Here is a 55,694-nt window from a genome sequence, read left to right as displayed (position 1 = left end):
TATCGCCCGGCGGCGACGGTGGTGTGCCTAGCGTCCCGGCGGCACGATCAGCACCGGACGGTGGCTGTGGCGCAGCACGTGGTCGGCGACGGAGGACTGCAGCAGGGACCGCAGGCCGGTGGTGCCGCGGGTTCCGGTGACGATGATGTCGACGTCGAGTTCGTCGGCGGCTTCGATGATCGACGTCCACACCGCGTTGACGATCTCGAGGGTGCGGCCTTCGGCGTGCAGTCCCACCGAGCGGGCCAGCTCGAGGCCTTCGGAGTTGGTGATCCTGGCGTCGGTGAGCGCAACGTCCTCGGTGTCCTCGTCGGGCACCCATTCCGGTTGCATCACCCCGGAGAGTCCGGACATCCGTGCGGCCTGGCGGACCATGGGTTCCCACGCGGTGACGACGACGGCGCGGCAGGACTCGAGAAAGCGTCCCGCGTATTCGACGGCGCGTTTCGAGTTCTCGGAGCCGTCGTAGGCAATGAGAATCAGATCTGCGGGCATCGCACACCCCTTGGTTCGAAACCGGCTGCTCGAGGTGCACATTACCGGTCCCGGCGGGCTGTGGGAGCCGACTGTGCGTGGGTCGGCTACCGTCGACGTTCATGCGTATCCGTCACAGCCTGATCGTCGTGCTCGCGGCCGCGACAGCGGCGGTCGGCTGTGGCGGGAACGGCTCGCCCGGCGTCTCCGCGACCTCCGGCGGCGAGTCCGTGTCCGCGACATCCGCGGCGTCCGTGACCACCCCGGAGTCCCTCCCGGAGTCCCCTGCGGCGCCGGCGTCCGCGCCGGTGTGCGGCGACGATCTGCTCGCGTCGCTGACGTTGCGGCAGAAACTCGCACAGTTGCTCAACGTCGGGGTGACCGGCTCCGAGGATGCGCTCGCGGTCGTGCGGTCGGAGCAGATCGGCGGCATTTTCATCGGCAGCTGGACCGACATGTCGATGCTGGCGAACCGGGAGATCCCCGCGGTCGCGGCGCAGAGCCCGCTGCCGCTGATGGTGACGATCGACGAGGAGGGCGGCCGCGTCTCCCGGGTCGGTGAGCTCCTCGGGGAGGATCCGTCGGCGCGGGTCACGGCCCGGACGATGACGGTCGACGAGACGTACGCGATGGCGCTCGAGCGCGGTCGCGAATTGCGCGAACTGGGTATCACCGTGGATTTCGCGCCGGATGTCGACGTGACCGACCGGCCGGACGGCGATGTGATCGGCGACCGTTCCTTCTCCGACGATCCGCAGGTCGTCGTGCAGTACGCCGATGCGTACGCGCGCGGCCTGCGCGATGCGGGAATCCTGCCGGTGCTCAAGCACTTTCCGGGCCACGGCTCGGCGTCGGGTGATTCGCACACCGGTGCGGTGGTCGCGCCGCCGTTCGAGCAGCTGCAGCAGATCGATCTGGTGCCGTACCGCGAACTCGTCACCTCGGGGGTGGCCGTGATGATCGGCCATCTGGACGTGCCGGGTCTGACCGACGGGCGGCCGGCGAGCATCAGCCCCGCGGCGGTGCGGCTGCTGCGGGACGGCACCGGCTACGGGGCGCCGCCGTTCGACGGGGTGATCTTCACCGACGATCTGTCCGGGATGCGCGCGATCACGGACAACTACGGTATCGCCGAGGCCGTGGAGGCCGCGTTGACCGCCGGAGTCGACCAGGCGTTGTGGCTGACCACCGATCAGGTGCCCGCGGTCCTCGATCATCTCGAGCAGTCCGTGCAGTCGGGTGCGTTGCCGGCAGCGCGGGTGGACGAGGCGGTGCGCACGGTCGTGCGGGCCAAGGGCGCGCTCGGCTGCTGATTTCCGGCGAATCGGAATCCGGGGAACCCGGCAGCGCTCCTTACTCTAGGGTAAGGAGCGTTACCCGAGCAGTATGGAGGAGACATGGCCGGCGGTACCAAGCGACTGCCTCGCGCGGTGCGGGAACAGCAGATGCTCGATGCCGCCGTGGAGGTGTTCTCCGAGAACGGGTTCCACGAAACCTCGATGGATGCGATCGCCGCGCGCGCGTCGATCTCCAAGCCGATGCTGTACCTGTACTACGGCTCGAAGGACGAACTGTTCGCCGCGTGCATCGGCCGCGAGGGCCAGCGGTTCGTCGAGGCCCTGGCTCCGGCGGGCGACCCCACCCTGCCGCCGCGTGCGCAACTGCGGGTCGCGCTCGAGTCGTTTCTCGGGTTCGTCGACGAGCATCGCCACTCGTGGATGGTGCTCTACCGTCAGGCGCTCGCCCAGCAGGCCTTCGCGAGCCAGGTGCGCGGCAGCCGCGACCGGCTGATCGAACTGACCGCGCACCTGCTCGAATCGAGCACGCGCGAGCCCGAACCGGACATGGATTTCAACATCATGGCGGTCGCGCTGGTCGGTGCGGGTGAGGCGGTCGCCGACCGCATCGCCGGCGGGGAGATCGACGTTGTCAAGGCTGCCGATCTGCTGGAAAACCTCGCGTGGCGCGGCCTGGCCGGTCGCAAGCGCAGCGATCCGTCCTGCTGACCCCGGCAACGGATCGGGCGAACCGGGACGCCCCCATCGCGCCCCGGTCCGCCCGAAGTCGGTGTGCCGTACCCGGCCTCAGCGCAAGGTGGCGCTCAGGTGCGGGTACTGCTCGGTCGGATGCCGCAGGGACAGGTCCCAGCCGTCCGCGACGTGCTGCGCGTACAGGTTCACCGTGGCCGGCAACAGCACCGGCTTCCCGAACCGCACCGCGTACGTGACCTTCTCCGGGATGCGGCCCTCGACGGCACGCAGCGCCGCTGCGGCGCTCCACATGCCGTGCGCGATGGTGCGCGGGAAACCGAAGGCCTTGGCGCCCAGCCTCGAAACGTGGATCGGATTGCGGTCGCCGGAGACCGCCGCGTACCGGTCGATCGTCTTCTGATCCACCCGCAGGGTCGACGTCGGCACGGCCGGGATGTGCTCCGGCTCCGGTTCCGGCTTCGGGGTACCGGACAACGACGTGCGCTGCTGGTGCAGGAACGTCGATCTCTGGTGCCAGACCGGTTCACGGCCCACGGAGATCTCGGTGACGACGTCCACGAGCAGGCCCTTGCGGTGCTCTCGCAGATCGGCCGCGTGCACGCGGATGTCCAGGGGCTCGCCGGCGGAGATCGGGCGGCGGTGTTCGATCACGTTCTCCGCGTGCACCGACCCCATGGCCGCGAACGGAAATCCTTTGGACACCATCAGTTTCATCACGACGGGGAACGTGAGCGTGAACGGGTAGGTGATCGGCAGGGTGTCGCCGAAACGCAGCCCGCAGACCTTCGCGTACTCGGCGAGGTTGTCCTGATCGACCCGCACGCCCCGCAGCAGCAGCGTGTCGTCGGGCAGGGACGTGCCGGACGCGCCGACGACCGGCAACGCGGAGAGCACGGCGCGCGAGTAGACGTCGAGGATCGACGGCACCGAGTCGAGTTCGATGACGGCCATCTACGCCCCCAGCATGGACTGGCCGCACACGCGCACGACCTGGCCGGTGACGGCGCCCGACGCCGGGTTCGCGAACCACGCGACGGTCTCGGCGACGTCGACGGTCTCGCCGCCCTGCTGCAGCGAGCTCATCAGACGGCCGCCTTCGCGGGTGGCGAGCGGGATCGCGGCGGTCATCGCGGTCTCGATGAAGCCGGGCGCGACGGCGTTGACGGTGATGTTCTTCTCGGCCAGCACCGGCGCGGTCGATTGCACGAGACCGATGACACCGGCCTTGGATGCGCCGTAGTTGGTCTGGCCGCGGTTGCCGGCGATTCCGGCGATCGACGACACGTCGATCACGCGGCCGCCCTCCTTGAGGGCGCCCTTCTCGACGAGCACGTCGGTGATCTTCTGCGGAGCGATGAGGTTGACGGCCATCACCGAGTTCCAGCGGGCCGCGTCCATGTTGGCCAGCAGCTTGTCGCGGGTGATGCCGGCGTTGTGCACGATGATGTCGGCGCCGCCGTGACGCTCGAGCAGGTGCGCGGCAAGCTTGTCGCCGGCGTCGGCGGCGGTGACGTCGAGCGCGAGGGACGTGCCGCCGACCTGATTGGCGGTCTGCGACAGCGCCTCGCCCGCCGCCGGGACGTCCGCGGCGACCACGGTCGCGCCGTCACGGGCGAGGACCTCGGCGATGGTCGCGCCGATGCCGCGGGCCGCGCCGGTCACGACGGCGACCTTCCCGGCGAGCGGCTTGTCCCAGGACTCGGGCGCGGTGGCCTCGCCGTCGCCGATCCGCACGACCTGGCCGTCGACGAACGCGGACTTGGCCGAGAGCAGGAAACGCAGGGTCGATTCGGCACCGGAGAGTCCGGCGGGCGCCTTCGGCGAGACGTATACGAGCTGCACGGTCGCGCCGCGGCGCAGTTCCTTGCCGAGGCTGCGGGTGAAGCCTTCGAGGGCGCGCTGGGCGATGCGCTCGTCGACCGACGACGTTTCCTCCGGCGTGGTGCCGAGGACGACGACGCGGCCGCTCGGGCCGAGACCCTTCACGGCCGGCTGGAAGAACGTGAACAGCTGCTCGAGTCCGGAAGGCTCGGTGATGCCGGTCGCATCGAACACGAGGGCGCCGAAGTTCTTCTCGTCGGGCTCGGCGAAGACGTAGTCGGTGAGCAGGGCGCGGATCGGCTCGACGAGCCGGCCGTTGCCCCCGAGCAGCACCGGGCCGGCGAGGGCCGGCTCGCCCGGCTGGTAGCGGCGGAGCTTCTCCGGCTGGGGCAACCCGAACTGCTTGGCGAGGAAAGCTCCGGGTGCGGACGTGATGAATTGGGCATAGAGCTTGGGTGCACCCTTGGTTTCGGCCACGATTCCACCTTCTCTGGTTCGGACGTCATGCGGTGTCGACAACAACTTACCCGTGAGTAAGAATAGTAGCCAGAGTTCGCATCCACCAGCACATCGGGAGACGACACGTGACCACCAAAGCCCGTTCCAGCTCTGCGCGCTCGTCGCGCCGCGTCGCGATCCTCGGCGGCAACCGCATCCCGTTCGCCCGGTCCGACCGCAAGTACGCTCGCGCCTCGAACCAGGACATGTTCACCGCTACCCTCGACGGCCTGATCAGCCGGTTCAACCTGCAGGGCGAACAGCTCGGCGCCGTCGTCGGCGGCGCGGTCCTCAAGCACAGCCGCGACTTCAACCTGATCCGCGAATCCGTGCTCGGCAGCCCCCTGAACCCTCACACGCCCGCATGGGACCTGCAGCAGGCCTGCGGCACAGGCCTGCAGTCGATCATCTCCGTCGGCGACGCCATTGCCGCCGGCCGGATCGAGTCGGGCATCGGCGGCGGCGTCGACACCACGTCCGACGCGCCCATCGGCGTCAACAACGACCTGCGCGAATTCCTGCTGTCACTGAACCGGGCGCGTTCCACCGGTGACCGCATCAAGCTGCTCGGCAACGTGCGCCCGTCGATGCTGGGCATCGAGATCCCCCGCAACGGCGAACCCCGCACCGGACTGTCGATGGGTGATCACGCCGCGATCACCGCCAAGGAATTCGGGATCGCCCGCGCCGACCAGGACGAACTGGCCGCCGCGAGCCACCGCAACATGGCCGCCGCCTACGACCGCGGGTTCTTCGACGACCTCGTCACCCCGTTCCTCGGCCTCACCCGCGACGACAACCTGCGCCCCGACTCGTCGGTCGAGAAGCTCTCGACGCTGAAGCCGGTGTTCGGCACGAAGCTCGGCGACGCCACCATGACGGCCGGCAACTCCACACCGCTGACCGACGGCGCGTCCGCGGCGTTGCTGTCCACCGAGGAATGGGCCGCTGCCCGTAACCTGCCCGTCCTCGCGTACCTCGTGGATTCCGAGACCGCCGCGGTCGACTACGTGCACGGCGGCGACGGCCTGCTGATGGCCCCGACCTACGCGATTCCGCGTCTGCTGAAGCGCAACGGCCTGACCCTGCAAGACTTCGATTTCTACGAGATCCACGAGGCGTTCGCGTCCGTCGTGCTCGCGACGCTGCAGGCCTTCGAGTCGGACGAGTACTGCAAGGGCCGGCTCGGACTCGACGCGCCGCTCGGCTCGATCGACCGCAGCAAGCTCAACGTCAACGGATCGTCCTTGGCGGCGGGGCATCCGTTCGCCGCGACCGGGGGCCGGATCGTCGCCTCGCTCGCCAAGATGCTGCACGAGAAGAAGGCGGAGACCGGCAAGCCCGCACGCGGTCTGATCTCCATCTGCGCGGCCGGTGGGCAGGGCGTCACCGCGATCCTCGAGGCGTGAGACGGAACCGCACCAAAAAAATTCCGGAAGGTCTGTAACACCCGTGGGAGCGGGTCGATAGACCTAGCGACCCCGCATTGCTGCCTGACCCCCGACCTGGTGGCAACGCGGGGTCATTCTCGTTTCCGGGTCGTTGAGGACCGGCTCGAATCGGAGTCGGCGCGGGCCGGCATTTAGGCTGGATGACGAGGCGCACCCGCTCGGGGGTGCCCAGTCGGAGGGACACGGGTGAGTGGTAACAACGGGGCGGACGAGCGCGAGAACATGAGCGGCGCCGTTCCCCCCAACGAGCCGGAGACGCAGCAGAAGCCGGAGACGGCCGGGGACACCGCAGTGGACGACACTGCGGGAACAGTCGCCGACGCGAAACCGGACGTCGTTGCCGAGCCGGCCGGCCCGGCTGCCACCGAACGGTTCGTCTCGATGGCGCCGCTCCCGACCACACCGACAGCCGCACCCGCGGACGAACCGCCCGCAGCGGGGAACGCCGATGCGCACGACGCCCTGACGGCCGCCGATGCGACGCCCGAACCGGAACCGGAACCGGAACCGGAACCGGAACCGGAACCGGAACCGGAACCGGAACCGGAACCGGAACCGGAACCGCAGAGCCTGGCACCGGAGGCTCCCGCAGTCCCGGAGGCTCCCGCAGTCCCGGAGGCACCCGCAGTCCCGGAGGCACCCGCCGACCGGGAAGCGGCCCCCGGGCAGGATGCCGCGCCGACTCCCGAACCTGCTGCCGAGCCGACGACTGCGCAGCTCCGTCCGTGGGAGGTCCCGACCACCGGTATCCCGGCTGCGCCGCAGAAACCAGCGCCGTTCGCGTTCACCAAGCCCGCCTTCACCGAGCCGGTCGTCACCGCACCTGTCGTCACCGAGCCGGTCGTCACCGAACCGCATGTCGAACCCGCCGCCGAGCCCTCGGCTCCTGCCCCGGTGGACGCGGCGGACCTCGCCGGGGACGATCCGTGGGCCGAAGACCCGACGCCGGCCGAATCCCCTGCCGAATCAGCGGCCGCGCAGCCGGAACCCGCCGCGGCGGCGCCCACCGCTGTCGACGACTCGGCCCCGACCGTCGCGATCGACATGTCCGCGGTCAGGAGTGCACCGTCCACCCCGCCCCGGGCCGAGTCCGCGGCCGAGCCCCCGTCGGTTCCGCCGACAGAGCGATCGGCGGGCGATCTCGCTGCGGCCGGATCCGCTGACGACGCGGTGACCGAGGTCGTTCCGGCCGTCGCCGCCGGCTCGGTCCCGCCTCCGCCCTCCGAACCGCCCACGACACCGCCGGGGGATGCCGCGGGGTCGCCCTCACCCGCGGGTCCGCCGTGGCGGAAGATCGCGCTCGCGGCCGGCGGTGTCGCCGCGGCACTCGCGGTCCTCTACGGCGTCGATCTTGCGGTCACGTCGGGCAACGTTCCGCGCGGCGTGACCGTCGCGGGAATCGAGATCGGCGGTAAGTCGGTCACCGAAGCCGAAACGCTGCTGCGCGACGAACTCGGCGACCGCCTCGGACGTCCCGTCGAGGTGACCGCCGGCGACACCACCGGCGAGGTCGTTCCGTCGCAGGCCGGTCTCGCGGTCGATTGGGAACACACCCTCGACCGCATCGGATCGCAGCCGCTCAACCCCTTCACCCGGCTGGCGTCCCTGTTCGGCAGCGACGAGATCGGTGTCGCCTCGCTCCGCGACGACGCGGCACTGACCAGCGCGCTCGAAGGCGTGCGGTCGAGCGCCGAACGCGCCCCGCGTGAAGGCACCGTCGTCTTCGAGGGTGCGACCCCGGTCGCGGTGTCCCCCCAACCCGGTCAGGACCTCGACCCGCAGGTCGCCGCGGACGTGTTCGCCGAGCGGTGGGCATTCGGCGACGTCACGCTCCCGGTGGAGACGATCGAGGTGACCGTCACCCCCGAAGCGGTCGATCGCGCACTCACCGACATCGCGTTCCCCGCGGTCGAGTCGGACGTGAAGGTCCAGGGGCGCGACAACACCGTCGCAACCCTGCCCCGCGACCGGATCGGCACGATCTTGTCCTTCGTGCCGGACGGCGACGGCGGCCTGAATCCCGAATACCACTCGGAAGCCGTCATCGACTTCCTGCGTCCGCAGCTCGCGGAGACCGAGGTGGAACCGAAGGACGCGCGCATCGTCATCGAGGGGAGCGGCCCGACGGTCGTGCCCGCGGTGAAGGGCGAGCTGGTCGACTGGGCGAAGACCCTCGAGCCGCTGCCCCGGCTGCTGGCTGCGCCGGGCGACCGGACGACGCCCGCGGTGTACGCACCGGTGGAACCCGCGCTCACGACCGAGGCCGCCGAGAAACTGGGCATCCGCGAGGTCATCGGTGAGTACACCACCGGCGGGTTCACCTACGCGTCGGGTGTGAACATCCGGCTCGCCGCCTCCGAGATCGACGGTGCCCTCGTCAAGCCCGGAGACACGTTCTCGCTCAACGGATATACCGGTCCGCGCGGTGCCGCCCAGGGCTACGTCGAATCCGGCATCATCGAGGCCGGGCGGCCCGGCACGGCCGTCGGTGGCGGCATCAGCCAGCTCGCGACAACCCTCTACAACGCAACGTATTTCGCCGGCATGGAGGACGTCGCCCACACCGAGCACAGCTACTACATCTCGCGGTACCCGGCGGCACGCGAGGCCACCGTGTACGAGGGCGCGATCGACCTGCAGTTCCGCAACCCCTTCGACACGGGTGTGCTGATCCAGACCATCGGCACGAGCTCGGACATCACGGTCCGGATCTGGGGGACGAAGACGGTGGACGTGCAGTCGTTCACCGGGGACCGAACGGCATTCACTTCGCCGAACAAGATCACCCTTCCGGCGGGAGATTCGTGCATTCCGTCCAGCGGCGCACAGGGTTTCACGGTCAGCGACACCCGGGTGATCACGGACGCCAAAACCGGGGCGCAGCTTTCGCGCACGACCCGCACCGTCAAGTACGACCCGGTTCCGATCGTCGAGTGCATCGAGCCCGAGTCCGAACGTGAGCCCGCGCCGGGTCCGGAACGGAACCCCGCCGGTTCGCCGGGAAGCACACCGGAATCCGGTTCGTCGCCGACGCCGAGCGCCCGGCCGCAACCCGGTGCGCAGCCGACGACGAGCCGCGCCCCGGAACCCGAATCCGCCACGGACGAGCCGGCCGTGCCCGACGCATCGGCCGTCGGCGAGTAACGCGGTCGCGGACATGGCGGAGGCCACCGAGGATCGCGCGTTCGTACCAACGGACAGGGCGCCGACGCTGCGATCGTGACCGTGAGCGCCACGACCGGCGAGCACATCGCGGAGGCGTTCTCGGCGATCCGCAAGGCCGGAACCTGCGTGGTCACCGGGCTCGGCAAGATGACCGACGTCGGAATACCGATCAGCCCGATGGAACTGGTGCTCTACCAGAAACGGCTTCAGGGTTCGCTTTTCGGCGCGTCCACGCCGACGGCCGACATCCCGTGGATGATCGACCTGTACACGTCGGGGAAGCTGAAGCTCGACGAGTTGATCACCACCTACAAGCTCGAGGACATCGCGCAAGGCTTCGCCGACATGCACGAGGGCCGAAACCTGCGTGGGGTCGTCGTCTCCGACACCGAGCATTCTGTCCCTGAACGGCCGTGTCCCTGAACGGCAGTGCGTCCGAACGGCAGTGCGTCCGAACGGCAGTGCGTCCGAACGGCAGTGACCCCCACCGGAATCCGATGGGGGTCACTGCCTGTCAACCCTGCCGGGGCCTGTCGGCCCCGGGCGGCTCGATCAGAACGCCGCTTCGTCGAGCTCCATGATGTCGGTGTCGACATTGGCGATGATGCCGCGCGAAGCGGTCAGCTCGGGCAGCACGTTCTTGGCGAAGAACGACGCGATCCCGACCTTGCCCGCGTAGAACGGAACATCCTTGGCGTCCGCGCCGGCATCCAGTGCGGCGAGGGCGATCTCGGCGTGCTGCAGCAGCAGCCAGCCGATGAGCAGGTCGCCGAACGCGAGCAGGTAACGCACCGAGCCGAGGCCGACCTTGTAGAGCTCCTTCGGCTGCTCCTGAGCGCCCATGAGGAAACCGGTGAGGGTCGCGGTCATGGCCTGCACGTCCTCGAGCGCGGTGGCCAGCAGGGCGCGCTCGGACTTGAGGCGCTCGTCGGCCGAATCCGAGTCGAGGAACTGCTTGATCTGGCCGGCGACGTGCGCCAGGGCGACGCCGCGGTCACGGGCGATCTTGCGGAAGAAGAAGTCCTGCGCCTGGATGGCGGTGGTGCCCTCGTACAGCGAGTCGATCTTCGAGTCCCGGATGTACTGCTCGATCGGGTAGTCCTGCAGGAAGCCCGAGCCACCGAGCGTCTGCAACGAATCCGTCAGGTACTGGTAGGCGCGCTCCGAGCCGCAGCCCTTGACGATCGGCAGCAGCAGATCGTTGATGCGGTGCGCGAGGTCCGCGTCGGCACCGGAAACCTGCTCGGCGACAACGATGTCCTGGTGAGCGGCGGTGTACAGGTACACGGCGCGCAGGCCCTCGGCGTATGCCTTCTGCATCGCCAGCGAGCGGCGGACGTCCGGGTGGTGGGTGATCGTCACGCGCGGTGCGGTCTTGTCCGCCATCTGCGTGATGTCGGAGCCCTGCACGCGTTCCTTGGCGTAGTCGAGGGCGTTGAGGTAGCCGGTGGACAGCGTGGAGATGGCCTTGGTGCCGACCATCATGCGGGCGTGCTCGATGACGTCGAACATCTGCGCGATGCCGTCGTGGATCTCGCCGACGAGCCAGCCCTTGGCGGGGACACCGTGGCCGCCGAAGGTGACCTCACAGGTCGCGGAGGCCTTGAGGCCCATCTTGTGCTCGACATTGGTGACGAACACGCCGTTGCGCTCGCCGAGCTCGTTCTTCTCGAAGTCGAAGTGGAACTTCGGGACGAAGAACAGCGACAGGCCCTTGGTGCCCGGCTTGCCGCCCTCGGGACGGGCCAGGACCAGGTGGAAGATGTTCTCGAACAGGTCGTCGGAGTCGGCGGAGGTGATGAACCGCTTGACGCCCTCGATGTGCCAGGAGCCGTCGTCCTGCCGGACCGCCTTGGTGCGGCCGGCGCCGACGTCGGAGCCCGCGTCGGGCTCGGTCAGGACCATGGTGGAGCCCCAGCCGCGCTCGACGCAGGTGGCCGCCCACTGCTTCTGCTCCTCGGTGCCGTTCTCGTAGAGGACACCGGCGAAGGCGGGGCCCGCGGCGTACATGAAGGCCGCCGGCTGCGCGCCCAGCATCAATTCGTTGGTGGCCCACAGCAGCGAGCGCGGGGCTTCGGTGCCGCCGATCGCCTCCGGGATGCCCATCGACCAGTAGCCGGCATCCCACCAGGCGCGGAACGCCTTCTTGAAGCCTTCCGGAAGGGAGACCGAGTGGGTCTCGGGGTCGAACACAGGGGGATTGCGGTCGGTGTCGGCGAAGGCTTCGGCGGCCGGACCCTCGGCGAGGGCCTTGACCTCTGCCAGGATGCCCCGAGCGGTGTCCTCGTCGAGATCGCCGAACTTGCCGGCCTCGAGGAGCGTTTGGATCTTCAGGACCTCGAAGAGATTGAACTCGAGGTCACGGAGGTTGCTCTTGTAGTGGCCCATTCTGTGTCTCCCAGTGCGGTGCGGTCGAGCTGTGATGTCAAGTACCGCCCAAGCTTATTACTCGTCGGTAACATCTCTATGTTACTCGCCGGGCAACTAACTGCCAAGGGCGGATTTCCGGGCGACGACAAGGGCGTCGACGGCGGTTCCCGAATCGGTTTCCCGGGCTCGCCTTTCGGCGGTGACAATTTCCAGTCTCCCGCCGATTTCGTTCACGATATCTGCTGGGGTGTAAAGAATTTCGGGGTCCTGTGGGCCTCCGGTGCCCAGCGTGGGATTGGTCGAATCGTGTCCCAGAAATATGAGGATTCCATCAGGTTTCAGGGAATTGATCGCATTGTCGATCACGGTTGCGCGCTGTGGTGCAACGAGGTGGAGGAATACGGCGAGAATCAGATCATATTCACCGTCGAAAGCGTCCCGGGTCACATCCGCGCGAATGTAACGCAGCCGATCACGGCTGCGCTTGGGTGCCTGCGCGGCGATCCGCCGGGCCTTCTCGATCGCGACGCCGGAGAAGTCGACGCCGTCGACCTCCCAACCGCGGGTGGCGAGCCACAGCGAGTGCCTGCCCTCACCGCACGCCAGATCCAGTGCTCGCCCCTGAGGCAGTGCCGCGGTGAACTCGACGACGACGGGGTTCGGCGGCGCACCCCACACCATGTCCGCCGCCGCGTACCGTTCGTCCCAATCCCGTGCCTCCATGCGGGCACGGTAGCGCGTCAGCGGTGCAGGGTCGTGTGCATCAACAACACGTTGTAGTTCTGATGCACGGTGGTCAGGAAGTACAGATCCGGGCCGGACGACCACGGATGGATGTACGCGCCGTACGCGCTCGGGAGTTCACGGGTGTCGACGATGACCTCCGGCGCGCTCCACGGTCCCGTCACCGACGGCGAGCGGCGCATGACGACCGAGTTGTGCGTGTCGGTGGTGAGCATCAGGAACTGGCCGAGGTAGTCGTTCCACTGCACCGACAGTTCGGCGACGCCGTCACCCATGAGCGGGCGCGCCGCGTTCACGTCGCGCACCCAGGCGCCGCCGTCCCAGTATTCGTAGGCACCGAGATCGCGGATCTGTGACTCGGGGACGCGCGCCAGATGCACGAGGCCCCCACGGCCGGGGGGCGTGCCGTACTGGTAGACGAAGCCGCCGCGCTTCAGGAACGCGCTCATCTGGAAGTTGCGGTTGCCGCCCTCGCTCGGGCGTGCCGTCTCCGGGGCTGCCGCCCAGTTCTCGCCGTTGTCGTTCGAGAAGATCAACCCGGAGTAGTTGGTCTCCCAGGTTCCGGCCGGACCCCAGTTCTTCACCGACATGGCACTCAGATACTGGGTGTCGCCGACGGCGACTCCCGCCGTGGGAATCCGGCTGATCTCGATGAACGGGATCTTCGGGCTCGGGACCAGCTCCTTGGCCTGGCCGAAGACGTCGGTCGCGGCGCTGCTGAAGTTCATGCCGTCGGCGAGGTCGCGGTCGTTGCTGCGGAACAGCACGTTGCTCCGCCACGCCCACAGGCTGCCCGAGAGCAGGTTGGGCAGGCCGAGACCTGCGGTGTCGCCGAACGCCGTGAGGATCTCGCCGCGGCCGTTGTCCCACATGATTCCGAGGTCGGTGCCGAGCACATTCAGGTCCTGTGTCCGGTTCTCACTGAGAATGCCGGTCTGCTGCGCCACCGCCCGGGCCCGTCCGCCGAGCTGAGGCACGCCGTTCACGCCGTTCAGCCCCGGGATCGGGTTGATTGCGTTGGGATTGGCGGACGCGACCGCCGGAATCAACGGCAGCGCCAACGCGGTGGCCGTGGCAGCCGCGACGCCGAATCGGATCGACCTTCGAATACTTCCCCCGAACAGATGCACAGCGCCGGACGCTAGCAGGTGCCGTGCCCGGATTGCGAGGCAATCCTGGGAACTTCTCGATCTTGTGATCGGGACGTGTGGGCCTACCACAGGGAAGGTGACCCCGGGCACAATTCTGACACGCGTTACCGTATTGAAGTTGTCGTGCACTGACACGCAGTGCCCGAAGAAGAGGAGTTCGCCTGATGGGTGCACAGATTGCCGGTCCCGCCCCGTTGCGGAACACCGCGTTGCTCGGGCTGGGCGTGCACCGCCCCGAGCGTGTCGTCACCAACGCGGAGATCTGCGAGCTGATCGACTCGAGCGACGAGTGGATCCAGTCGCGGTCCGGCATCAAGTCGCGGCGCTTCGCCAAGGCCCACCCGGAGGAATCCGTGGCCGACATGGCGGTCTCGGCGGGTGCCAAGGCGCTCGAGGCGGCTCGCCTTTCGGGGGCGCAGATCGACACCGTCATCGTGGCGACCTCGACCTACCCGATGCAGACGCCCCAGTGCGCGGCGACCGTCGCCGATCGACTCGGCACCGGCGGTGCCGGCGCTCTCGACATCTCCGCCGGCTGCGCGGGCTTCTGCTACGCGCTCGGTGTCGCCTCGGACCTCGTCCGGGCAGGTACCGCCGAGCACGTCCTGGTCGTCGGTGTCGAGCGGATGAGCGACACCACCGAACCCACCGATCGCTCCGTGCGCTTCATCTTCGGTGACGGCGCCGGCGCCGTCGTCGTCGGACCGTCCGATGAGGTCGGCATCGGACCGACCGTGTGGGGTTCGGACGGCGCGCAGGGCAACGCGATCCGCCAGGAGCCGGATTGGGTCGACTTCGCCCAGAACCCGGACCAGAAGCGTCCGTGGATCATCATGGAGGGCACCGCGGTGTTCCGGTGGGCGGCGTTCGAGATGAGCAAGTTCGCGCGCCAGATCGCCGACAAGGCCGGGGTCGCGGTCACCGACCTCGACGCATTCGTTCCGCACCAGGCGAACCTGCGCATCAACGACGTCATCGTCAAGCAGCTCGAGCTTCCCGACACCGTCGCGGTCGCGGACGACATCATCGAGACCGGCAACACCTCCGCCGCATCGATCCCGCTCGCGATGGAGAAGATGCTGCGCACCGGCCAGGTGAAGGAAGGCGACACCGCGCTGCTGCTCGCCTTCGGGGCCGGCCTGTCCTACGCGGGCCAGGTCGTGAAGATGCCGCGTCTGGCCCAGTAGGTGTCCCCGGCCGACCGGCCGTCGCCGCGGCGATGGCTGTGGATCGTCGGCCTCGCGGTCCTGATCGTCGTCGCATTCGTCGCGCTCGCTCCCGGTGGGCGCGACGAATCCGATGCGCTCACGGCCGAGGGGCTCACCTCGGCGCCACGATCGTGGACGCCCACACCTACGGGGCCGGTGACACCCACCTGGCGGTCCGGTGAAAGTTCGGCGGCGCCGACGTGGCGTCCGTCCGCGACGCCGACTACGGCCGCCCCGGGGTCCGCCGTCTCACCGGCTCTGGCGACGCTCGCGACATTGCCGGTCAAGGGGCGTGCCCCGAAGACCGGCTACGACCGCGCCCTGTTCGGCAGCGCCTGGACCGACGACGTGACCGTTGCCCTGGGCCGCAACGGCTGCGACACCCGCAACGACATCCTCAAGCGCGATCTGATCGACATCTCGCTGGTTCCCGCGACCCGCGACTGCACGGTCCGCACGGGCACGCTCAACGACGTGTACACGGGCCGGACGATCTTCTTCCGGCGCGGCACCGACACGTCGGCGGCGGTGCAGATCGATCACGTCGTCGCGCTGTCGGATGCGTGGCAGAAGGGTGCTCGGCAACTCGACGAGCAGACCCGCCGCAACCTCGCGAACGACCCCCGCAACCTGCAGGCCGTCGACGGCCCGACCAACCAGGGCAAGGGGGACGCGGACGCCGCGACGTGGCTGCCGCCGAACCGCGCGTACCAGTGCACCTACGTGTCCCGGCAGATCGAGGTGAAGGCCGCGTACGGACTGTGGGTCACCCCGGAGGAACACGACGCGATGACCCGGGTCCTGTCCGACTGCTGACGCGCCCGCACGGCTACAACGCACCGGCGATGTCGTCCTCGGACAGCAGCACCGTCGAGGCCGCCGGCCCCAGCGGTACGAAGCTGTCACGGCTGGTGATGCGCTGGATTCGGCCGGTGTACCCGGCGTCGGTCAACGCGGTCACCACGCCCTCGGAAACCCCGCCGCTGCGGCGGGTCTCGTCGACCACCAGCACCCGCGGGAACCGTTCGGCGTGCGCCACCAGCGACGCGGCGGGCAGTGGGGCGATCCATTGCAGATCCAGAACGGTGACGTCGAGCCCGCGCGCGGCGACCCGGTGCGCGGCGCGCAGGCTCATGCGGACCCCGTTGCCGAACGTCACCAGCAGCGCGTCGGTGCCGTCGCCGTACGTCCGTACCTCCCCGGGCTGCACCGCCTCCGGAGCCGGTACCTGCGCCCACAGGCCGTCGCCGTCCTCGTAGAGATCCCGCTCGTGGTACAGCGCGATCGGTTCGACGAACACGCACACCCGTCCGGTGCTGCGGGCCAGCTCGAAGCACGAGCGCAGCAGGGCCCCGGCGTGGGCGGGCCGGCTCGGCACCGCGACCGTCAGTCCCGGGATGTCGCGCAGCACCGCGAGGGAATTGTCATTGTGGAAGTGCCCGCCGAAACCGCGCTGATAGGCCAGGCCGGCGATGCGCACCACCATGGGATTGCGGTAGCTGCCGTCGGAGAAGAATTTCAGCGTCGCGGCTTCCCCGCGCAGCTGGTCCTCCGCGTTGTGCAGATAGGCGAGATATTGGATCTCCGGAATCGGCAGCAGCCCGGCGACCGCGAATCCGAGGGCGGTTCCGAGAATCGTCTGCTCGTCGAGCAGGGTGTCGAACACGCGCAGCGGACCGAATCGTCGTGCCAGCGCGCGGGTCACGCCGTAGACACCGCCCTTGACTGCGACGTCCTCCCCGAACACGCACGCCTGCGGGACCTGCGCGAGGATGTTGTCCAGCGCGCGGCCGACCGCCTGCGCCAGGGTGAGCGGGTCCCGCGGTATCGGGTCCGGATCGCCCGGGATCTGCGGGTGGCCGTGCGTATGGAGCGGCCGCACGACCTCCGCGACCGACGTCATTCTGGGAGGGGAACCTAGGCCGACCACGACATCCGCCACAGCGCGCCGCGACCGTTCGTATCGTTCGAGGAGTTCGGCGGGGGAGAGGATCCGGCGGTCCACGAGTTCGCGTGCGGTGCCGAGCAGCGGGTCGCGTGCGTAGTCCCCGGCGATGTCCGCGGGGGTGCGGTAGGCCGGCTCGGCATCCGATCCGGCGTGCCCGAGATACCGGACCGTCTTCAGGTGCAGGATCGCCGGTGCACGCGAGGTGCGAACGGACACAAGCATTTCGGATGCCGCGGTGAGCGCGTCGACGGGATCGGACCCGTCCGCCTCCCGGTAGCCGACCCCCGGATACGACCCGAGGGTCCGCTCGACCCACCCGGCCGGGCTGCGCACGCTGATGCCGAATCCGTTGTCTTCGCAGACGAACAGGATCGGCAGCGGCAATCTGCGATGGGTGAGATACGCCGCCGCGTTGAGCGCACCGACCGCGGTGGAGTGATTCGCCGACGCATCCCCGAAACTGCACAACACCACCGAATCCGCCGGCCACGGACAGTCGACGCCCAGACGTGCCGTCCACGTCAGGGCGAGGGCGAGTCCCACCGCCCGCGGCAGATGCGAGGCGATCGTCGACGTCTGCGGCAGGATGTTCAGGGCCGCGTTCCCGAACACCTTGTGGCGGCCGCCGGAGATCGGATCCAGTGTCGACGCGGCGCATCCGGCCAGCACATCCCGGATCGGGGTGCTGCCGGGCACCAGCGACGCGCGGGCCGCGTAGAACCCGCCCGATCGGTAGTGCAACAGCGCCGGATCGGTGACGCGCGCGGCCAGGCCCGGGGCCGCGTTCGACTCGTGCCCGGCCGAACCGATCGTGTAGAAACCCTCGCCGCGCCGCTGCAGGTCGCGGGCCGCGAAATCGAGGTGCCGTGATTGCAGCTGGGCGTCGAAGTACCGCAGCAGCACGTCGTCGCTCACCCGGCGGTCGGGGCGGTGCCGGACGTCGGGTACCCGCGCCTGCACGATCGCGGTGAAATGATCGTCGAGCGGTTCTGCCGGCATCCCTCCGTCGTACGCCCTCGGGACGTCCCGCGGACCGTTTTCCGGTTACCCGGTGCTCCCCGCAGTGGCGCCCGAGGTCGGTGCGGCGCTCAACGTCGGTGCAGATCGATCGGCTGCCCGTCCGACGGGAACGGCAGGGACGTGAAGTTCATCGGCGCGACATAGTCGGCGGGCACGTGCCAGTGGTAGCCGAGCAGCAGGTGGTGCAGGACCGTCTTGATCTCCGCGCTCGAGAAGTACATGCCGAGGCAGCGGTGCGCGCCGCCGCCGAACGGCGACCACGCGTACTTGTGGACGCGGTCCTCGCGTCGTTCGGGGGAGAACCGTTCCGGATCGAATCGTTCGGGATCGGGCCACAATTCGGCCATGTGGTGGGTGTAGTGCAGGCCGACGTTGATCAGTGTTCCGCGGGGAATGTAGTGACCGAGGATCTCGGTGTCCGCCACCGCGCGCCGCACGATCCCCGGCACCGGAGTGACCAGCCGTTGGCATTCCTTGATGACCAGATCCAGGCTCGTGAGCTGCTCGAGCTGGTCCAGCGTGGGTGTGGTGGTGCCGAGTGCCTCCGATTCGTCGCGGCACGCCTGCTGCCACTGCGGGAACTGCCCGAGATACTGCACGGCCGTCGACAGGGTGATGGTGGAGGTGTCGTGCGCGGCCATCATCAGGAAGATCATGTGGTTGACCACGTCGTCGTCGGTGAAGCGTTGCCCGTCGTCGGATTCGACGTGACACAGGGCGGTGAACAGGTCGTCGCCGTCGCCGGCGCGGCGGGCGGGCAGATAGCGGCGGAAGAACTCCTCGAGGCGTCGACGCCCGACGACGCCGCGCCGCCAGCGGGTGCCGGGCAGCGGGTAGCGCACGAGCGCGGTCGCGGCCTGGACGCATCCGATGAACGATTTGTTGACCTCGGCCATCTCGGCGGCCGACGACCCCTCCGCGCCCCCCATGAAGAGCGACGTCGCGATCCCGAGGGTGAGCTCCTTCAGCGCCGGATAGGCGCGGAAACCCGATTGCGGAGACCAGGATTCGAGCCCCTGCTCGACGGCCGGATGCAACGCTTCGGTGTATCGGGCCAGCCGGTCGCGGGTGAACGCCTGCTGCAGGATTCGCCGGTGCGCGGCGTGTTCGTCGCCGTCGAGCAGCATCAGGCCGCGGTCGAAGAACGGGCCGATGAGCACCCGCCAGCCCGGTCCGTTGGCCAGGGCGCGGTCGCGGTTCTGCAACGCGGCGCCGCACGCGTCGGGGCCGAGCAGGACAACCCACGGATTGCCCGCGAACCGGAACCACGAGACCGGGCCGTGTTCGTGGTAGCGGCGGTCGTACGCGCCGATCGGGTCGCGCATGTAGTCCAGCGCATAGCCCACGTACGGCAGGCCGCCGTCGCCGGGGACCGCGGTCAGTCCGGGCGGTGGGTCGGCAAGCACCTTCGTCATGAGATCTCCCTCGGTGGGGTCCATCTGACAGGAGTCCCTGTCACTTGACTGTAGCGTGGATCACATGCGTGGATCTGTCAAGATTCGAGAATGAGCCGACCCACCCGCCAATACCGCGGTCGCAGCGCGGAAGAACGCGCGGCAGACCGTCGCGAACGCCTGCTCGAGGCGGGCCTGACCGTCTTCGGCGGTGAGGGGGACACGAAGGCCACGATGACGGCCATCTGCCAGGAGGCGGGCCTCACCGAACGCTACTTCTACGAGAGTTTCGCGGGCCGCGACGAGTTGCTCGTGTGTGTCGTCGAGCGGATCGCCGGCGACATCCGCGACCGCGCCCTGGCTGCCCTCGCCGAGACCGAGCACAGTCCCGAAGAGCGGGCCAGGGCCGCGATCGCGGCATTCGTGGCGGTGCTCACCGACGACCCGCGCAAGGGCCGTATCGCCGTCGTCGAATCCGCCGCGACGGAACCGCTACGCACCCGGCGCCGCGCACTGCTCCGGCAGTTCGCGCACCTCGTCGCGCAGGAGTCGCGGGAACTGTGGGGCGAGAGCGCGTTGCAGCCGCCGCACGACGAGGTGTCGGCGCTGCTGTTCGTCGGTGGCCTCGCCGAGGTGATGACGGCATGGCTGCGCGGCGAGGTCGACGTGACCCCCGAGCAGATCGTCGACGCCGCGACCCGCCACTACCTGGTCACGGCGCACCGGTGACCGCTACGCAGGCGGGGCCTGATTGATCTGCAGGCGCGCGCCGAGGGGATCGCTGATCGTGGCGAGCCGGCCGAACGGGGTGTCCTCGGCCTCGCGTTCGACGGTGCCCCCGAGCCGCGTCACGGCCGCCGAGGCCGCGTCGGCGTCCTCGACACCGATATAGAACTGCCAGAACGACGGCACACCGTCGGGAAGGAAGCCGGACGCGTCCATGATCCCGGCGATGTCCTCGCCCCCGACCTTGCCGGTCGAGTACCGGAAGTCGCCGGAATCGCTCATCGGCTGACAATCCCAGCCGAACACGTCTCGATAGAAGGAGAGAGACGCGGCGTAGTTGCGCGACATCGCCTCGAACCACACCGGCGCGCCGGGTTCGCTGTCGAACCCGAATCCGTGATGCTGATCGGCCTGCCACACGCCGATCACGGCACCGGCCGGGTCGGCGAGGATCGCCATGGTTCCCTGGTCGCCGACCTTCATCGCAGGCATCAGGACCTGCCCGCCGGCCTCCCCGGCCTTTCGTGCGGTGACATCGGCGTCGTCGGAGTCCAGGTAGACCGTCCAAATGTTGCCGTACGGGTTGCCCGGCTGCTGGGGACCGAGACCGGCGACGGGTGCGCCGCGGTGGCTGAAGATGGTGTATCCGCCGTACTGCGGGTCCTCGTTCGTGTCGGCCTGCCAGCCGAAGAGTTCGCGATAGAACGGGATGACGTGTTTCGGGTCGGAGCTGGTGAGATCGACCCAGCCGGGTGCGCCGGTCCGGGGCTGATGTTCGGGCATGACGGTCTCCTGTGTTCCTGGGCTGGTTTGCTGAGGAATCGGCGTAGCTGACCGATCGGCGTTGCCGAGGAACCGGCATCGCCGAGGAATCGGCATCGTGCGAGGTGTTCCGGTCGTGCGGGAATCACGGTACCTGCGGGGGCCGACAGGTTCGGGTGAAGCGCAGATCGAACCCCGCGGTGGAAGTGATCCCGGTCACATCTGAGGCGAGCGGAGCGACAGGGAATGTGTGCGATGCTGGCGCGCATGGTTGACGTCGCACGTCCGAAATTGGAGGGGACCGTCGCGGTGGGGCGGGGGCGCCGGATCGGTTTTGCCGAGTTCGGGTCCGCGCAGGGCCGCGCGGTGTTCTGGCTGCACGGCACACCCGGCGCGCGTCGGCAGATTCCCGTCGAAGCCAGGGCTTTCGCCGAACGCAAGAACGTCCGGCTGATCGGCATCGACCGCCCCGGAATCGGTTCGTCCACCCCGCACCGCTACGAGAACGTCCTCGCATTCACCGACGACCTGCAGATAGTCGCCGACACGCTCGGAGTGGACCGGATGGCGGTCGTCGGTCTGTCCGGTGGCGGCCCGTACACACTGGCCGCGGCGTATGCGATGGCCGATCGGGTCGTTGCCGCGGGCGTGCTCGGCGGGGTCGCGCCCGTCGTCGGCCCTGATGCCATCGACGGCGGTCTGATGAAGCTGGGCACGTTCGTCGCACCGCTGCTCGAGGTCGGCGGGGTGCCCGCGGGAGTCGTGCTGAGTTCGCTGATCAGGCTGGTCCGCCCGCTCGGATCACCGATCATCGACCTGTACGGCCGGATGTCACCGGAAGCGGACCGCCGACTGCTGGCCCGCCCCGAGTTCAAGGCGATGTTCCTTGACGACCTGCTCAACGGCAGCCGCAAACAGATGGCCGCGCCCTTCGCCGACGTCGTGGTCTTCGCCCGCGACTGGGGTTTCCGGGTGTCCGACGTCAGGACGCCGGTGCGCTGGTGGCACGGCGACACCGACCACATCATTCCGTTCGAGCACGGCCTGCACATGGTCGATCGGCTGCCCGACGCCCAGTTCCACCACCTGCGGGGGGAGAGCCACCTCGGCGGCCTCGGTGTCTCGGAGGAGATCCTGCAGTCGCTGCTGGACATCTGGGACGGCACCACCGGCACTCCCCGGTGATGGGATCCGTCACCCCGTGGCGAGCGCGCGGTCGAGCAGGGTGAGCGCGACCTTCAGGTCGGCGGCACCGACCTGCCCGGGCGCCGACGCCGTGCCCACCATCCCGAACGTCGCGGCCGATCCGAATACCTGACCGGCCAGGCGGGAGACCACACCGAGCCCGCCCATCGCCATCGTGACGATCGGGCGGTCGGCGAATTCTTCGTGCATCGTGCGGGTCGCGTCGAGCAGGGTCAGCACGTCGGCGGCGTCGTGCGGCATCACCGCGATCTTGCAGATGTCGGCGCCCAGGTCCTGCATCGCGACCAGCCGCGCGACGATCTCGTCCTTCGCGGGGGTGCCCGCGAAATCATGGTTCGACGCGACCACCGCGACCTTCCGTGCGTGCGCGGCTCCGACGATCCGGTCCACGGCGGTGCGGTCGCGCCGGTATTCGACGTCGACGAGATCGACGGCCCCGGACTCGGCGACCGCGACGTTGAGATCGGCGTACGCCTCGTCCGTCAGATCGGCCTCGCCGCCCTCGTGCCGGGTGCGGCAGGTGGCGAGCAGCGGGATTCCGGCGAACTGGCCGGCGAGGTCGCGGGCCTGCGCGACGACGCTCGCGGTATCGGTGATCGTGTCGTAGAAGTCCGTCCGCCATTCGACGAGGTCGACGTCGACGCCGGTCAGGGCCTCGACCTGGGTGCGCAGTTCGCCGGGGGTGCGCCCGGTGATCGGCACGATGATCTTGGGTGTGCCCTCACCGATCGTGACGTCCTTGACGCGGACCGGCGTGATCGCCCTGTCACCCATTGCTGACTCCCGTCGTCGACTCCGGCACCCTGTTCGAGCGAATGTACCGTTCGTCTCCTTCAACCGAACGAACGGTACATTCGCTCGGAAAAACGCACGGATGAGCGCCCGGAAAGGTGGGCTGTGCCCGGATGCGTGCCGCCGGGCGCGGGTCAGCCCCCGTCGCCGCCGAGGCGTTTGCTGTATGCCTCGTACAGTTCGGTCCAGCCGTGCTCGAGGGCGTCGCGCCCGACGATCGGTCCGGCGGAGCGGTGCTCCATCATCTCCTGCGCGACGTCGAGACACATGTGCCAGCCCGCGGCGAGCTGTGCCGAGGTGTCCGGCCCGGTGACGGTGTGCTGCAGCGTCAGTGTGCATCCGCCGCCGGGGCGGGGGGTGATTTCCCACCGTAGCCAGTCCTCGTCCCACCGGTGTTCGAGCACGTGGGGAATCCCCGCGGCGACGACGGTGCCGTCGAACTCGGTGGCGTCGTCGCCGTCGACGACGATCAGCGTGGCCGGTCCGACGGTGCCGAGATGGCGTTCGGGCCGGTACGGCGCCCACTGCACGACCTGCGTCGGATCGGTGAGCGCGCCCCACACCACGTCCGGGGACTGCGGAAAGTCGCGGGTGAACACGAGGGTCCACTGGTCGCCCGCATCGATCACCACGGCGGACTGAAGGGGGCTCGGCCGGTAGTCGCGAATCGCCATCGGACGGTGCTCCTCGTCGCCGGAAAACGTTGTCGGTGAAGAAAACCGCGTGCCTGATTCTACCCGTTCCGCGAGGTCGGACGGGTGAACTCGCCGCGGCGATCGAGGTATCCGCCGGTACCCGGAGCCGCAGATCCGCCGGACACACAGAAGACCGTCGCACCGGTCGCGGCCCGCGGCGGGGACACCGCTGAGGCTGGATCGCATTCCGGCCTGCCGGTGTGCGCAGGCAACCGGGCTGGAAAGTGGGTGGGAGTAGAATTCGGGGTGTGACCGGCCTTCGGAGAAGCCTGGCTTCTCCTCACCCGGTATAGGCCAGGTGAGTACGGGGGTCGGTCACCTGCATTCTTTTCGTCGCACTCCTCAGCCGGAATGTCGCCTTGACCCGAGATGTCGCCGTGGTGCGGGAACCGACGGAGCGACGCGCGCCACGTCCTGCAGCGCAGCCCCCGCCCGCGTTGCAGGACGTGCAAAACCTGTCCTCGGCGCTACCGGCGCTGTTGCCGGCACGCCGGGGCCCGGATCGGCGTGCTCAGCTCAACCCGATACCCAGGCCGAATGTCACACTCAGCCACTTCAGGAACGCGCCGAACGCGGGCCCCAGGTCGGTTGCGGCAGACACGAGATCCTCCTGCACTCTCGACGATCCCGACCTGAGATCATTTTTGCAGAATTCGAAAAGTCAATGCCGCCAACGCAATTCGGTCATTTGTCACGGAGTGGGCGCGGTGCCGGCGGGTGTTGCTGCCTCCGGACGCGCACCAGCCGTACGTAGCGCGTCGCCGGCTGCGCGCCACCTCCTCGCATCGGAGTTCCCGCGCGGCCGGTGGGGGAAACGCCGGGCACACCCGCAGGTGCCGCCCGATGCCGGGGTCGTCGCACCCCGATTACCCTCGACCGGGAGGATATTCCTGCTTCACCGTCGGGCTGCCCACCGAACTCGAGTCCGTCGCCGAGCGCGGGCCACCGTCTCCGACGGGCCGCTCACTCGAACCACGGTCGCACCGGCGGCTTCACCCACATGATCTTCTCGTCCGGGTGGGCGCGCTCGGCCGCCGGATGATCCGGATGGCCGAGCGCCCAAGCCGTCTTGTCGTCGAGCAGTGCGGCGACGCCGTTCCAGGTCTCCATCGTGCGCGGCGGGTGCGCGCCCGCCTCCCGCGCCAGGCGGCGGCGGTAGTCGTCGGTCATCGCGAGCAGTTCGGCGCCGGTGATGCCGCGATCCCACGCGAAACGCGCCAGCGCCAGCGTCTTCTCGCGACGATTCTTCGCGGCCTGGTCGGTGTGCGCGAAATCGGGAGTGTCCAACTCTGCTCCTTGCTCTCGGGGGGCACCGGTTCCATCATGCGACATCGTTGACAACGCCGGGCCGACGGCTCACGCTCGAGGGAGCCACCTCCGGTCCGAAAGGGCGAGCGATGCCGGCACAGACGCGGGAGATTCCGCAGGGGACTCCGAGAGATGTTGCGGCGCAAGCGACGAAGGAACCACGGTTGCCCGAGTTCGATTCCACGCTCGGAATCGCCGTCGAACCCGAGACGCGTGGCACACCACCGCATCGCATCGTGGCGCTCGGCGACTCGCTGTTGCAGGGCTTCCAGAGCGGCGCGGTCTTCCACACCGACCTCTCGGTTCCGGCGATCGTCGCGCACGAACTCGGAGTGCTCCGCACCTTCCGGTACCCCCGCTACGGGGGACCGGGCGGGCTGCCGCTGAACATCGAACTGATGCTGCGCCGCCTCGACGACCGGTTCGGGTCGTCGCTGCAGCCGTGGGAGGTGCCGCTCGCGCTGTTCGCGGTGCGTTCCTTCATGGACGAGGTCGAGGACTACTGGGAACGGGGGCCCGGCGCGACCACCCCGGTCGTCGCGGCCTACCAGCACAATCTGTCCTGCTTCGGCTGGGATCTGCGCGACGCGCTGAGCCGGACCGCGCAAACCTGCGCGGACGCGATCGACACACCCGGCGACGATTTCCTGGATCAGGTCGTGCAGAACAACGGCGACCGCGCGGCGCTGCACGTGTATCCGCACTGGGCGCCGCCGCAGCGGACGATGACCCTGTTCGACGCCGCTTTCGCGCTCGGCGAGGACCACGACGGCACCACCGAGAGCGGCATCGAAACCCTCGTGGTGTTCCTCGGTTCCAACAATGTGCTCGGCACCGTCACCGACCTGCGGGTGCAGTGGAGCGGACCGGACTTCCGCGACCTCGCGAGGAAGGGTGCGTACACGATCTGGCGTCCCGAGCATTTCGACGCCGAGTTCGCCGAGGTGGTGGCGCAGGTCGAACGCATCTCCGCGCGCCACGTCGTCTGGTGCACGATTCCGCACGTCACGATCGCACCGATCGCGCGCGGCCTGGGCACGAAGGTCGAACCCGGCTCGCGGTACTTCCCGTACTACACGCGGCCGTGGATCGACGAGCGGCATTTCGACGCGACCCGCGACCCGAACATCACCGGTGCGCAGGCCGCCGTCGTCGATGCGGCGATCGACCTCTACAACACCACCATCTCCCGCACCGTCGCCGACGCCCGCGCGGGAACGTCCGGCCCGGTGCGGGATTGGCATCTCCTCGACGTGTGTGGTCTGCTCGAACGGCTCGCGTTGCGCCGCTACATCGACGATGTGCAGGCGCGCCCCGCGTGGTGGACGCCCTACCCGCTGCCCGCCGCGCTGGCCGCGCTCGATCCGGTGCCCGATTCGCGGTTCCTCACCGCGGACGGTCGCGGGGGCCGGGCCACCGGCGGCTTCTTCTCCCTCGACGGGGTGCATCCGACGACGGTCGGCTACGGGATCCTCGCGCAGGAGATCATGACGATCATGGCGCACGCCGGCGTCGAGTTCCGGCACCCGAGCGGTGAGGTGCGGACCGGGCCGATCACCGTCGACTGGGAACGGCTCATCCGCCGCGACACCCTGATTCGGACACCACCGCAGAACATCGACTCGACGATGTCGATCCTGAGCTGGGCCGACGAAGTTGCCGACCTGGCCCGCCGGACCCTGAGCATCAGGCTGTGACAGCGGTCCGGCGTGGCGTCAGGACGCGGTGCCCGTACCACCGGCAGATTTCGAGGGCGGCGGCGAGCCGGAACGGGTCGATGTCCTCGAGATCTCGGCCGAGGTCCTCCGTGGCCTGCTGAATCCGATATCGGATCGTGTTGCGGTGCAGATTCATCCGTGACGCGGTGGTCGCCGGGCTGCGATTGCAGGACAGGTGCACGCGCAGGGTTTCGCGCAGTTCGGCGGTGCGGTCGGTGTCCTCGGCGAGCGGGCCCAGTGTGCCGGTGACGAAACTGCGCATCTCCGCGAGATCCCCGGTGAGCATCGCGACCGGGGCGATCTCCGCGTACGACACCAGCACCGGAGCCTCCGGCACGGCGGTACCCGCCAGCGCCTTGACGGCGGCCGCCTGCCGATGCCCGGCCCGGAACCCGTCGATACCGCTTCCCGGTAGTCCGACCGCGACGCGGAGCGGCACGTCGGCCGCACCGATTGCGGTCCGCAGGCGCTCGATCACGTCGGCTGCACTGCCGCGCAAGGCAAGCCACGCGTTCATCGCGAGCGGGTCGGTGTGCACCGCGAGCGTGGCCGCTCCCGGTGAGACCTCGGCGAGCAGTCGATGCACCGCCGTTGCGACATCGGGGCAGGAGGACCGTTCCGTCTCCGGAATCCACAGCGCCAGTGCCAGGTGCATGCCGTCGAGCGGATAGTCGAGTGCGGCGCCGGCCTGCGCGGCATCGGTCACCGCGCCGGTGAGCACCTGGGTGATCCAGTTCTGGGTCAATCCGGTGCGGCTGGTGATCCACCGTTCCCGTTCGTCTTCGTAGGCGATGGTGACGCGCTCGGAGATGTGATCGATGAACGCGGCGGTCTTGTTGACCGCAGCGCGCAACGCGACCCTGTTGTCGGCCGGGGCCGCGTCGTCGGCGACATCCAGGCACATGCTGGTGAACCGGGCCTGGCCGATCCGGTAGGCGCGCAACAGATGCGCGATCGACGCGCCCCGGCGGGCCAGTGCCCGTGCGAATGCGAGCGCCTCGGGTGGGGGCTCGACCGTCGACGGATCGGCGCCGCCGATCAGTGCCGTCATCAGCACCGTGGTGTTCTCTGCGATGCTGCCCGCCAGCAACGCGCGGTCGCTCTCGGTGCTGGCGATCTCGGGAATCTCGGCGGCAGTCATCTCCGTGAGTTCGTCGATGAACGTCTTACGGCGCGCCACCACGGCGTCGGCGATGTACCGGGCCGCGTCCTGTTGCTCTTGGTCGGACCAGTCGACGAAAACCGACGTCATCGGGCGGCCTCCCAGTATCGAATCGCGTGGCGCGCCGCGACCGGCGCGGCCTTCGAATCTACCCGCTCGGCGCCCGCACCGCTCGGAGCCGCCGGACCGGGTGCCGGCCGCGCGGGGCGTATGCGACTGTCTCCGGGTTGCGAGGGGAGGTAGGGCGGTGTCAGGTCAGATTCACGATGTGGGTGTGCGAGGCGACCGCGTCCTGCAGCTTCTTACGGGAAAGGGTGCGCGGCCCGCACGCGCATCCGGCGGGGATGACATCGTCCTCGAACTGGGTCGCCTCCAGGGTATCGACGAATTCCGAATCGAGCTTGTCGCCGTGGTGGCCGGTCGCTTCCCGGTCGCGTGACCCGCGCCCACCGGGACCGCTGGCCGAGACCACCACCGGACCTTCGGTCGTCTTGTAGACCGCGGCGACGGTGTGGCTGGCCGGACATCGCACCTTCAGGACCGCTTGTTCGGTGCGTTGGGGTCCGAGCTCCTTCACGGCAGCGAGGGCCTTCCGGCGGCGTTCGGTGGGTGGGGTTTCGGCGATGTTCATGTTCCTATTGCACCGCACCTGCCGCCGCGATCCGACCGGTTCGGTGTAACCGATCTTGAAACGGCGTCAGAGGATTTCGTCGGTGAGATGATTCGGTGTCCCGAAGCGGTGCGCGGTGACCGTGACCGACTGCTCCCGCAGGAACGGCAGCATCTCGAGGCGGCCGGACTCGGTGACCCGGTCGGCGTACACAGCCGTTCCGGCACGGCCGTCCAGGTTTTCGGCGAGTGCGCGATTGTCGCCGCCGATCAACCGGATACGGTCCGGGGCGGGCCTGCCGATCCGGTTCCGCCACGCCACCTCCGATTCGATTGCCAGTGTGGTCGCGAAAGTTCCCAGCACGCGCGTGATGTCGTGGGAGAGCGGTGCGGTGGTGGACACGTCGACGGGTGCGCCGCACCGGGCGGCGGCGCCCAGCACCCGCAGCAACTCGACCGGTGTTCCGCGCGCGCCGAGCCGGACGTGCACCCGCACCCGGCGGTACCGGAACACATTGCGTTCGGCGGACAACGCACTCACGTCGAGTGCGCGGGAGAACTCGGTGCGCCACGCGCGGGCGTCGCTCGCGAACGACCGGCGCAGGAAATCACGTTCGGCCTCCGACAGCCCGGCGGCGTCGAGCAGACGCGCCGGGGCGCCGTCCACGGGCTCGTCGATCGGGCTGTGCCGCGCCGGTTCCCATGCCCCGAAACCGACCAGGTAGTTCGGCCCACCGGCCTTGAACCCGGCACCGACCGCCGACCGTTTCCAGCCTCCGAACGGCTGACGGCGCACGATCGCCCCCGTGATACCCCGGTTGACGTACAGATTCCCGGCCTCCACCCCGTTCAGCCACCGCGCGACCTCCCCGGTGTCGAGACTGTGCAGCCCCGCCGTCAGCCCGAACTCCACCTGGTTCTGGATCGCGATCGCCTCGTCGAGGTCACGGGCCGTCATGATGCTCAGCACCGGCCCGAAGAACTCGGTGAGGTGGGTGCGCGAACCGCGTCGCACACCGGTCCGGATGCCCGGGCTCCACAGCTGCCCTGACTCGTCGAGACGCCGCGGGGCGACGAGCCACGATTCCCCCGCATCCACGGTGGTGAGCGCGTCGAGCAGCTTGCCGTGTGCGGGTTCGACGAGCGGCCCCATCCGGGTGCGCGGATCGTCGGCGCGGCCGACCGGCAGCGACGTCACCGCGTCGACGAGCTGGTTGCGGAACCGGCGCGACGACGCGACCGACCCGACCAGGATCACCAGCGACGCCGCCGAGCACTTCTGTCCCGCGTGCCCGAACGCCGACTGCACGATGTCGCGCACCGCCAGATCCAGATCGGCGCTCGGCGTCACCACGATCGCGTTCTTGCCGCTGGTCTCGGCGAGCAACGGCAGATCGGGCCGGAACGACCGGAACAGCTCGGCCGTCTCGAAGGCGCCGGTGAGCACCACCCGGTCCACGCGCGGGTCCGCGATCAACAACCGGCCCAGCTCACGGTCGGCGAGTTGCACGAGATGCAGAACGTCGCGGGGCACCCCCGCCGCCCACAGTGCCTCGGCCAGCACCGCGCCGCAGCGGGCCGTCAGCGCCGCCGGTTTGAGCACCACCGCCGAGCCGGCGGCCAGCGCCGCGAGCGTCGACCCGGCCGGGATCGCGACCGGGAAGTTCCACGGCGGGGTCACCACCGTCAGCGCGGACGGCACGAACCGGGCGCCGTCGACGGTGTCGAGTTCCCGCGCCCGATCGGCGTACCAGCGGGCGAAGTCGATCGCCTCGGACACCTCCGGATCGGCCTGATCCAGGGTCTTGCCGGCCTCGGCGACCATCACCTCGACGAGCTCGCCGCGCCGGCATTCGAGCTCGTGCGCGACCTGTTCGAGAACGGCCGCACGCTCGGCGCCCGAGCGCCGGCCCCACCCGCGGCCGTGTGCGGCAGTGTTCGCGAGCAGGTCGTCGAGCTGTCGGGCCGTGCGCACCGTATTCGACGCGATCGTGTCCACCCCCAGCCGCGACGCGGCCGCGCGTCCGAGGATCTGCCGGCCCCACGTGCGGTTCGCGGGCAGCGACGGATCGGTGTCGGCGGTGTTCGCGAACCCCGGCCCGGGCGGTTCGAGCGGACCCACCAGCCGGTTCTGGGTGCGGTTCGGTCTCGGAACGGTGCCGTCGACATCCGCCAGCGACGCGAGGAACCGCTGCTTCTCGCGGTCGAACAACGACTCGTCGTCGTGCAACGCGAACACCGCCGACATGAAGTTGTCCTGCCCCGCACCTTCCTCGAGCCGCCGCACCAGATACGCGATCGCGACGTCGAACTCGCCCGGATGCACCACGGGCGTGTACAGCAGGATCCCGCCGACGTGGCGGCGCACCACCTCCGCCTGACTGTGCGCCATTCCGAGCAGCATCTCCACGTCGACGCCGTCGCGCACGTCGCGCCGCCCGGCGAGCAGCCATGCGTGCGCGACGTCGAACAGGTTGTGGCCCGCGACGCCGATCCGCACATTGGCGATGCGGTCCGGCTCGAACGCATAGTCCAGCAGGCGCTTGTAGTGCGTGTCCGTCTGCTGTTTGGAACCCCACGTCGCGGGCGGCCAGTCGTGCAGCGACGCCTCGACACGTTCCATCGGAAGGTTCGCACCCTTGACGACCCGCACCTTGATCGGCGCGCCGCCACGCGCCCGCCGCGCCGCGGACCAGTCCTGCAACTGCATCATCGCCGCCAGCGAATCCGGCAGATACGCCTGCAGGACGATGCCCGCCTCCAGATGCCTGAACTCCGGCCGGTCCAGGATCGTCGTGAACACCGCGATCGTCAGATCCAGGTCGCGGTACTCCTCCATGTCCAGATTCACGAACTTCGGGGAACGGGAGGTCGCGGCCAGGTGGTACAGCGGCACCAGCCGCTCGACGACGTCGGCGACCGCCTCGTCGAACGCCCACGGCGAATGCGGCGCGACCGCCGCGGACACTTTGATCGACACGTAGTCCACGTCGTCGCGGGCCAGCAGCGTGCGGGTGCCGTCGAGCCGGCGAGCGGCCTCGCGTTCCCCGAGCACCGCCTCCCCGAGCAGATTCAGGTTCAGCCGCACCCCGTCGTGACGCAGCCGGGCGATCGCGCGCCCGAGCCGCGCATCGGTCGCGTCGACGACGAGATGCCCGACCATCGCCCGCAGCGCCCGCCGCGCCGCGGGCACCACGACGTGCGGCAGCGCGGGACCGAGCGTGCCGCCGACCCGGATCGCGGTCCGCAGGTGCGCGGGCAGGAAAGCGGGAAGGTCGCGGGCCAGGCCGGCGAGGTTGCGCGCGGCGACCCGCGGATCTTCGGGCCGGATCACCCCGTCGATGAACGCGACCGTGAACTCGAGGCCGTGCGGGTCCTTCAGGACCGCGGCGAGCTGTTCGGCGCCGCGGCCCGGCGGGATCGTCGCGGCCTCGGCGATCCACCGTCGCACCAGGGCGACGGTATCGTCGGCGAGCGACCCGCCGTGGATTCGGGGATCGTGCGTGCTGTCGGTCATCGCCACCTCCACATCCAGCACCATTGTGGCCGCAAGCACGCGCGTTCACGTCACACATCGCCGAGCCGAAACGTCACCTCCACGAAGACGAATCCGATTCGAGAAGGTGATGGTCATGCGGGTCTTCGTGGCAGGCGGATCCGGGGTGCTCGGGCAGCGGCTGGTGCCGCGCCTCGTGGCGAGAGGGCTGCTGGCGGGGGAGGTGGCGGTGACGATGATGACCGAGGGGCGGGGGTTCTCCAACGCCAAGGCCAAGCGCGAGCTCGGCTGGGAGTTGCGTTATCCGTCGTGGCGTCAGGGTTTCCGGGACGGTCTGTCCTGACCTGGGTTCACTTCGGTTCGCGCACTTCGCCTTTCCCTCACGCCTGGTCGGCGAGCGCGGCGGGACTGCGCAGCGCCTCGAGCGACGCGATCTGCTCCGGCGACCACGGCCGTGAGACGGTGCGACCGTCACCGACCTGCACGAGTGTCACCGACATGTCCGCCGCGCGAATCCCGCCCTGTTCGATCCCCACCCCCAGCGTCACCGAGGTGGTGCCGATCTTCGCCACCTCGACGACGACCATGGCCTCCTCGGTGAACAGTTCGCTGGAGAAGTTGCTGTTCACGTTGACGACGGCGATGTCCGTGATCGGATCGAAGGTCCCGTCGAGCGCGTCGGCCATCACGCGGTTCCACACTCGTGTCGCCGTCTCGAGCGCGCAGTAGTGCGGCACGTGCCGGCGGATGTGGTCCGGCGCGTCCCGGGGCGCGTTGTTCTGCAGGGTGACGGCGACGCGAGGCATGCTTCGGACAGTACCCAGCGTGGGGGATCCCGGTCCGGGCAGGTCAGGACGGGCGCACGGTGAGGACCTGCGAGGCGGTGCCGATCGGGCCGTGGACGTCGTGGATGACGCTGCTCGTCAGACCGAGACCGGTCGCCCCGAACGAGACCGTGGTGTCGAACCCGAGCCACTCGCCGCGCGGCTCGGCGAAGAAGTGCGCGGTCAGGTCGACGTTCGGGAACGCGATGTCTTTCGGATGGGCGCGCACCGTCATGCCGTTGGCGATGTCGAGCAGGCCCGCGGCTCCGGCGACCGCGCTGACGTCCTCGCCGGCGACCAGCGGGAGCGGGGTGCGCACCCAGTACGACGCCCGGCCCGGCTCCATCTGACGGCGGCGGACCTGCGCGGACTCGATGAAACCCCCGGGCCACACCGACGTCGGATCCCACTCCTCCATCTCCTCGGGCGGGGCGATCCGCGCGAGCGATGTTCCCTCGAGTACGGCGGTCGGGCGGGTCTGCATCAGCCAGGCGCGCAGGCGCACGGCGGCGCGGTCGTCGTGCGCGAGGACTGCCTCGACGAGTTCGATGGTGCGTCCGGGACGTAGCACCGCCACCCGCACCTCGACCTCGTCGATGGGGATCGTGCCGAGAATGTCGTAGGAGAGCCGGCCGACGGCGAGCCGGTCGTCGCGGCGGTCGTCGCGGTCGAGTTCGACGGCGTGCGTCATCAGGCCCAGTGCCGGTGCGATGTGCTGTTCGTTCGTTGCCCACGCGCCGCCGACATGATGCGTGGCCCGGTACGTGTTCGGTCCGGTTCGTTCGAAATAACTCATCGGCGGCTCCTCCTGCGTTTGCTCCATGCAAGCACGGCTCCGTCGGTTCCCGCGATTCACCCCGACCGGCCCCTCGAGCCTGAGCGGCGCGGCGGGTCGGCCTACGCACTGGTCGACGAACCGAATTCCCGCCGCCATGCAGGCCGCCGCTCGGAACGGGACACTTCAGCCGCTCGACTACACGAACCAGAACTCGTCCTCTTCGACCGCAGCCGGCGGAGCGATCGCCACGGCAGGCGACGTGGCCACCTGGATCAGGGCACTGGTTTCCGGCGGGGTCTTTCGATCCCGGATATCGGCAGCAATGGCTCGGCAGTCTGCAAGGCGAGAACCCGGACATGCCCGACGGGCAGCAGTACGGGTACGGCATCAGCTATCGGCGATTCGGGCCGAATGCCGCGATGTACTCCCACGGAGGGGAGCTGCCTGGCTTCAATTCGTTCATGGGTGCGACCCGGAAAATGATGTGATGCTGGTGATCTGGACGAACCTGACCCTGTCGCCGGAAGGGGAGACCACCGCGAATGCCCTGCTGTCGACGGTTCTCGACGAGATCTACGCGGGACTGTCGCTCGTGCCGTCACCGACACCGATGCCCGGTTCGACCCGATGACGTTTAGCGCCGTTCCGACCGGAAGTGCCGGTGCGACATATCTTTCAGGTGGGGAGGGGTTCGAGGACGGCGACAACGTCGGCGACCGAGGACACCTCGGCCAGGGTCACGTCGATCCGGGCGGGCCGATGCTCGTCGGCGTGGACCGCCAGTAGGTACCGTCCGGGATAGGGCGTGCCGACGGTGAAGCTGCCGTCGGGCCCCGACAGAATCGCGATCTCCGGCATCGGCCCCGGACCCGTCACCACGACGACGCGGGCGAACGGGACCGGGGTGCTTCCGCAGCGGACGATGCCTCGGATCACGCCTTCCACGCCTTCAAGCGGTCGAAGACCGGACCGGTGATCCGGACACCGGAGTTCACCGGCACTCCCGGTGAGACGCCGTTGGTGTGGATCCCGAAGGCATGCCGTTGACCGTTCACAAGTCGATACACAGCGCTGCCGCTCTGACCGCCGTACGTGTCGACCTCGTAGGAGATCCGCTGCGCAGCAACCGATGACAACCTCCGTGAGTGATACCACTGAGTGCCGGTCGGCTTGTCGGCCGGATAGCCGGCGATGTTGGCGATCGACGACATGAGGGTGTTGTCGTCGTAGGCGCCGAATCCCAGCCAGCCGGTTTGCTCGCCGAGATTCGTCGGAAGGATGAGTGCACCGATGTCCCAGTTCGAGTCGCCGTTCTGCGTCCAGCCCTGCACCGACCGCAGGCCCCCGCCGCTCACTGCGACGGAACCGAACGGCAGCGACGAACCGTTGCGGCCGGGCATCACCGTCACCGAACGCACCCAGCCGGAACCGGGACCGGTGCCGCGCACGAACACGCAGTGCCCGGCGGTGATGACGGTGTGCGGACCGATGAAAAAGCCGGTGCCGCTCGCCCACGTGCCGTTGGTCAGCTCGATGAGCAGGTACGAGTGGACACGCCACGGGTAGATCGTCGTGTCGCCGATCTGGACGCGATCGTCGGGAAGTATGACGGATTCGAGGGCCGGTTGTCCGGCAGGCGCGGGGCCCCACGTCGCTTCGGCGGCGTCCGGCGGATTCATCCGCAACAGTTCCTGCAGGCCGCTGCCGGGAGCGGCGGGTGTTCCCGAGTAACCGGCGAGCGATTCCGCGCCGGACCCGGTGATGTCGGCGAGTGCGCCGGGCGGACCCGAGGACGGCGGGGATTGTGCGAGAGCGGATTCGGGGAGCGTGTGTGATGCCGGTGAGGTTTCCGCCGACGGATCGGCGGTGGTGACTGCGCCGTTGTGGACGGCGGGGAGGGTTGCGGTCATCGTAGTCTTCCTGAATGTCGGGCACCGCGGCGAACTGCGGTACGGCAGGGTGGGACAGTTCGAGGATGCGACCGGGCGGTCGATGACACACGCGTAGCCGACTACGCGAATTCGTGCCGTTCACGGGCCCAGGGGACATGCTGCACCCGGAGTGGCGGTTGTCAGCTCACCAGGACCGAGTGGGTATCGGGCCGTCGCGAGGCCGGACGGTGGGACCGCGTCCTGCCGGGGTGGCTGCTGGTTCGCCTGGAAGCAGGGGTTCGCCCGGTTACCGCGGCGAGTCGCCGCACCGGATCGGTGCGGCGGCTGTTCGATCGACGGTCACGCAGCAGAATCCCGGTTCGGGGGCGAGTGTCGCGGCGAGGTCGCCGGCATCGAGACCACCGAGGAGCCCTTCGATCAGCGCAAGGTTCATCGAGCACACCAGGACCGGTGCTCGGTGGCCAAACGATGGAACGGGCAGTTCACCAGCCGGATGCTGTCCCTGCCGGTCCGGGGTTCGTAGCCCTGCCGCGCCAGAATCGCCTCAACCTGCTCGAGGTCCGTCGGGGAGGCACTGAGGGGAGGTAGCGTTTCCTCGATCCGCACGGTTCCGATCGGAAGGGTTCGCCATGCCTCGTATCGCCACCGCCGACAAGGTCGATCGTGATGCGTTACTGGAATTCCTGCGGCCGCGACATCGGGCGGTCCTCGCCACGGTCCGCGCGGACGGCACTCCGCAGATGTCGCCCGTGACCTGTGGCGTCGACTCCGGCGGCCGCATCGTGGTGTCCACCTACCCGGCGCGGGCCAAGGCCCGCAACGCGCGGCGAAATCCGCGCGTGACGCTGTGTGTCCTGTCCGACGACTGGAACGACGCGTACGTGCAGGTGGGCGGGCGCGCCGAAGTCCTGGACATGCCGGACGCGCTGGACGGCCTCGTCGAGTACTACCGCTGCATCTCGGGGGAGCATCCCGATTGGGCCGAGTACCGCGAAGCGATGGCGCGGCAGGACAAGTCGTTGATCCGCGTCCACATCGAGAGCTGGGGTCCGATCGCGACCGGCGGGTTCCCGCCCGAACTCGAATTCTGATTCGTTCTGTGTGGATTTGTGTTCGCCTGGCGGACGTAAATCCACACAGAACGATCCGAGGGGGTTGACGACGTACAACCATTTGGTTGTATATTGGTCCTGTGAGCGGAGACGACGAGGACCGGGCCGATGCCCTGTTCCACGCGCTGTCCGACCGGACCCGACGCGACATCCTGCGCAGGGTGCTGGCCGGAGAGCACTCGGTCTCCGCGCTCGCGGCGAACTACGACATGAGCTTCGCCGCTGTCCAGAAGCACGTCGCGGTATTGGAGAAGTCCGGCCTGCTGACCAAGCGTCGCAGCGGCCGGGAACAGTTGGCCAGTGGCGACGTGGCGGCGGTGCGGTCGGTGGCATCCATGCTCACCGAACTCGAGCAGGTTTGGCGCGGTCGCATCGCGCGCATCGACGAACTCATCGCATCCGACTCGACCAAGGAGGGCTGAGAAATGCCTGTCACCGACGTTCAGCACGATCTCGATTCCCGAACCCTGACCATCACAGCCGATTTCGCCGCACCGGTCGCGCGCATCTGGCAGGTCTACGCCGACCCGCGCCAGCTGGAGAAGGTGTGGGGCCCGCCGACCTACCCGGCGACCGTGGTCGACCACGACCTCACCCCCGGCGGCCGCGTCACCTACTTCATGACGGGACCGGAAGGCGACAAGCACGCCGGATACTGGCAGATCAAGACGGTCGACGAACCGACGAGCTTCACCTTCGTCGATGGGTTCGCCGATCTGGATTTCAATCCGAATCCGGAACTCCCGGTCTCCGAGAACGCCTACGCCTTCACCGAACACGAAGGTGGCACGCGGGCAACCTATGTGAGCACCTTTGCCTCCGCCGAGGCGCTCCAGACGGTACTCGACATGGGTGTGATCGAGGGCGCGTCGTCGGCGATCAACCAGATCGACGAGCTGATCGGCTCCTGATCTCGCGCCGCGGCCGGGTCGCCCCCCCTACTTCGGGGTGAGCCGGCCGTGCGGCGGTGCTCACGGGAACCCCCGGCCGGCACTACTCCACTTGCTGTGTCGCGCCGCCGCAGCGCGGTGCCGATGAACGTCAACTCCTCCGAGCTGCCGACCAATGGCCCACTCCTGCGTCACCATCTCGATTCGGCGGACCCGGCACTGCGTGTACGAGGCGATGTGGATTTCTGCGGGCTGTTTTCACCGGCATCCGGCGTGCTACCGGTTCTGTCGTCCCGCGCCCTGTGCGGGGTGGCGACCTTCGCTTCGGCCCTGCGGAATACTCCCTTCAGTGATGCCGGATCGACCCCGACGTCGAACCCGTGCCCGGGTTGCCGGCCGGGTCCTCCTCTTCCGGACCGGTAGCGTCGTTGCGCTCAGATCGAGATGCCTTGTGCGCCTTCCAGTGTCTTCTGGAACAGGTCGAGAACGAGTTCCATGTTGCGGCCCCAGGCGGGTGCGAATTCGGCGGGGAGCACGTCGTGTGTCCAGGTGACGGTGCAGCGCCCGTCGGTGAGCGGGGAAACCTGGATCGACGCGTTGTCGTGTTCCGGTGGCGCGGTGCCGCCGACGATTGCGTAGACCAGTCGTCTGCCGCGGCCGTCCACGGTGATCTCGCGTTCCCGCAGGACCGTTCCGTCGGCGAACGTCACCGTCCTGACTCCGGGTTCGCTCAGGACGCTGTCGAGCACGAAGCCGGGAGCCATCCTGACCGGTCCGTCGGTGAAGTCGCCGAGAACCTGCCAGGCGCGGTCCGCATCGGCCGCGATCGTGATCTCTCTGGTTACCGAAGCCATGTCGATGGCCTCCTCTCGTGTCACCGGGACACGACGCAGAACCGGTTGCCCTCGGCGGTGGCACGGGCCGGATTGCCGGGGGGGCTATTTCGATCTTGCTTCGTGGCTAACCGGTATAAGGGCTACGTTAGTTATGTACCCGGTCATCGTCAATAGGCGGTTAGGATGGGGTCATGGTGGAACCTCGCCCGGACAACGATCCCGTCGGAACTGCACCCGGACGACTCCGCTGGATCGAAGAGTTCGTCAACACGCGCCGGGTCGATCGGGACGACATTGCCACCCCCGCGCAGCTCGTCGGCTGGTTCCACGCGCACGACCTGGTGACTGCCGCCGCGTCCGCCACTGCGCGGCAACGGGATCGAGCCGGACACATCCGGGAAGGGTTGCGGGCTCTGATCGCCGGCAACAACGCCGAGCCGGTCGCCAGCCCCCGCCCGGATGGTCTGGACCCCGAAGCCGCTGCGATCCTCGCCGAACTCGCGCCGTCCCTGCCGATGGCGCTCGACGTCACCGGTCGACCGCCACAGCTGATTCCGGCCTCCGGTGACCCGATCGACGCTGCACTGACCCGGCTGCTGATCGTGGTCGCCGAGGCGGTCGCGGACGACACTTGGAGCCGCCTCAAGGCCTGCCGGGAACCGAGTTGCCGCTGGGCCTACTACGACCACTCCCGGAACCGGCGCCGCACGTGGTGCTCGATGGAACTGTGCGGCAACCGCGTGAAAGCCCGTACTCACCAACGCCGTTCGACGATCGAATCAGGCAGGGTCGTGTCGTGACGGAGGGGCGATCGCTGCTTGCGGGTTCGCAACGCCGGTCGGCTTCCGCCGTCGCGTCGTCGACCGTGTCGATGCAGGTTTTGACGCCGCGCCCGGGCCGTGCGTTTCACTGAGACAGGCTCCATCTCCGCGATCCCACAGTTCGGGGTCACGTACCCGGCGGCGCAACCGATATCGGCCCAAGTGTTCGCAGGGATAGCGAAAGTTGTTGTTCACGAATCCGACCAGACCGAAGCCCTCGATCATCGAGTAGTAGGCGGCGTGCAACGTCTTGCCGACGAGGGGCTCCGGGGGCGTGTGTGCCACCGCACCGGCCACCTTTCGCGCCTACGGCGGGATGGTGAAGGCGGCGGTCCGGGAGTGGGTGGACCGCGAGGCCCCCTCGCAGAACCAGGTGCGTGACCTGCTCAGCGAGACGTTGATCGTGCTCAGCGAGCGGTAGTTCCAGGGTTCGGCTGATTTCGATGTCTGTGGGGGCGACCGGGTGCCGAGCGAATGCAAAGGGCCTGAAGCGAAATCCTGCGACGTGGTGTTCACCAGCCGGTGTCGTAGCCGGTTTCGCTGTGCAGGTCGAAGTTGCTGTAGTCCGCGTCGAGGTCGAGTCCGCTCTGGGTCTCGAACCCGACTTCACCGCTGACACCGATACCGGGGACGCCGCCGTCGACGGGGCTTGCGGAGAGATCGATTCCGAACTCGGCGCCCGCCTGAACGCCGCCGTATCCGGCCGCCGATGCGTCGACGGATTCGATCTCGGCGTCGACCGTGCCGGCGTCGGCATCGGTGGTCACGTCGATGTCGTCGTAGCTGCCGTACGCATCGAACTGGCCGCCCACCGCGACTTGACCACCGCCGCCGACGCTGACCTGGGGCACGCCACCGGGCGCGCTGACCGACACGTCGACACCGGCACCCACCGCGACGCCGGTGTCCACATCGACGCCGCCGCCGACCACGTCGATGGACAGGTCGACCGATTGGTTCGGGTCGTTGATCATGGCGCCGACGTCGATGCCGAGACCTGATGCGGTGCTGGTCGGGTCCGGGGTCGCGGCGGGGGCGGAACCGGTCGGTTGCGGGGCTCGACCGGCATCGACCGCGTCGGGTGCGGTCCCGGGGACGGCCGGGGCCGCGGTGCCGGTGGATTGTGCGGTCTGGTCGGTGCCCTCTGCGGGAGCGGTCATGTCGGTTCCTTCCTTACGTTCCGGGTGAGATCGGAGGAACGGGTCGTTCCGAAGGTTCGAGACTCGGGGAGGGCGAAATGTTCCCGATGTCGCCGGGTGAATTCCGGGCGGCGGCTCTACAAGCTCTCCGCAGTACGAAATGTCAACTCCGGGAGAACTTTCGACCCTCCGGAACATTGTGCGAACCCCTGGACTCTGATCCGTGAAGAGCACACACCGGTGCGCTCTTCGTCGAGGAACACACACTGTGAGGAGAACTCGGATGAAGAAACTGATCGCATCGCTGATCGTGGCGGCCGGTACCACGGCCATCGTGGCCGGAGCGGCCGGGACCGCTGCGGCAGAAACGCGAATTCCGCTGAAGACCGGACTGACCAGCGAATGGGATTGTGCCCAGTGGATCATGAACAACGGCCTTCCCGGCAACACATACGATTGCCAGAACGCCTACGGCAGCTGGGCGGCCATCTTGGTGGCGCCGTGAGTGCCGGTGCTGTCACCCCGGCAGCGCGGTGACAGTGGATTCCAACATCTGGACGGATTCCGGTATGCGTCGGGTGCGCCTTCCGGGGCCTGTCCGGATGTTGGAGTCCGCGGGCTATCGGCGCCTCCGCCCGTGCAGACCCGGATGAAGCACTCCGAAGCGAGCGGGCGGGTGGGTCGGATCGAGCTGGTACGAACTCGGGCGGTGTGTCCGATCATCCCCCGGTTCGGTACCCGCGGCGGGAAGACGGGTGGCAATCGGCGCGAACCCTTCCACTGCAGATGCAACGTGTTCTAGATTCGGGGTCAGAGAAGACCGACGAAACGGACTCGGACGGTTGCAGGAGGGGAATCACGATGCAGTTCAACCTCGCGGATGTTTTCGAGACGGTCGCCGCCTCGGTGCCGGATCGCATCGCGCTCACCTACGAAGATCTGGACCTCACGTACGCGCAACTGGAAGCCGAGGCAAACCGCGCGGCGCAGCTCTTCGCCCGTGAAGGGATCTCCGTGGGCGATCACGTGTCGCTGTTCCTGAAGAACAGCGTCGAGCACGTCACGAGCATCCTCGGCCTCATCAAGATCCGCGCCGTGCCGATCAACGTCAACTACCGGTACACACCCACCGAACTCGAGTACATCTTCACCAACTCCGATTCGGTGGCGGTGGTCGTCGAACTTCCCGAACATCAGCGGGTGCTCGCGTCGCTGCTCGACAGCTGTCCGCTGATCCGATCGGTCTTCGTCGTCGGCGAGACGACGGACGAACTCCGGGAGGCCGCCGAACACCGATCCGTCTCCGTGATCTCCTTCGCCGACGCGCACGATCTGCCGGCCGGAGCGGAGTTCCCGGCGCGCTCGGGAGACGACCTCTATCTGCTCTACACGGGTGGTACCACGGGATACCCGAAGGGCGTCATGTGGCGGCACGACGACTTCTTCCGCAAGCCGCTCTCCGGAGGCAACCCGTACGGCACCGAGCCGCGGAAGGATCTCGCCGAGGTGGCGGCGGGGGCGAAGGAGTTTCCGGGCCTGGCGTTCCTCATTGCTGCACCCCTCATGCACGGCGCCGCTCTGTACTCGCTGTTCACCTTCTTCACGCTCGGTGCCCGAGTCGTTCTGAGGCGGGACTTCGATCCCGAGAAGGTCGTCGAGGCCATCGAGAAGGACAGGGTGCAGGTGATCCTCATCGTCGGGGACGGCATGGGATTGCCGTTGGTCGACGAGATGGAACGCCGGAAGGGGGAGATCGACTTCAGCTCGCTGTTCTCGATCGCCTCGGGCGGCGCGATCTGGTCGACGAGTGTGCGCGACCGGATGCTCGCGGTGAAGCCGGATCTGTTGCTGCGCGACAACTTCGGCGCCTCCGAATCCGGCAACGACGGCGCGTTCACCGTCGACGAAGCCGGGAGCCTGCGGATGGCGCCGTCACCCAATATGGTTCTCGTCGACGAACGCCTCGAGGAGATTCCGCCGGGCTCCGACGACGTCGGCTACATCGCACGGATCGGCAACGTTCCGCTCGGCTACTACAAGGACGAGGAGAAGACGGCCCGGACGTTCCCGACCCGCGCCGACGGCACCCGCTTGTCGATCCTCGGCGACATGGGTCGCGTGGAGGCCGACGGCACCATCGTCTTCCTCGGACGCGGCTCCCAGTGCATCAACACCGGCGGCGAGAAGGTCTTCGCCGAAGAGGTCGAGGCCACACTCCATGCCCACCCGGCCGTCGCGGACGCCCTCGTCGTGCCGGTACCGGACGAGCGCATGGGCCAGGCCGTCGCCGCCGTCATCGCCACCTATCCGGACGCGGGCGAGCTGACGCCGGAGGCCGTCCAGGAACACTGCCGAAAGTCGTTGGCGGGGTATAAGATACCGCGTTCGGTCGTTTTCGTCGACGAAGTGAAGCGCACCCCGGCCGGCAAGGCGGACTACCGGTGGGCCACCGCTCGGGCGGCGCAGTAGGGAAGGGGCCTTCTCGGGGGATCCGCGTCGGAGATCTCGTCGGCGGGGTACCGATCGCCGGACGCGTCGTCCGGGCCGGTCACATCGGGGTATTCCGGCCCTGGCGTCACCCGGCGGTCGAGGCGAACGATGGTTGGTGAAACCGGAACAGTGACATTACGGCCGCACCGCGGTACGCCGGGAGGCGAGGGTGATGTTCGTAGACAGGACCGATGCGGGAATCCGACTCGCGACGGCACTGCGTGACCTGCACGGTCCGGATGTCGTCGTCGTGGGCCTGCCGCGCGGCGGTGTGCCCGTCGCGTGGGAGGTCGCGCGGGCGCTCGGTGCCCCGCTGGACGTCATCGTCGTCCGCAAACTCGGCGTGCCGTTTCAGCGCGAGCTGGCCATGGGCGCAATCGGAGAAGGCGATGTGCAGGTGCTCGACCCGTCGGTGATCGACGCGGCCGCGGTCACCCCCGCGGAACTCGCCGCCACCGTGAGTGTCGAAAGCACCGAGCTGAACCGGCGCGTGCACCGGTTCCGATCGACATCTCCGGCGTTGTCGTTCACCGGGAAGACGGTCATTGTGGTCGACGACGGTGTGGCGACCGGATCGACCGCCAAGGCGGCGTGCCAGGTGGTGAAGGCGCGTGGCGCAGCCCGGATCGTGCTCGCCGTACCGGTAGCACCCCCCGACGCGGTTACGGACCTGTCCCGGATCGCCGACGATGTGGTGTGCCTGTCCTCACCGGCGCAGTTCAACGCCGTCGGCCAGTGGTATCGCCACTTTCCGCAGATCACGGATACCGAGGTCACGGAATTACTCCAACGCGTCAACCCCGATCGGGTCCCGGTGCCCGTGACGCCCGCCGGAAATCCGCCGCACGCCGTCGACGAAGATGTCGTCATACAGACCGAGGACGCCCGGCTGCCCGGACACCTCGCCTTGCCGGCCGAATCGGCCGCGATCGTGGTGTTCGTGCACGGCAGCGGCAGCAGCCGGTTCAGCCCGCGGAACCGGTTCGTCGCGCGCACGCTGAACGATGCCGGAATCGGCACGCTGTTGCTCGACCTGCTCACGCCGCACGAAGAAACCGATCGACGCTGCGTCTTCGACATCGCACTGCTTGCACGCCGACTCGTCGATGTCACCGAATGGCTGCGTCGCCGACCCGAGGCGGCTGCCGCGCAGATCGGCTATTTCGGCGCGAGCACCGGCGGCGGCGCCGCGCTGTGGGCGGCCGCCGACCCTGCCGCAGGGCCGTTCGCCGTCGTTTCACGCGGAGGACGTCCCGACCTCGCCGCCGACAGGCTCGACCAGGTCACCTGTCCGACGCTGCTCATCGTCGGCGGACGGGACGAGGCCGTCATCGCGCTCAACCGTCACGCGCTGACCCGACTTCGGTGCGAACGCGAACTCACGATCGTCGAAGGAGCAACCCACCTCTTCGAAGAACCCGGGGCGCTCGACGAAGTCGCCTCACTGGCCTGTGACTGGTTCACCACCCACCTCGCCGGATCACCCAGCAGCGCGTAGCCGGCCCGGCCCAGTTCGTTCTGTGTGGATTCGTGCCCGCCAGGCGAACACGAATCCACACAGAACGTGGCCGCTCACGTTGGTCAGGGTGCGCAGGTCACCAGCCGGACGAGGTCGGCGGTGGTGCCGGATTCGAAGGTCGCTCGTTGGCGCGCGGCGCCGTTCCCGCAGGCCAGGACCTGATGGATGGCCTCCCGGGTGGGCGGATAGTCGCCGGTGCGTTCGAGGGCAGGGCGAACATGGTCGAGAAGTCGGGCAATCGGATGCGCAGAAGGCACGAGGCGACCGGAGGCGGTGTCGATCGCGTGCCCGGTGACGCCGTCGCGCGCGGCTCGCCAGTACGCGGTCCGCAGAACCTCCGGCTCCACATGCAGGACCTGCCGTTCTCGTCGCGCGGGATCGAGGGCGGTGATCACCAGCCCGCGCACCAAGGTGGCCAGCAGGACCGTCTCGTCCAGGGTGGCTTGGGTGTCGCCGATGCGGATCTCGATGGTGGGCAGATGCGCCGACAACCGCACGTCCCAGTAGAGCATCGCCGTATCGAGGATGGCCTCCTGGTCGAGCATGGCCGCGACCACCGCGTCGTAGTGCTGCGCGGACTCGAAATAGGGCGGCGGCCCGGCGTTGGGCCATCGCGACCACAGCACGTGACGCCAGCTGGCGTATCCGGTGTCACGTCCGGCGGCGATAGGGGAGTTCGCCGACAGCGCCAGCAACGCCGGCAACCAGGGCCGCAGATGATTGCTGATCCGCACACCGGCCTCCCGATCGGGAATGGCGACGTGGACGTGGCAGCCACAGATGACCTGCTCGCCGAGCAGTCCGAAGTGATCGACCAGGCTGGTATAGCGAGTCAGATCGGTGATCAGGCGCGGTGGCGGGCCGACCGGCGGTACTGCGGTGGCCAGCAGAGCCGCGCCCGCGCGCGCGGCGGCCGCGGCGGCACCGGATCTCATCCGCCGCAGCTGCGTCCGCAACTGTGCGATGCTCGCGCACACCGGTGTGGCGGTTTCGATCTGGCATCGGGACAACTCCAGTTGCAGGTCGACGCCGAGTTCCTGCCCGGCCGCCACAACGGTGGCATTGTCGAGCCAGGGCGTCCCTGTGTCCGGATCTGCAAGAACGAATTCTTCCTCTACCCCGATCGTCGGGCCGAGTTCAGCAGCGCGGGATGGGGATGAGGTCATCGTCGGCTCCTGCCCCGGCCGGGGTCCCCGGCCGCTGCCTCCAGGCTGTCACGTACGACACCGACCCGGGACGGAACCGAGGTTGACCGAACGGGGAGAGAGGGGCGTGTTCACTCATGCCCCGACCCCGAGCGGGAAGCGGAACGGAGGGGAGCTGACTTGTAGTCACCCCGAGCGACATCTCTCGATCACACGGCTCCGCGCGGCGAGCCGATGTCCACCACGCACTCGCGGTGTATCGCCGACTTTCGGACGTGCAGTTCCACCCGTCGTCACGCTGAGAAACCCGAACCGATGAGTTCGGGGCGCGCCGGCGGTCTATCCGGTCATGAGGAAACTGATCTACGGCTACGGCGTGTCCCTCGACGGCTACATCAACGACCGCGACGGCAACATCGACTGGACCGACCCCGACGAGGAACTGCACCAGTTCCACAACGACAGATACCGCCAGCTCGAGATCGCCCTGCACGGCCGCCGACTCTACGAACTGATGGCGGAGTACTGGCCGCACATCCCCGACACCGCGTCGCCCATCGAACGCGAGTTCGCCGAGCTCTGGACGCAGAAGCCCAAGGTCGTCTTCTCCCGGACACTTACCGAGGTCCACTGGAACAGCCGCCTGGTCAGTGACAACGCGGTCGAGGAGGTCCGCAAGCTCAAGGCCGCAGGTGATGGCGTCATGGAGGTCGGTGGCGCAAACCTCGCGGCCTCGCTGATCCCACACGGTCTCATCGACGAGTACCAGCTGTTCATCTCACCCGTACTGCTCGGCGGCGGCACACCGATGTTCCCGACATCGGACAAGCGTCTGACGCTCCGATTGGTCGAGACGAGGCACTTCGCCACCGTGGTGATGCTGCGCTACCTCGCCGAGTGAGATCGTTCACCCGCAACGACCCACGCTCACACGCAATAGACGCTCATTCGACGGTCCCTACCGGGCGTCTGTGGTCGGGCCGTAGAGCCGTGCCACATCGGGGGAGTCGAGCCACTTGGAGTAGGTGGGCGATTTCGGCCACCCCTCGGGTGAGTCCTGCCATTCCTCCTGGCGGCCCCACGGAAGGATGTCGATCAGGGCGAAGGTGTAGCTGAGCTGTTCGGTGCCGCGGCCGGTGGTGTGCCAGGTGCGGTAGACCTTGTCGCCGTCGCGGAGGAACACATTGACTGCGAAGCCGCCGCCGGGCGGCGCGTCGACGTCGGCGCCGAACGAGCTCTCCGAGGACGAGTACCAGTCCATCCTGTTGCCGACCTTGGTCTTGTAGGCCTGGGCTTCTTCGATGGGCCCGTTGGTGACGATGACCATGCGGGCGTCGTAGTTGTCGAGGATGCCCAGCCGAGTCCACTGCGACGTGAGGCCGGTGCAGCCGCCGCACTGCCACTCCGCGCCGTCGGACCACATGTGGTGGTAGACGATGAGCTGCGAGCGGCCCTGGAACACATCGACGAGCCGGATCGGGCCGTCCGGTCCGATCAGTGTGTAGTCGGGCAGTTCGACCATCGGAAGCCTGCGGCGCTGTGCCGCGATGGCGTCGAGTTCACGGGTGGCGGCCTTCTCCCGTCTCCGCAAGTCGTCGAGTGCTGCCCGCCAGGTCTGCTGATCGACGATCGGGGGTAGGGCACTGGTGGTCTGCTGGGTCATGGTTTCTCCCGGAGTCGAATGGATCTGTTCTCCGGTACCGACCGGATACGGACCCGAAAGTCATCGCGTTCTTGTCTGCCGGTGCCCCTCAGCGTCGACCCTGTAGGAAGACGGATCCGCTCGGCCGGCAGTTACACGCTGTGACGATCGCGCCGGCGGATGACTGGTGGCCGCGCGGATACAAGGGCAGCAGCTGTGCACATTCGCGGAGAGCGTTGACGAACATGGCGTCGCGATCCGGGGGCCACAGGCAAATGTCAGTTGCGGACTGCTGCCAGGACTTCACGAGCCCAGCGGTAGTCGGGTCTTCCGCTGGGGGAGCGTCGTACCTCGTCGACTGCGACGATCTTCCGCGGCAGCTTGTATCCGGCGAGCTGGGTGCGGCAGTGGGCGACCAGGGCGGCGGAATCAACCGACATACCGTGACGAACTCGGATGACGGCGGCGACTTGCTCGCCGAACCGGGTAGTTTGCCTTGGCGAGCGAGGCGGCAACCCCGGCATCGGGGCCGTCGCTGGCGAGGATCGCGGCGGCGTACCGGGACGTCGCCCTGGCCTGTGTCGCCGCGATCCACATCTGGGTGGCCCGGTTGTGCAGGGCCTGGTAGGAGCCGATGGGCCGACCGAATTGGTGGCGCGTTTCAGGTAGGAACACGCGGTGTCGAGGGCAGATTCGAAGTCGACGGTCGCGACCGGGCGGGTGATGTCCATGCTGGTGACGGCGGTGACTCGGACCCCTGCGTCGCGGCCGTCGACGAGCGTGAGAGCGGGTTCCCCGGCTACCGTCGCGGGCACGACCAGGATGTCGGCGCAGTCCGCTGCGAAGACCGAGGTCACCCTCCCCGTGAGGGTGGCTCCGTCCGTATCCGCACCGGTTCGGTCTTGCCCATCACGATCATCACCTTGCAGTTCCGGTGAAGAGCGTTGGACGCGAACCACTTACGGCCGTTGAGGATATTATCGTCACCGTCCTTGACCATGGATAGCTCGACGTTCGTGGCGTCGGAGCTGGCTACGGCGGGTTCGTCATTGCGAACGCGGGCGCCATGGTTCCGTCGAGCAGCGGCTTCAGGTACTTCTCCTTGTGCTCGCCGGTTCCGAAGAGCTCGAGCACCTCCATGTTTCCGGTGTCGGGTGCATTGCAGTTGCACGCCTCGGAGGCAAGGTGGCTACTGCCCATGATCTCTGCGAGCGGAGCGTACTCGAGGTTGGTCAGTCCGGCGCCGGTACCGGGGTGGGGTGGAAGAGGTTCCACAGCCCTCGCTTCTTCGCCTCGGCCTCGAGCTCCTCCAGTGCAGGCGGATGAAAGTGCGGATCGCCGGCCTCCCGCATCTGCGCCTCGTACACGGCCTCGGCCGGGTAGACGTGCGAGGCCATGAAGTCCAGCAGTTCCTTCTGCAACTGCCTGGCGGGTTCGGAGATGTCGAACAGGGACATGAGGGCTTCTCCTGCAGGGTTGGTACTGGTGGCGATGTGTACGTGGTGTGCGGAGGTGGCCTCTGTGGGGATTTCGAGGTGGGCTCGTGCTTTCGACGTGGCCAGGCCTGTATCGAACGCGCCGCTACGCTTCGTTGTCGGGTAGCGGCTCCAGCTCGCCGGCCTGGATCTGCTCACGGATCCTGAACTTCTGCAGTTTGCCCATGGCGTTGGCGGGCAGCTGACCGGCGCGATACCAGGCCTTCGGGGCCTTGTGGGGAGCGAGGTGGGCTCGGACGAAGTCGTGCAGCTCGGTTCCGGTGACCGTGCGGTCATCGTCGAGTGTGACCACTGCCGCGACTGATTCACCCCATCGCTCGTCAGGGATGCCGAGGACGGTGGCGGTCAGGACGGCAGGGTGCTGGACCAGTATTGCTTCGACTTCGCGGGGATAGATGTTCTCTCCGCCGCGGATGATCATGTCCTTGAGGCGACCGGTCATCCGGATGAAGCCGCGCTCGTCGATCGAGCCGAGGTCGCCGGTGTGCAGCCAGCCGTCGGGGTCGATGGTGGCGCGGGTCTGGTCGGGCATGTTGTGGTAGCCGAGCATCGTCTGGTAGCCACGAGCACAGATCTCGCCGATGTCCCCGACATCGACGATGGTGCCGTCGATCGCGTCGCGGATGGCGACTTCGACGTTCCACAGGGGCCGGCCCACGGTGGTGTACTTGTCCTCGGTGGAGTCGTCCGGGCTGGTCTGGGCGATGATCGGGCTCAGCTCGGTCTGACCGTAGACGGTGGTGAACTTGACGACGAATCGGGATTCGCACTCGTTGACCAGTCCAGGTGGGACGGTGTCGCCGCCGGATTGCAGGACCTCGAGGCTCGACAGGTCGTAGTGGTCGAAGCGGGGATGATCGAGGATGGCGCGCAGCATGGCCGGGACACCGAGGTAGCGGCTGGCCCCCCAGTCCTGGATCGAGCGCAGGACCAGTTCCGGGTCGAACACGACGCACAGGACCAGGGTGCCGCGTTGGGTGAGCGTTCCCAGGCACGCCAAGCCGCTGCCGGCGGTGTGGAACAGAGGCATCGCAGAGACCGCGATCACGCCATCGCTCGACAGGGCACGACGCTGCACATAGCTCGCGTTGGTGACCATTGCGCGATGACTGAGCTTGGCGCCCTTCGGGAAACCGGTTGTGCCGGAGGTGTACTGGAGTTGCGCCGGCGAATCAGGAGCTACCTGCGGAAGTGATCGAGAGTGGATGTCGATCGCGCGGACCTGCTCGAGCCAGTCGGCGAAGGCGATGTGCTCGCGGACGGCGGGGACGTCGGACAGGACATCGGTGAGCAGTGCGCGCATGTCGGTGCCGCGGAATTCGTCGGCAAACGCGATACCCACAGAACCGGACTGTTCGAGCACGTATTTCAGTTCGGCTCCACGCAAACTCGGATTTGCGGTGACCAGGACCAGGCCGGCCATTGCTGCGCCGTGCTGTAGGACGACCCATTCCGCCAGGTTGGGCGACCAGACCGTGATGTGGTCTCCCGGCTCGAATCGTTCGAGAAGCCAGTGCGCTGCTCGTTCGGCATCCTCGAGCAGGTCCCGGTAAGTCCATTGCCGATTGGGTTCGTCGGGAGAGACCGAGATGAGTGCCACTCGGTCGGGAACCGCTGAGGCGACGGCACGGAGCAGGTCGCCGATGCTGATGTCCAGGATGGGCGCGTCGGTGTCCGCTGGCCAGTACGACGAGTCCAACGTGGGGGAGATTTCGTTATCCGCAGTCATGAGCTCTACCTCTTGCTGTGCGAGGGATCCGAGGAGTCTCGGCCGGATGTTTCGGCCACAATTTCACAGACCGTCCTGACTGTCAATAAGACCGTCGGGCGGTAACGATACAGTTCTGGCATGGCTACAGGGACGCGCAAAGCGCAGCGCGAGCGAACGCGAGAGAACTTGCTCGATGCGGCGATGATGTGCCTTGTCGAGTACGGCTACGCGGGCACGACGACACAGCGCGTCCAGGAGCGAGTCGGGGTGTCTCGTGGTGCCCTTCTGCATCATTTCGGTTCGAAGGCAGAGCTGTTCGTCGCTGCCATCCACCACATCGCCGACAAGCGGCTCGAGAGCATTCGCGACCTCGCTGTGGAAGTCGACGATCAACCGGACGCGCTGCGGCGAGTCATCCAGGCGATTGCTCACTCGCAGACCGGTCCGCCGTTCCAGGCTGCAATGGAGCTGTGGACCGCTGCCCGCACCGATCCCGAGTTGCTCGAGGCCCTGCGCCCTGCGGAGCGCAAGCTCGGCAGGGCGATGCGAGATATCTTCTACAAGGCTGCTGATTTCGACGATCCGGAGACTGCCCGTATCACGTTCGAGTCGCTGGTTGCGATGATGCGCGGCCTGGAGATGACGAGGATCATGCGCCGAGACGAGACGCTGGCCGACGAGGTCATCGATCTCTGGATCGAGAAGATGATCACCCCCGTCCAGTTCTGACCGGGTCTCGGTGTGTGCTCATCGGGTGAAGGTCCGTTCGTGCAAGCGGCGCATGCCCGCTAGCCACCGGTCGGTGTCGGCCGCTCGCGCCGCGTAGTAGCCGGCGACCTCGGGGTGCGGGAGGATGAGGAACTGTCCGTCGTCCATTGCCGCGACGATCGTGTCGGCGACGTCGGCGGGTTCGAGTGCGTCGTCATGGCTGAGCAGTTCCTGAACGGCCCCGGACGAGCGAAGCATCCGGGTGTTGACCCCTTGCGGGCAGACGACCTGCACACGGACACCGCGGTTTCCGTGCTCGATGGACAGCCACTCGGCGAAGGCCACCGTGGCGTGCTTGGTGACCGAATAAGGGGCGTTGCCGATCATCGTCAGCAACCCCGCGGCGCTGGCGGTAACGACGAAGTGCCCCGACCCGCGTTCGAGCCAGTGCGGGACCAATGCCCGCGAGGCGCGGACATGAGCCATCAGGTTGACGTCGATCGCCTTCTCCCAGGTGCGATCATCGACGTGTTCGCCTGCACCGGAGTCGATCCCGGCGTTACCGAAGAAGACATCGATCCCGCCGAGTGCTTCGATCGCGGTCTCGACGAGCTGGGTGGCGCCGTTCTCGGTGGCGAGGTCGGCCGGCAGTGCGATGCCCCCGACCTCACGGGCGACGGCGACGGCGGCGTCGGCGTCGATGTCGTTGACGACCACACGTGCTCCGTCGGCTGCCGCGCGCACTGCCAGGGCACGGCCGATTCCATTGCCGCCGCCGGTGACGACGACACCCTTGTCGTGAAGGCTCATGATCACGCTCCCGCAAACGTCAGAGTCAACCCGCCGTCGACAACAACGGTCTGGCCGGTCATCCAGGCGGATTCACTCGACGCGAGGAAGGCGGCGGCGCCTCCGATGTCGTCGGGAACGCCCAGCCGCTGCATCGGGTAGGCCGCCGACACCTGCTCTTCCCGTCCCTCGTAGAGGGCGGCGGCGAAGCGGGTCTTGACCACGGCAGGGGCGATGGCGTTGACCCGGATTCTCGGGGCGAGCTCGACTGCGAGCTGCATCGTCATGTGGCTGAGCATCGCCTTGCTGGCCCCGTAGAGGCCGATGCCGGACTCAGGACGCAGCGCCGAGGTACTGCTGATGTTGACGATCGACCCGCCGCGTTCACCCATGCCGGCGGCGACGACCTTCTGCGTCCACGACAGTGTGGCCAGGCAGTTGACCTCGATCACCTTGCGTGCGGCATCGAGGTCGAGTTCGATCATCGGCCCGTACACGGGGTTGATTCCGGTGTTGTTGACCAGGAGGTCCACGGGACCGAAAGCAGCGGTGACCTTTTCGATCGTCTCGTCCTGATGGGCCGGGTCGCTGCTGTTGCCCGCGACGTAGATGGCGCGTTCGGGACCACCGAGCTCGTCGGCCGCGGCGCGGAGGTCGTCTTCCTTGCGGGCGGTCAGGCAGACGCGGGCGCCGCTGTCGACGAGGTGTTGCGCGATGCCGAGGCCGATGCCGCGGCTGGCGCCGGTGACGATGGCGACGGTTCCGTTCAGAGATAGCATTGTGTCTCTCCCGGTTGTTGTCAGATGTGATGTCGGGCAATCGGACTCGTGTGTTTGTCTCGGAAACGCCGCTCGGGCGGAGAGAAGTCCTCCGCCCGAGCGGGACGTGCATGGTGCAGTGGGGTTCAGGACTTGTTCTCGGCTACCCGAGGCTCGCGATGTCAGCCTCGTCGGGCAGGTCGCCGCCGCCGTCGGGAATGAACCGGCCCTGGTCGCGCCACTTGACCGCGGCGTCGAAGCCGTGTTTCTGAGCGAAGTCGACGAACCAGCGACCTTCGGGGGAATGTCGGGTGATGCCGTCGAAGAGGGTGGCGATAGTCTGGGTGCTCTGCAGGCCCATGTTGTCGTACGCCTGGTTGATCATCATCTTCTGCATGACGAGCTGATTGATCGGCACGCCGACGATGCGGTCGGCAAGCTCCTCGACCGTGGCGTCGAGCTGGTCGTCGGGAACGGTATCGATCGCCAGCCCCCATTCGAGCGCCTTCTTGCCGTCGATGGTGTCGCCGGTCAGCAGCATCCGCTTGGCGCGGGTGGCGCCGAGGCGGTACACCCACATCGCGGTGGTGGGACAGCCCCAGATCCGGGCGGGCATGTATCCGATCTTGGCGTCGTCGGCCATCACGAGCAGGTCGCAGGAGAGGGCGATGTCGCTACCACCTGCTACGGCGTAGCCGCGGATCTTGGCGATGGTCGGTTTCGCTGAGGTCCACAGGGAGAAGAAGTTGTCCGTGTTGGCCTTCATCATCTTGAAGTCCTTGATCGGATCCCAGACCGGAGGTTGGAGGTCCTCTCCGCCTTCGGCGTAGAGCTTGAGATCGTAACCAGCGCTGAACGCGCGCCCGGCGCCCTGCACAATGATGACCCGCACCGAGTCGTCGTCATTCGCTTCTTCGACCGCTCCACGGATCTCGCGGCCCATTTCCGCAGTCAGTGCATTGAGCCGCTCGGGCCGGTTGAGGGTGATGTAGGCACGGTGGTCCCGCACCTCGTACGCAATGGTGTTCGTGCTCAAAGCCATGGGGAGCCTTCTTTCCAGTGCCGACGACGCGGCCGGCCGGCAATCTCGTACAACGAGGATTTCACAGTCCGTCCGGACTGTCAATTAAGTGCCCCGGGGGTACTGGATAATCTCGGCCGGGCAGGACCTGCTCGGCGGTGGTCTCCCAGCGCTGGTCAGATCCTGTCGCGGCGTATCACTCCCGCGTGAAAGGCGGCGTATCGCCGCCGGGTCGGGATCGAGAGTGTGTTCGCGGACCTGAAGCAGAACCGCCTGCATGCGCATCGACCTCGGCGTTGGTTCCAATGGGTGAACAGCGCGCAGGAAGGGGTGAACACCCTGGGCGGGAATGTTCACTTCTGGCGGTTCGTGCTGGACTGCATGAGGATTGGACCTTGCGACCGGTCGGCGATCACACTTCTCGGAGGCCCTGATCACACGGCGGTGGACCCGATATGGCGTCGGACCTCACGACTTGTCGGTCGAGCCGGCCGGAAGCCGGACGACACCTCGCAGGTAGGCGGCGAGGATGGACTCCAAGGGAGTGGCCACGCGGATGACCGTTCTCGTGAAGACGAGGGAATCCGTGAGCGAGATCAACTCCTCGATCCGTTCGTCGGAATTGGAAAGGCCCGCGCCCGTGAGGAGGGACGAGGTCACCTCTCGGGTGATCGCGTGGACTTCGGACTGTGTCGTCAGTTTCCGCTGCAGCAAGGGGGCGTCATCGAGTTCGAGGATGAGTGCGTAGCGGGCCTTCATGTCGTCCCGGCGTTCCGCGAGTCTCTCGACGAGCGCGGCGATGATGCCGGCAAGTTCGGCGATGCTCAGGCAGCGTTCGCCCTGAGGCGATGCGCTCAGCACGTCTGCGGCACGTTCGGCATCCGCAATCGCGCGTTCGCCAAGTGTGTCGACTACGAGTTCGAGTAGTGCGAGGCGGGTTCGCGCGTGGTGGGACGTCGATCCCTGCGGGATTCCGGCCTCCTGATCGACCGCCCGATGCGTGAGCGCGCGAAGGCCATCGCGGGAAATAATGCGAATGGCGCTGTTCGCGACCAGCTCTCGGCGTTCATCGCCACCGGACACTCGTGTGGACACATTTCCCATGCTACAGGTGTAGCCTAAAATCCAGTGACGCTACAGATGTAGCGGAGCTGTGGTCGGGGAGGGGCTGGAATCGGTGGATCTACCCCGTTCTCGTCGAGCGGCACGAAGAGATGGTCCGGAAGGGGAGGGCGCCCGATGATGATCGATTTCGTTCCCGACGAGACCTTGTATCCGTTCGAGTCGCGATGGTTCGACTCTTCTGCGGGTCGGGTTCACTACGTCGATGAGGGATTCGGACCGCCGATTCTGTTCTGCCACGGTTCACCGACGTGGAGTTTCCTCTACCGCCACATCGTGGCGGGTCTGCGTGACCGGTATCGGTGCATCGCGGTGGACCATCTGGGCTTCGGGCTGTCCGAACGGCCGGAGAGTTTCGACTACAGGATCGCCGAGCACTCGACGGTGCTGGGCGAACTGATCGACCACCTGCAATTGGATGGCTTCGTCGTGATGGGGCACGACTGGGGCGGGCCTATCGGACTGAGCGCGGCGGCCGAACGGGCAGGCCGAGTCAGAGGGATCGTGCTGGGCAACACGGTGTTCTGGCCGATCGAGCCGCTGGCCAATCGGGCATTCAGCGCAATCATGAGCAGCGGTCCTATGCAAAGACGCATACTCGGGCAGAACCTGCTGGTGGAGCGATTTCTGCTCGGGGAACTGGGCGGCACGCTCACCGAGGCGGAGGCCGACCACTACCGCCAGGTGCAACCGACGGAGAGATCGCGGCGCGGGCTTGCGGTCATGCCCAGGGAAATTCGCGCCGCCCGCCCGCTGTTGGACCGCCTCGCCCGGGACGTACCTGCTCTGCTGGGGCACAAGCCGGCGCTGGCAGTATGGGGGATGCGGGACATCGTTTTTCGTCCGGGAACGTGTATCCCGCGGATACGTGCGGCATTTGCCGATCTCGACGTCGTCGAGCTGCCCCGTGCTGGGCACTTCGTCCAGGAGTACGCGCCGGACGAGATCGTCTCGGCCATCGCCCGTCGGTTTCCATGAGAGGACGGACTGAGGGATGGAGGATGGTGGAAGGGTGTTCACCAATGGCGGTCCGCTCAAGGCTGCACCGGGACCGGAATGGTTGACCGGTTGGCAATCACACCTCGCGGTAGCTCGAAATCACACCCGGCAGGCTTCGAATTTCGTGCAGTAGGCGAGGCTGCGTCCAGGCTTACAGTTCGTGAATGGGGTGTCGCCGACGTCGTCGAGGAGAGTGCACCTGCCCTGATGTTCCGGCTGCAGTGCCCAAGGAGCGACCGAACCGATGGTGATGCCGATGGCGGCATACAGGACTGAGGTACAGCTCGCGCTAG

At 67.9% G+C, this 55,694-nt stretch carries 52 protein-coding genes and 4 pseudogenes; 23 read left to right on the top strand and 33 right to left on the bottom strand.

What is annotated here, in order from left to right; all coding sequences use genetic code 11:
• Positions 1 to 27 precede the first annotated feature (27 nt).
• Complete coding sequence (locus RZ1_RS11180) at positions 28 to 495, bottom strand: universal stress protein (protein WP_072811842.1); 468 nt, start codon at positions 493 to 495, stop codon at positions 28 to 30.
• Positions 496 to 596: 101 nt separating this feature from the next.
• On the opposite strand from RZ1_RS11180, the gene RZ1_RS11175 reads away from it, so the two are divergent.
• Both RZ1_RS11175 and RZ1_RS11170 read left to right on the top strand, forming a co-directional pair.
• Positions 597 to 1,787, top strand: coding sequence for a glycoside hydrolase family 3 N-terminal domain-containing protein (locus RZ1_RS11175; RefSeq protein ID WP_072811840.1), 1,191 nt, complete (start codon positions 597 to 599; stop codon positions 1,785 to 1,787).
• 84 nt (positions 1,788 to 1,871) lie between these two features.
• Complete coding sequence (locus tag RZ1_RS11170) at positions 1,872 to 2,480, top strand: TetR/AcrR family transcriptional regulator (RefSeq protein ID WP_072811838.1); 609 nt, start codon at positions 1,872 to 1,874, stop codon at positions 2,478 to 2,480.
• A gap of 78 nt (positions 2,481 to 2,558) precedes the next feature.
• On the opposite strand, the gene RZ1_RS11165 is transcribed toward RZ1_RS11170, so the two are convergent.
• Together RZ1_RS11165 and RZ1_RS11160 are read right to left on the bottom strand one after the other, a co-directional pair.
• Complete coding sequence (locus RZ1_RS11165; RefSeq protein WP_072811836.1) at positions 2,559 to 3,416, bottom strand: MaoC/PaaZ C-terminal domain-containing protein; 858 nt, start codon at positions 3,414 to 3,416, stop codon at positions 2,559 to 2,561.
• Positions 3,417 to 4,763: a 3-oxoacyl-ACP reductase gene (locus RZ1_RS11160; protein WP_072811834.1), complete on the bottom strand. Its 1,347-nt coding sequence runs from the start codon at positions 4,761 to 4,763 to the stop codon at positions 3,417 to 3,419.
• A 107-nt stretch (positions 4,764 to 4,870) separates the two neighbouring features.
• On the opposite strand from RZ1_RS11160, the gene RZ1_RS11155 reads away from it, so the two are divergent.
• From RZ1_RS11155 to RZ1_RS29600, 3 genes and pseudogenes are all read left to right on the top strand, one after another.
• Positions 4,871 to 6,193 (top strand): acetyl-CoA C-acetyltransferase, encoded by a 1,323-nt coding sequence (locus tag RZ1_RS11155; protein WP_072811832.1) that lies wholly within the window; start codon positions 4,871 to 4,873, stop codon positions 6,191 to 6,193.
• A 1,086-nt stretch (positions 6,194 to 7,279) separates the two neighbouring features.
• The gene (locus RZ1_RS11145) at positions 7,280 to 9,379 is read left to right on the top strand and encodes a VanW family protein (protein ID WP_139281814.1); all 2,100 of its coding nucleotides are present in this window, start codon (positions 7,280 to 7,282) and stop codon (positions 9,377 to 9,379) included.
• A pseudogene (locus RZ1_RS29600) lies at positions 9,372 to 9,823 on the top strand (zinc-binding dehydrogenase); the annotation flags it as partial. The gene RZ1_RS11145 and the pseudogene RZ1_RS29600, both read left to right, overlap by 8 nt.
• A gap of 129 nt (positions 9,824 to 9,952) precedes the next feature.
• On the opposite strand, the gene RZ1_RS11140 reads toward RZ1_RS29600, so the two are convergent.
• The 3 genes from RZ1_RS11140 to RZ1_RS11130 form a co-directional block, all read right to left on the bottom strand.
• Entirely contained in the window at positions 9,953 to 11,788 is a 1,836-nt protein-coding gene (locus tag RZ1_RS11140) for an acyl-CoA dehydrogenase (protein WP_072811827.1), read from the bottom strand.
• 96 nt (positions 11,789 to 11,884) lie between these two features.
• Positions 11,885 to 12,493 (bottom strand): class I SAM-dependent methyltransferase, encoded by a 609-nt coding sequence (locus tag RZ1_RS11135; RefSeq protein WP_072811825.1) that lies wholly within the window; start codon positions 12,491 to 12,493, stop codon positions 11,885 to 11,887.
• 17 nt (positions 12,494 to 12,510) lie between these two features.
• Positions 12,511 to 13,575: a glycoside hydrolase family 183 protein gene (locus tag RZ1_RS11130; RefSeq protein WP_371306597.1), complete on the bottom strand. Its 1,065-nt coding sequence runs from the start codon at positions 13,573 to 13,575 to the stop codon at positions 12,511 to 12,513.
• Positions 13,576 to 13,829: 254 nt separating this feature from the next.
• On the opposite strand from RZ1_RS11130, the gene RZ1_RS11125 reads away from it, so the two are divergent.
• Both RZ1_RS11125 and RZ1_RS11120 read left to right on the top strand, forming a co-directional pair.
• Positions 13,830 to 14,852: a beta-ketoacyl-ACP synthase III gene (locus tag RZ1_RS11125; protein WP_072811821.1), complete on the top strand. Its 1,023-nt coding sequence runs from the start codon at positions 13,830 to 13,832 to the stop codon at positions 14,850 to 14,852.
• Positions 14,853 to 15,686 (top strand): annotated as a pseudogene (locus RZ1_RS11120) (HNH endonuclease family protein); the annotation flags it as partial.
• A 16-nt stretch (positions 15,687 to 15,702) separates the two neighbouring features.
• On the opposite strand, the gene RZ1_RS11115 reads toward RZ1_RS11120, so the two are convergent.
• Together RZ1_RS11115 and RZ1_RS11110 are read right to left on the bottom strand one after the other, a co-directional pair.
• Positions 15,703 to 17,820: a thiamine pyrophosphate-dependent enzyme gene (locus tag RZ1_RS11115; protein ID WP_072811819.1), complete on the bottom strand. Its 2,118-nt coding sequence runs from the start codon at positions 17,818 to 17,820 to the stop codon at positions 15,703 to 15,705.
• An 89-nt stretch (positions 17,821 to 17,909) separates the two neighbouring features.
• Positions 17,910 to 19,256 (bottom strand): cytochrome P450, encoded by a 1,347-nt coding sequence (locus tag RZ1_RS11110; protein WP_072811817.1) that lies wholly within the window; start codon positions 19,254 to 19,256, stop codon positions 17,910 to 17,912.
• Between the two features lie 90 nt (positions 19,257 to 19,346).
• Between RZ1_RS11110 and RZ1_RS11105 the strand changes: the two genes are divergently transcribed.
• Positions 19,347 to 19,964, top strand: coding sequence for a TetR/AcrR family transcriptional regulator (locus RZ1_RS11105; protein WP_072811815.1), 618 nt, complete (start codon positions 19,347 to 19,349; stop codon positions 19,962 to 19,964).
• A 3-nt stretch (positions 19,965 to 19,967) separates the two neighbouring features.
• On the opposite strand, the gene RZ1_RS11100 is transcribed toward RZ1_RS11105, so the two are convergent.
• Positions 19,968 to 20,744, bottom strand: coding sequence for a VOC family protein (locus tag RZ1_RS11100; protein WP_072811813.1), 777 nt, complete (start codon positions 20,742 to 20,744; stop codon positions 19,968 to 19,970).
• Positions 20,745 to 20,990: 246 nt separating this feature from the next.
• Between RZ1_RS11100 and RZ1_RS11095 the strand changes: the two genes are divergently transcribed.
• On the top strand, positions 20,991 to 21,908 hold the full coding sequence (locus RZ1_RS11095) for an alpha/beta fold hydrolase (protein WP_238071963.1): 918 nt from the start codon (positions 20,991 to 20,993) through the stop codon (positions 21,906 to 21,908).
• 9 nt (positions 21,909 to 21,917) lie between these two features.
• Here RZ1_RS11095 and aroD read toward each other — a convergent pair whose 3' ends face one another.
• From aroD to RZ1_RS11080, 3 genes are all read right to left on the bottom strand, one after another.
• The gene (aroD, locus tag RZ1_RS11090) at positions 21,918 to 22,703 is read right to left on the bottom strand and encodes a type I 3-dehydroquinate dehydratase (protein WP_072811811.1); all 786 of its coding nucleotides are present in this window, start codon (positions 22,701 to 22,703) and stop codon (positions 21,918 to 21,920) included.
• Positions 22,704 to 22,855: 152 nt separating this feature from the next.
• The gene (locus tag RZ1_RS11085) at positions 22,856 to 23,395 is read right to left on the bottom strand and encodes an SRPBCC domain-containing protein (protein WP_072811809.1); all 540 of its coding nucleotides are present in this window, start codon (positions 23,393 to 23,395) and stop codon (positions 22,856 to 22,858) included.
• Positions 23,396 to 24,379: 984 nt separating this feature from the next.
• A complete protein-coding gene (locus RZ1_RS11080; RefSeq protein ID WP_072811807.1) occupies positions 24,380 to 24,748 on the bottom strand; it encodes a hypothetical protein in 369 nt (122 codons plus the stop codon).
• A 65-nt stretch (positions 24,749 to 24,813) separates the two neighbouring features.
• Between RZ1_RS11080 and RZ1_RS11075 the strand changes: the two genes are divergently transcribed.
• Complete coding sequence (locus tag RZ1_RS11075) at positions 24,814 to 26,421, top strand: hypothetical protein (protein WP_072811805.1); 1,608 nt, start codon at positions 24,814 to 24,816, stop codon at positions 26,419 to 26,421.
• Here the strand turns inward: RZ1_RS11075 and RZ1_RS11070 are convergent.
• The 3 genes from RZ1_RS11070 to RZ1_RS11060 all read right to left on the bottom strand — a co-directional run bounded on the left by RZ1_RS11070 (position 26,411) and on the right by RZ1_RS11060 (position 31,730).
• Entirely contained in the window at positions 26,411 to 27,694 is a 1,284-nt protein-coding gene (locus RZ1_RS11070; RefSeq protein ID WP_072811803.1) for a PucR family transcriptional regulator, read from the bottom strand. The two genes, RZ1_RS11075 and RZ1_RS11070, sit on opposite strands and share 11 nt — an antisense overlap.
• A gap of 160 nt (positions 27,695 to 27,854) precedes the next feature.
• On the bottom strand, positions 27,855 to 28,235 hold the full coding sequence (locus tag RZ1_RS11065; RefSeq protein WP_072811801.1) for a hypothetical protein: 381 nt from the start codon (positions 28,233 to 28,235) through the stop codon (positions 27,855 to 27,857).
• A gap of 66 nt (positions 28,236 to 28,301) precedes the next feature.
• Positions 28,302 to 31,730, bottom strand: a complete 3,429-nt coding sequence (locus RZ1_RS11060; RefSeq protein WP_072812046.1) for a bifunctional proline dehydrogenase/L-glutamate gamma-semialdehyde dehydrogenase — start codon at positions 31,728 to 31,730, stop codon at positions 28,302 to 28,304.
• Positions 31,731 to 31,845: 115 nt separating this feature from the next.
• On the opposite strand from RZ1_RS11060, the gene RZ1_RS11055 reads away from it, so the two are divergent.
• Complete coding sequence (locus tag RZ1_RS11055) at positions 31,846 to 32,052, top strand: hypothetical protein (protein ID WP_218020457.1); 207 nt, start codon at positions 31,846 to 31,848, stop codon at positions 32,050 to 32,052.
• A gap of 37 nt (positions 32,053 to 32,089) precedes the next feature.
• Here the strand turns inward: RZ1_RS11055 and RZ1_RS11050 are convergent, their stop codons facing one another.
• Both RZ1_RS11050 and RZ1_RS11045 read right to left on the bottom strand, forming a co-directional pair.
• A complete protein-coding gene (locus RZ1_RS11050) occupies positions 32,090 to 32,515 on the bottom strand; it encodes an acyl-CoA thioesterase family protein (RefSeq protein WP_072811797.1) in 426 nt (141 codons plus the stop codon).
• A 43-nt stretch (positions 32,516 to 32,558) separates the two neighbouring features.
• Entirely contained in the window at positions 32,559 to 33,329 is a 771-nt protein-coding gene (locus tag RZ1_RS11045) for a thioesterase family protein (protein ID WP_072812044.1), read from the bottom strand.
• A gap of 90 nt (positions 33,330 to 33,419) precedes the next feature.
• Here RZ1_RS11045 and RZ1_RS11040 point away from each other — a divergent pair.
• Positions 33,420 to 33,942 (top strand): annotated as a pseudogene (locus RZ1_RS11040) (serine hydrolase); the annotation flags it as partial.
• 44 nt (positions 33,943 to 33,986) lie between these two features.
• On the opposite strand, the gene RZ1_RS11035 reads toward RZ1_RS11040, so the two are convergent.
• From RZ1_RS11035 to RZ1_RS30490, 3 genes are all read right to left on the bottom strand, one after another.
• Entirely contained in the window at positions 33,987 to 34,247 is a 261-nt protein-coding gene (locus RZ1_RS11035) for a peptidase associated/transthyretin-like domain-containing protein (protein WP_139281810.1), read from the bottom strand.
• Positions 34,244 to 35,221 (bottom strand): trypsin-like serine peptidase, encoded by a 978-nt coding sequence (locus RZ1_RS11030; protein WP_072811793.1) that lies wholly within the window; start codon positions 35,219 to 35,221, stop codon positions 34,244 to 34,246. The genes RZ1_RS11035 and RZ1_RS11030 overlap by 4 nt, the downstream gene beginning before the upstream one ends.
• Before the next feature lie 268 nt (positions 35,222 to 35,489).
• Complete coding sequence (locus tag RZ1_RS30490) at positions 35,490 to 35,636, bottom strand: hypothetical protein (RefSeq protein ID WP_169917907.1); 147 nt, start codon at positions 35,634 to 35,636, stop codon at positions 35,490 to 35,492.
• Positions 35,637 to 35,832: 196 nt separating this feature from the next.
• Here RZ1_RS30490 and RZ1_RS11025 point away from each other — a divergent pair, with 196 nt between their 5' ends.
• The 3 genes from RZ1_RS11025 to RZ1_RS11015 all read left to right on the top strand — a co-directional run bounded on the left by RZ1_RS11025 (position 35,833) and on the right by RZ1_RS11015 (position 37,226).
• Complete coding sequence (locus RZ1_RS11025) at positions 35,833 to 36,294, top strand: PPOX class F420-dependent oxidoreductase (RefSeq protein WP_072811791.1); 462 nt, start codon at positions 35,833 to 35,835, stop codon at positions 36,292 to 36,294.
• 101 nt (positions 36,295 to 36,395) lie between these two features.
• Positions 36,396 to 36,737 carry an ArsR/SmtB family transcription factor gene (locus RZ1_RS11020; RefSeq protein ID WP_072811789.1) on the top strand — a complete coding sequence of 114 codons (342 nt, stop codon included), beginning with the start codon at positions 36,396 to 36,398 and terminating at the stop codon, positions 36,735 to 36,737.
• Between the two features lie 3 nt (positions 36,738 to 36,740).
• Complete coding sequence (locus tag RZ1_RS11015) at positions 36,741 to 37,226, top strand: SRPBCC family protein (RefSeq protein ID WP_072811787.1); 486 nt, start codon at positions 36,741 to 36,743, stop codon at positions 37,224 to 37,226.
• 413 nt (positions 37,227 to 37,639) lie between these two features.
• On the opposite strand, the gene RZ1_RS11010 is transcribed toward RZ1_RS11015, so the two are convergent.
• Positions 37,640 to 38,059 carry an SRPBCC family protein gene (locus tag RZ1_RS11010; protein WP_072811785.1) on the bottom strand — a complete coding sequence of 140 codons (420 nt, stop codon included), beginning with the start codon at positions 38,057 to 38,059 and terminating at the stop codon, positions 37,640 to 37,642.
• Between the two features lie 173 nt (positions 38,060 to 38,232).
• On the opposite strand from RZ1_RS11010, the gene RZ1_RS11005 reads away from it, so the two are divergent.
• Positions 38,233 to 38,841: a CGNR zinc finger domain-containing protein gene (locus tag RZ1_RS11005; RefSeq protein WP_072811783.1), complete on the top strand. Its 609-nt coding sequence runs from the start codon at positions 38,233 to 38,235 to the stop codon at positions 38,839 to 38,841.
• A 295-nt stretch (positions 38,842 to 39,136) separates the two neighbouring features.
• The gene (locus RZ1_RS30485) at positions 39,137 to 39,283 is read left to right on the top strand and encodes a hypothetical protein (protein WP_169917905.1); all 147 of its coding nucleotides are present in this window, start codon (positions 39,137 to 39,139) and stop codon (positions 39,281 to 39,283) included.
• A gap of 91 nt (positions 39,284 to 39,374) precedes the next feature.
• On the opposite strand, the gene RZ1_RS11000 is transcribed toward RZ1_RS30485, so the two are convergent.
• The gene (locus RZ1_RS11000) at positions 39,375 to 40,022 is read right to left on the bottom strand and encodes a hypothetical protein (protein ID WP_072811781.1); all 648 of its coding nucleotides are present in this window, start codon (positions 40,020 to 40,022) and stop codon (positions 39,375 to 39,377) included.
• Positions 40,023 to 40,284: 262 nt separating this feature from the next.
• On the opposite strand from RZ1_RS11000, the gene RZ1_RS10995 reads away from it, so the two are divergent.
• The 3 genes from RZ1_RS10995 to RZ1_RS10985 all read left to right on the top strand — a co-directional run bounded on the left by RZ1_RS10995 (position 40,285) and on the right by RZ1_RS10985 (position 43,989).
• A complete protein-coding gene (locus RZ1_RS10995) occupies positions 40,285 to 40,506 on the top strand; it encodes a hypothetical protein (RefSeq protein WP_072811779.1) in 222 nt (73 codons plus the stop codon).
• A 356-nt stretch (positions 40,507 to 40,862) separates the two neighbouring features.
• Entirely contained in the window at positions 40,863 to 42,470 is a 1,608-nt protein-coding gene (locus tag RZ1_RS10990) for an AMP-binding protein (protein WP_072811777.1), read from the top strand.
• Between the two features lie 193 nt (positions 42,471 to 42,663).
• Complete coding sequence (locus RZ1_RS10985) at positions 42,664 to 43,989, top strand: phosphoribosyltransferase family protein (protein WP_218020456.1); 1,326 nt, start codon at positions 42,664 to 42,666, stop codon at positions 43,987 to 43,989.
• Between the two features lie 83 nt (positions 43,990 to 44,072).
• Here the strand turns inward: RZ1_RS10985 and RZ1_RS10980 are convergent, their stop codons facing one another.
• The gene (locus RZ1_RS10980; protein ID WP_072811773.1) at positions 44,073 to 45,176 is read right to left on the bottom strand and encodes a carboxylate-amine ligase; all 1,104 of its coding nucleotides are present in this window, start codon (positions 45,174 to 45,176) and stop codon (positions 44,073 to 44,075) included.
• Between the two features lie 328 nt (positions 45,177 to 45,504).
• Between RZ1_RS10980 and RZ1_RS10975 the strand changes: the two genes are divergently transcribed.
• Positions 45,505 to 46,056, top strand: coding sequence for a dihydrofolate reductase family protein (locus RZ1_RS10975; RefSeq protein WP_072811771.1), 552 nt, complete (start codon positions 45,505 to 45,507; stop codon positions 46,054 to 46,056).
• A 57-nt stretch (positions 46,057 to 46,113) separates the two neighbouring features.
• Here RZ1_RS10975 and RZ1_RS10970 read toward each other — a convergent pair whose 3' ends face one another.
• The 5 genes and pseudogenes from RZ1_RS10970 to RZ1_RS10950 form a co-directional block, all read right to left on the bottom strand.
• Positions 46,114 to 46,818, bottom strand: a complete 705-nt coding sequence (locus RZ1_RS10970) for a DUF899 domain-containing protein (RefSeq protein ID WP_072811769.1) — start codon at positions 46,816 to 46,818, stop codon at positions 46,114 to 46,116.
• A gap of 257 nt (positions 46,819 to 47,075) precedes the next feature.
• Entirely contained in the window at positions 47,076 to 47,237 is a 162-nt protein-coding gene (locus RZ1_RS29965) for a hypothetical protein (RefSeq protein WP_238071936.1), read from the bottom strand.
• Entirely contained in the window at positions 47,227 to 47,472 is a 246-nt protein-coding gene (locus tag RZ1_RS31835; RefSeq protein WP_072811766.1) for an acyl-CoA dehydrogenase family protein, read from the bottom strand. The genes RZ1_RS29965 and RZ1_RS31835 overlap by 11 nt, the downstream gene beginning before the upstream one ends.
• 217 nt (positions 47,473 to 47,689) lie before the next feature.
• A pseudogene (locus RZ1_RS10955) lies at positions 47,690 to 48,254 on the bottom strand (acyl-CoA dehydrogenase family protein); the annotation flags it as partial.
• A 124-nt stretch (positions 48,255 to 48,378) separates the two neighbouring features.
• Complete coding sequence (locus RZ1_RS10950; protein ID WP_174565191.1) at positions 48,379 to 50,022, bottom strand: class I adenylate-forming enzyme family protein; 1,644 nt, start codon at positions 50,020 to 50,022, stop codon at positions 48,379 to 48,381.
• Positions 50,023 to 50,142: 120 nt separating this feature from the next.
• Between RZ1_RS10950 and RZ1_RS10945 the strand changes: the two genes are divergently transcribed.
• Positions 50,143 to 50,733, top strand: coding sequence for a TetR/AcrR family transcriptional regulator (locus RZ1_RS10945; RefSeq protein WP_072811764.1), 591 nt, complete (start codon positions 50,143 to 50,145; stop codon positions 50,731 to 50,733).
• 18 nt (positions 50,734 to 50,751) lie between these two features.
• Here the strand turns inward: RZ1_RS10945 and RZ1_RS10940 are convergent, their stop codons facing one another.
• From RZ1_RS10940 to RZ1_RS10925, 4 genes are all read right to left on the bottom strand, one after another.
• Positions 50,752 to 51,522: an SDR family oxidoreductase gene (locus RZ1_RS10940; protein ID WP_072812040.1), complete on the bottom strand. Its 771-nt coding sequence runs from the start codon at positions 51,520 to 51,522 to the stop codon at positions 50,752 to 50,754.
• Between the two features lie 2 nt (positions 51,523 to 51,524).
• Complete coding sequence (locus RZ1_RS10935; protein ID WP_072811762.1) at positions 51,525 to 52,280, bottom strand: SDR family oxidoreductase; 756 nt, start codon at positions 52,278 to 52,280, stop codon at positions 51,525 to 51,527.
• 142 nt (positions 52,281 to 52,422) lie between these two features.
• Positions 52,423 to 53,301 carry a crotonase/enoyl-CoA hydratase family protein gene (locus RZ1_RS10930; RefSeq protein WP_072811760.1) on the bottom strand — a complete coding sequence of 293 codons (879 nt, stop codon included), beginning with the start codon at positions 53,299 to 53,301 and terminating at the stop codon, positions 52,423 to 52,425.
• A gap of 447 nt (positions 53,302 to 53,748) precedes the next feature.
• Positions 53,749 to 54,375 carry a TetR/AcrR family transcriptional regulator gene (locus tag RZ1_RS10925; RefSeq protein WP_218020455.1) on the bottom strand — a complete coding sequence of 209 codons (627 nt, stop codon included), beginning with the start codon at positions 54,373 to 54,375 and terminating at the stop codon, positions 53,749 to 53,751.
• A gap of 144 nt (positions 54,376 to 54,519) precedes the next feature.
• On the opposite strand from RZ1_RS10925, the gene RZ1_RS10920 reads away from it, so the two are divergent.
• Positions 54,520 to 55,380 carry a haloalkane dehalogenase gene (locus RZ1_RS10920; protein WP_072811756.1) on the top strand — a complete coding sequence of 287 codons (861 nt, stop codon included), beginning with the start codon at positions 54,520 to 54,522 and terminating at the stop codon, positions 55,378 to 55,380.
• Positions 55,381 to 55,500: 120 nt separating this feature from the next.
• On the opposite strand, the gene RZ1_RS30930 is transcribed toward RZ1_RS10920, so the two are convergent.
• Positions 55,501 to 55,694 (bottom strand): hypothetical protein (locus RZ1_RS30930; protein WP_218020454.1); only part of this gene is annotated, 194 nt, incomplete at its 5' end.

Origin of the sequence: Rhodococcus zopfii NBRC 100606 = JCM 9919 (genome assembly GCF_001895025.1) — a bacterium.
Lineage (GTDB): Bacteria > Actinomycetota > Actinomycetes > Mycobacteriales > Mycobacteriaceae > Rhodococcus > Rhodococcus zopfii.
Note: the sequence above shows the minus strand (reverse complement) of the source record. Positions and strands in the feature narration are given on the sequence as shown.

Bases quoted from the DNA above. Each gene is read 5' to 3' on its own strand.
- RZ1_RS10970 (WP_072811769.1), bottom strand. From the start codon at position 46,818: ATGACCCAGCAGACCACCAGTGCCCTACCCCCGATCGTCGATCAGCAG.
- RZ1_RS11000 (WP_072811781.1), bottom strand. From the start codon at position 40,022: ATGACCGCTCCCGCAGAGGGCACCGACCAGACCGCACAATCCACCGGC.
- RZ1_RS11045 (WP_072812044.1), bottom strand. From the start codon at position 33,329: ATGAGTTATTTCGAACGAACCGGACCGAACACGTACCGGGCCACGCAT.
- RZ1_RS10985 (WP_218020456.1), top strand. From the start codon at position 42,664: ATGTTCGTAGACAGGACCGATGCGGGAATCCGACTCGCGACGGCACTG.
- RZ1_RS11060 (WP_072812046.1), bottom strand. From the start codon at position 31,730: ATGACCGACAGCACGCACGATCCCCGAATCCACGGCGGGTCGCTCGCC.
- RZ1_RS10950 (WP_174565191.1), bottom strand. From the start codon at position 50,022: ATGACTGCGGATAACGAAATCTCCCCCACGTTGGACTCGTCGTACTGG.
- RZ1_RS11115 (WP_072811819.1), bottom strand. From the start codon at position 17,820: ATGCCGGCAGAACCGCTCGACGATCATTTCACCGCGATCGTGCAGGCG.
- RZ1_RS11100 (WP_072811813.1), bottom strand. From the start codon at position 20,744: ATGCCCGAACATCAGCCCCGGACCGGCGCACCCGGCTGGGTCGATCTC.
- RZ1_RS11180 (WP_072811842.1), bottom strand. From the start codon at position 495: ATGCCCGCAGATCTGATTCTCATTGCCTACGACGGCTCCGAGAACTCG.
- RZ1_RS11140 (WP_072811827.1), bottom strand. From the start codon at position 11,788: ATGGGCCACTACAAGAGCAACCTCCGTGACCTCGAGTTCAATCTCTTC.
- RZ1_RS11095 (WP_238071963.1), top strand. From the start codon at position 20,991: ATGGTTGACGTCGCACGTCCGAAATTGGAGGGGACCGTCGCGGTGGGG.
- RZ1_RS10945 (WP_072811764.1), top strand. From the start codon at position 50,143: ATGGCTACAGGGACGCGCAAAGCGCAGCGCGAGCGAACGCGAGAGAAC.
- RZ1_RS11085 (WP_072811809.1), bottom strand. From the start codon at position 23,395: ATGGCGATTCGCGACTACCGGCCGAGCCCCCTTCAGTCCGCCGTGGTG.
- RZ1_RS11010 (WP_072811785.1), bottom strand. From the start codon at position 38,059: ATGGCTTCGGTAACCAGAGAGATCACGATCGCGGCCGATGCGGACCGC.
- RZ1_RS11175 (WP_072811840.1), top strand. From the start codon at position 597: ATGCGTATCCGTCACAGCCTGATCGTCGTGCTCGCGGCCGCGACAGCG.
- RZ1_RS11105 (WP_072811815.1), top strand. From the start codon at position 19,347: ATGAGCCGACCCACCCGCCAATACCGCGGTCGCAGCGCGGAAGAACGC.
- RZ1_RS11145 (WP_139281814.1), top strand. From the start codon at position 7,280: ATGTCCGCGGTCAGGAGTGCACCGTCCACCCCGCCCCGGGCCGAGTCC.
- RZ1_RS10980 (WP_072811773.1), bottom strand. From the start codon at position 45,176: ATGACCTCATCCCCATCCCGCGCTGCTGAACTCGGCCCGACGATCGGG.
- RZ1_RS11025 (WP_072811791.1), top strand. From the start codon at position 35,833: ATGCCTCGTATCGCCACCGCCGACAAGGTCGATCGTGATGCGTTACTG.
- RZ1_RS11015 (WP_072811787.1), top strand. From the start codon at position 36,741: ATGCCTGTCACCGACGTTCAGCACGATCTCGATTCCCGAACCCTGACC.
- RZ1_RS11080 (WP_072811807.1), bottom strand. From the start codon at position 24,748: ATGTCGCATGATGGAACCGGTGCCCCCCGAGAGCAAGGAGCAGAGTTG.
- RZ1_RS10935 (WP_072811762.1), bottom strand. From the start codon at position 52,280: ATGCTATCTCTGAACGGAACCGTCGCCATCGTCACCGGCGCCAGCCGC.
- RZ1_RS11135 (WP_072811825.1), bottom strand. From the start codon at position 12,493: ATGGAGGCACGGGATTGGGACGAACGGTACGCGGCGGCGGACATGGTG.
- RZ1_RS10995 (WP_072811779.1), top strand. From the start codon at position 40,285: ATGAAGAAACTGATCGCATCGCTGATCGTGGCGGCCGGTACCACGGCC.
- RZ1_RS10975 (WP_072811771.1), top strand. From the start codon at position 45,505: ATGAGGAAACTGATCTACGGCTACGGCGTGTCCCTCGACGGCTACATC.
- RZ1_RS30490 (WP_169917907.1), bottom strand. From the start codon at position 35,636: ATGAACCTTGCGCTGATCGAAGGGCTCCTCGGTGGTCTCGATGCCGGC.
- RZ1_RS10920 (WP_072811756.1), top strand. From the start codon at position 54,520: ATGATGATCGATTTCGTTCCCGACGAGACCTTGTATCCGTTCGAGTCG.
- RZ1_RS11050 (WP_072811797.1), bottom strand. From the start codon at position 32,515: ATGCCTCGCGTCGCCGTCACCCTGCAGAACAACGCGCCCCGGGACGCG.
- RZ1_RS11075 (WP_072811805.1), top strand. From the start codon at position 24,814: ATGCCGGCACAGACGCGGGAGATTCCGCAGGGGACTCCGAGAGATGTT.
- RZ1_RS11030 (WP_072811793.1), bottom strand. From the start codon at position 35,221: ATGACCGCAACCCTCCCCGCCGTCCACAACGGCGCAGTCACCACCGCC.
- RZ1_RS11110 (WP_072811817.1), bottom strand. From the start codon at position 19,256: ATGACGAAGGTGCTTGCCGACCCACCGCCCGGACTGACCGCGGTCCCC.
- RZ1_RS10990 (WP_072811777.1), top strand. From the start codon at position 40,863: ATGCAGTTCAACCTCGCGGATGTTTTCGAGACGGTCGCCGCCTCGGTG.
- RZ1_RS29965 (WP_238071936.1), bottom strand. From the start codon at position 47,237: ATGTCGGTTGATTCCGCCGCCCTGGTCGCCCACTGCCGCACCCAGCTC.
- RZ1_RS10930 (WP_072811760.1), bottom strand. From the start codon at position 53,301: ATGGCTTTGAGCACGAACACCATTGCGTACGAGGTGCGGGACCACCGT.
- RZ1_RS11170 (WP_072811838.1), top strand. From the start codon at position 1,872: ATGGCCGGCGGTACCAAGCGACTGCCTCGCGCGGTGCGGGAACAGCAG.
- aroD (WP_072811811.1), bottom strand. From the start codon at position 22,703: ATGGGTGACAGGGCGATCACGCCGGTCCGCGTCAAGGACGTCACGATC.
- RZ1_RS11070 (WP_072811803.1), bottom strand. From the start codon at position 27,694: ATGACGTCGGTTTTCGTCGACTGGTCCGACCAAGAGCAACAGGACGCG.
- RZ1_RS11055 (WP_218020457.1), top strand. From the start codon at position 31,846: ATGCGGGTCTTCGTGGCAGGCGGATCCGGGGTGCTCGGGCAGCGGCTG.
- RZ1_RS10940 (WP_072812040.1), bottom strand. From the start codon at position 51,522: ATGAGCCTTCACGACAAGGGTGTCGTCGTCACCGGCGGCGGCAATGGA.
- RZ1_RS11065 (WP_072811801.1), bottom strand. From the start codon at position 28,235: ATGAACATCGCCGAAACCCCACCCACCGAACGCCGCCGGAAGGCCCTC.
- RZ1_RS11005 (WP_072811783.1), top strand. From the start codon at position 38,233: ATGGTGGAACCTCGCCCGGACAACGATCCCGTCGGAACTGCACCCGGA.
- RZ1_RS11125 (WP_072811821.1), top strand. From the start codon at position 13,830: ATGGGTGCACAGATTGCCGGTCCCGCCCCGTTGCGGAACACCGCGTTG.
- RZ1_RS11165 (WP_072811836.1), bottom strand. From the start codon at position 3,416: ATGGCCGTCATCGAACTCGACTCGGTGCCGTCGATCCTCGACGTCTAC.